The organism is Sandarakinorhabdus cyanobacteriorum (assembly GCF_002251755.1).
Classification (GTDB): Bacteria; Pseudomonadota; Alphaproteobacteria; order Sphingomonadales; family Sphingomonadaceae; genus Sandarakinorhabdus; species Sandarakinorhabdus cyanobacteriorum.
Genome location: NZ_NOXT01000121.1, coordinates 113,132 through 158,890, shown reverse-complemented (window position 1 = coordinate 158,890; position 45,759 = coordinate 113,132). Strand labels below are relative to the sequence as shown.

Genomic DNA, 45,759 nt, shown 5'->3' with positions numbered 1-45,759 from the left:
CTCAGGAGTTGGAGCCTCCGGCAAACCCGGCGCGGTTCAGTCCCAGAGAGTCTCACTAGCTTCTATCATTCGCACTAGCTTCTGTGTTTGACATCGGCGGCAGAGAGCGCCGGCACCTCGATGTGGAGATCGATGCGGTCGAGCAGGGGGCCTGACAGCTTGCTTTGGTAATCGGCGGCGCAGCGCGGGGCGCGGGCGCAGGCGAGGCCGGGATCAGCGAGATGCCCGCAGCGGCAGGGGTTCATCGCAGCGATGAGCTGGACGCGGGCCGGATAGGTGACATGGGCGGCGGCGCGCGCCACCTGCACCTGGCCGGTTTCCAGCGGCTGGCGCAAACTGTCGAGCACCGTGCGTTGATATTCGGGCAGTTCGTCGAGGAACAGCACGCCCAAGTGGGCGAGGGAAACCTCGCCGGGCCGCGCCTTGGTGCCGCCGCCGACCAGCGCCGCCATCGACGCGCTGTGATGGGGGGCGCGAAACGGCCGGCTGCGTTTCAGCTTGCCGCCGTCAAGCTCCCCGGCGATCGAGGCGACCATCGAGACTTCCAGCGCTTCGGCCGGCGTGAGATCGGGCAGGATGCCGGCCAGCGCGGCGGCGAGCAGCGACTTGCCGGAGCCGGGCGGCCCGCTCATCAACAGATTGTGGCCGCCGGCCGCAGCAATCTCGATGCAGCGCTTGGGGGTTTCCTGGCCCTTGATGTCGGCCAGATCGGGGCCGGGGCGGCGGATTTCGGCTTCGGCCTGCAACGGTTGCGGCAGGATCAACGAACCTTTGAGGTGATTGATCAGGCTGAGCAGATCGGGGGCGGCGATGAGCTGCACCTCGCCGGCCCAGGCGGCTTCGGGCCCCTGGGCGGCGGGGCAGATCAGCCCCTGTTCCTGCGCGCCGGCATGGAGCGCGGCCAGCAGCACGCCGGGCACGGGCAGGATGGCGCCATCAAGGCCGAGTTCGCCCACGGCGACGAATTCGGCCAGCGCATCGGCCGGCAACACGCCCATGGCGGCGAGCAGCCCCAGCGCGATCGGCAGATCATAATGGCTGCCTTCCTTGGGCAGATCGGCCGGGGACAGATTGACGATGATGCGGCGCGGCGGCAGCGACAGGCCGATGGCGTGCAGGGCGGCAGCGACGCGTTCGCGGCTTTCCTTCACCGCCTTGTCGGGCAGGCCGACGGTGATGAAGCCGGCCGGGCCGGCGGAAATCTGCACCTGGACATCAACGCTGCGGGCTTCCAGCCCCAGAAATGCCACCGTGCCGACATGGGCCACCATTGCTGCGCTCTCCTGAACGGCACGCCAGTTTGTGACCCTGTTGCCACGCTTAGGAAAAAGCGGAGGCGGGCGCAATTGTCGCCTTACACTTGCCACAGCCCGGTCGTAACGGGACTGGCATTGTGAGTCGCCCCGGTTTCCTTGGTTCGCTGGTCCGTTCGGAACCAGTCAGGGTGTTCCAGATCATTCTGGGCGCCTTGCTGTTTCCTGTGGCCGGCATCATCGGGCTGGTGTCGCCGGCGCCGATCGGGATTGTCGTGGCCGGCGCGGGCGCGGCGCTGATCTTCCGCAATTCGCGCTGGGCGCGGCGGCGCTACATCCTCTACAGCCGGCGCCATCCGCGGGTGCGGCAGGCGGTGGATATCGGGCTGATGCGTGGCCGGCGGCGGCGCCAGCGGCTGCTCCACCCGGCAGATTGACGGCAATTCCTGTTGGCGGGCAGTTCGTCTGCCAAGCTGCTGTGAACAATGTTATTAATCAAAAATTGACATATATTGCAGTTGAGTTAACATTTGTGCATCGACTCGGGTGGGATGGGCGATGCGCAAACTGCTTCTTGGCCTCCTTCTGGTAGCGGCACCGGCAAATGCGTTGATACGTTTTCCGAACACGTCAGCTTTGACGCCCTATGCCGTGGTTTCGGTTGGCAGCACAGCATCCTTCAACCAGAACAGCGGTCCGATCACCGGCAAGCTGCTCGTGGGCCAGGGATCGACGGTCAGTTCATCCGGCGGCGGCAACGGCAGTATCACCGGCGGTGCCTATGGCGACAACCAGACCCAGCTGAACAATCTTCGTGGGCTGCAGACCGATCCGACTCTGAATCTTGTCACCGCGTCGGACACGCTTGCAGCCTATAATCAGGCGCTGGCCCTTGCGGATTTTGCCAATGCGCTGGCGGCCACGCAGACCAGTGCGGGTGCCATAACGGGGACACGCACGCTCACCAACACGGGGGCTGTGACCATCACCAACCCGAATGGTCCGGCCACCAGCCTGAGCGTGATCGATTTCACCAGCCTGAGCAACTCAACGTTGACCATCAGTGGCGGTGCCAATGATTTCTTCGTGCTGCGTACTTCGGGCAATTTTTCGACCAATCGCACGATTGCGCTGACCGGCGGAGTGACGGCAGACCGCATCCTGTGGGTGATGAATGGCACGAGCGGCAATATTTTTCAGACATCCGGTGGGAATAATCTGATTGGCACGTTCCTGGCGACCAAGGGCGGCAATTTCCAGTTCTCCGCCATTCAGTTGACCGGCAAGCTGATCAACACGGCCGGGCATATCCAGTTCGTGTCCAACTCAACCATGACTGATGGCGGCCTGACCGTGCCGGTTGATCCGGTGCCAGAACCGGCGGCATGGACCATGCTGATTGGCGGCTTCATGCTGGTTGGCCAGATGGCACGGCGCCAGCAGCAGGCGGCACGGGTGCGGGCGGCCTGAGCCCCGCACATTGACGACGGCACATCCTGACCCTACATCCCCGCCGATGCCCCAGGCGTAAGGCGCGGCCGCGCCAGCGCTGCGTTTTGTGAAGTCAGGAATTCCATGCTCGGTCTGGGCAAGATTGCCAAAACCCTTTTCGGTTCCAGCAACGATCGCTACCTGAAATCGTTGCGGCCGATCATCAAGCGCATCAATGATCTGGAGCCGCAGATCAGCGCGCTGAGCGATGCCGAGCTGCAGGCGCAGACGCCCAAGCTGAAGGCGCTGCTGGCCGAGGGCAAGACCACCGACGATATCCTGCCCGAAGCCTTTGCGACGGTACGCGAGGCGGCCAAGCGCACGCTGGGCCAGCGCCATTATGATGTGCAGCTGATCGGCGGCATCGTGCTGCACCGGGGCGAGATCGCCGAAATGCGCACCGGCGAAGGCAAGACGCTGGTGGCGACGCTGGCGGTGTATCTGAATGCGCTCACCGGCCGCGGCGTGCATGTGGTGACGGTGAATGACTATCTCGCCACCCGCGACAGCCAGTGGATGGGCAAGGTCTATCGCTTCCTGGGGCTGAGCGTGGGCGTGATCGTGCCCAATCTGGATGATCAGTCGCGGCGCGATGCCTATAATTGCGACATCACCTATGGCACCAACAACGAGTTTGGCTTCGACTATCTGCGCGACAACATGAAGTACAGCCGCGAGCAGATGGTGCAGCGGCCGTTCTACATGGCGGTGGTGGACGAGGTGGACAGCGTCCTGATTGACGAGGCGCGCACCCCGCTGATCATCTCCGGCCCGACCGATGACAAGTCTGCGCTCTACACCCAGGTCAACGCCGTGGTGAAGGAGCTTGAGCGCGAGGATGTCGAGGTTGACGAGAAGCAGAAGTCGGTGATCCTCACCGAGGCCGGCACCGAGAAGGTGGAGCGGATGCTGGCGGCGGCCGGGCTGCTGCAGGGCGAGAATCTCTATGATTTCGAGAATACCCAGGTGGTGCACCACCTGAACCAGGCCTTGCGCGCCATTGTGATCTTCCGCCGCGACACCGATTATATCGTGCGCGACGGCAAGGTGATCATCATCGATGAATTCACCGGCCGCATGATGGACGGGCGCCGCTGGTCCGAAGGCCTGCACCAGGCCGTGGAGGCCAAGGAAGGCGTGCAGATCATGCCGGAGAACCAGACTCTGGCCAGCATCACCTTCCAGAATTATTTCCGCATGTATCCCAAGCTTGGCGGGATGACCGGCACGGCCAGCACCGAAGCGGCGGAATTCTATGACATCTACAAGCTGAACGTCGTGGAAATCCCCACCAACCTGCCGGTGCAGCGCAAGGATGTGGACGACGAGTTCTACAAGAACAGCCAGGACAAGTTCAAAGCCATCGTGAAGGCGATCCGGGGCGCGCAGGAGCGCGGGCAACCGGTGCTGGTTGGCACGGTTTCGATCGAGAAGAGCGAAATGCTGTCGGACTTCCTGAAGCAGGAAGGCGTCGAGCATGTCGTGCTGAACGCCCGTTATCACGAGCAGGAAGCCGCCATCGTGGAGCAGGCCGGCCGCATCGGCGCCGTGACCATCGCCACCAACATGGCCGGCCGCGGCACCGACATCAAGCTGGGCGGCAACGACGAGGCCCGCATCGCGCGCGAGCTGGCCGGCATGCCGGAAGGACCGGAGCGTGAGGCTGCCGAAGCCCGCATCAAGGCTGAAGTGGCGGCCGAATGCGCCCAGGTGAAGGCCAATGGCGGCCTGTTCGTGCTGGGCACCGAACGCCATGAGAGCCGCCGCATCGACAACCAGTTGCGCGGCCGGTCGGGCCGCCAGGGCGATCCCGGCCTGTCGCGTTTCTACCTCAGCCTCGATGATGATCTGCTGCGCATCTTTGGCCAGCAGAACATGCTGTCCCGCCTGATGAATTCCGGCCTGGAAGAGGGTGAGGCCATCATCCACCCGTGGATTTCCAAGGCGATCGAGACCGCCCAGAAGAAGGTGGAAGCGCGCAATTACGACATCCGCAAGCAGCTGCTGCAATATGATGACGTGATGAACGACCAGCGCAAGGTCGTCTATGAACAGCGCGCCGACATCATGGATTCGGACACGGTGGGCGACGTCGTGGTGGACATGCGCCACGAGACGGTGAACGCCATCGTGGCCACGCGGTGCCCGCTGGGCAGCTATCCCGAACAATGGGATGTGGCCGGCCTGCAGGAGGATGTGACCGGCACGCTCGGCCTGTCGGTGGATGTGGCGGCCTGGGCGAAGGAAGAGGGGATTGACCCCGAAATCATCGTCGACCGGCTGATCGAGCAGGCTGATGCGCTGGTGGCGGCCAAGGCGGCGGAGTTGCCGGCCGAGACCTGGATCAGCATCGAAAAAAGCTTTTTGCTGCAGGCGCTTGACCATCACTGGAAGGAGCATCTGGCGACGCTGGATTCGCTGCGATCGGTCATCCATCTGCGCGCCTATGCCCAGAAGACGCCGATCAACGAGTACAAGCGCGAGGCCTTTGCCCTGTTCGAACGCATGCTTGCCAGCGTGCGCGAGGATGTGACGCGCATGCTGGCCAATGCCCAGTTCAGCTTGGCTGCGGATGAGCCGCCGGCCGAGCTGTCGTCGTTTGTGACCACGGCCGATCCGGTGGTCAACAGCTTGAATTTCGACGCCTTTGGTTCGACCTTGCCGGCGGGCATGCTGGCGGCGGCGCAGGATGCAACGGCAATGATCGATATTGATCCGGCCGATGTGGAGGAGTGGCGCCAGACGGTGAGCCGCAATGCCGAATGCCCGTGCGGCAGCGGCAAGAAGTTCAAGCACTGCCACGGCGCGCTGTAACCCACTGACAATCAAGACATTACCGGGGCTGGCCAAGGCGGCCGGCTTGGGCCTATCATGGGGGCACTTCGGGGGGAGTGTGGGCCATGGCATGGAGCGCCCAAGAGGCTTTGGCGCAGCTGGGTTGGTTGCCGGCCGATGCGGCGGCCGCCCTGGCGCGGCTGGCGGTGCCATTTGCGGTGCCGGCTGGCGATGCGATTTTTCGCCAGCATGATCAATCGGATGGCCTGTATCTGATCGAGCGTGGCACGGCGGTGGTGACCGGCCGCACCCCGGGCGACGGCCATGTTGAACTGGCGCGGCTGGGCGCGGGGGCCATGCTGGGGGAGTTTTGCCTGCTGGATGGTGGCCGGCGATCGGCCGATGCGCTGGCGGCGACGGATGTGGCCGGCTGGCGGCTGGATCTGACGCGCTTTGCCGGCATGGCCGAGGCTGGCGATGCCGCCGCGCTGGCGCTGGCGGCGGCGCTGCGGGCGCAGGTTGCGGCGCGCAGCCATGATCTGGTGGCCGCGCTGGGGCCGCCGGTGACCGCAGCGTGCGCGCCGGTGACCGCAAACGCCGATTTCGTGACCGATTTCGTTGGCGCCCGCCTGCACACATTTCCCGGCTTTGATCAGTTCACGCCGGCTGACTGGCAGGCGCTGGTGGCGGCCGGTACCGGCCATCGCCACAGCCCCGGCGCGCGGCTGGATGGCGGGCCGCCGCCGCTGTGGATCGTGCTGCGCGGGGCGCTGATGTGGCAATCGGGCGATGGCCTGCAATATCTGGTGCACGGGCCCGGCGCCCTGGCCGGCGGTGCCGCCTTTGTGGCGGGCCGGGCGTGGCCGGCGCGGCTGCTGGTGCGGGAGGAGGCCGAGCTGTTCTGCCTGCCGGCGTTGCCCGACGGCGGCACCGGGCAGAAGCTGGCGCGGCTGCTGGGCGCCGCGCTGGTGCGGGATCAGCGCCGCCTGACCCGGGTGCGGGCGCGGCTGGCGGCGATGGAGGCAGCCTGATGTGCCGGATGCTGGGCTATGTGGGCGCGCCGGTGCTGCTGGAGCATCTGGTGGTGCGGCCCGACAATGCGTTGCTCAACCAGACCACCGATGCGCAATTGCTCGCCATGCTCAATCTGGCCGGCTTTGGCCTGGCGGCGTGGAACGACGATCTCAATGATCCGCACCTGCCGCTGACCTTCCATTCCACCAATGTCGCGGTGTTCGATGCCAATTTGCGCGCGCTGGCGGCGCGCCTGAAGGTGCGGAGCCTGGTGGCGCATCTGCGCGGCGTGCCGCTGGACGGCAGCGCCACCATCAACCAGCAGAGCCTGCACCCGTTCCACCTGGCCGGCAGCCCGCTGGTGTTGGCCCACAATGGCGATCTGGCCGAATTCGGCCGCATGCGCGCCGCCCTGTGGCCGCACATCAAGCCGGATGTGGCCAAGGCGATGACGGCGCTGACCGACAGCGCCTTCCTGCATGCGCTGGTGCTGTCGAATGTGGAGGATCCGGCCGGGCCCTTCACCACCGATGCGATCTTCCGCGCGGTCAACGCGGCGTTCAGGACCATCCGCCGCGTGCGTGCCGATCATGGCATCACCCGATCATCCTCGGTCAATCTGGTCGTGTCGGATGGGCGGGCGCTGGTGGCCACCCGCTTCACCTTTGATTTCGGCCGGTTCGAGAAGCCGCCGTTCCAGGGCGGGATCGAGTTTCTGAGCCAGTGGTTCACCATCGGCGAGCGTTATGGCTTTCGCGATGGCGAGTGGAAGATGGCCGGCGAAGGTGGGGCCGGCACGCTGGTCGCATCGGAGCCGCTGACCCGCGATGTGTCGACCTGGGTGGAGGTGCCGGAATATGGCGCCCTGCTGGTTGACGGCGGTGACACCCCCCGGCGGCGGATCGTGATGATCGATTGCTGAGGGTTGGCGGTCACTCGGCCTTTGGTGTTTCATCCTGCAAGAGCGCTGGGTTGCGCATCGCAGTCTTGAGATAGGCTGACGAGCGTTCCCAGATATCGAGTATTTCACGAATCTTTACAGCAGCATCGGGTAATGTGACATCGAACAGGAAATCCTGCTCCAGCATGATTGAACGGATCCCGGTGTCACCGATGCGCACATAGGATTTGGCGAAACGATATTTTTTGTTGAAGGCGAACACGTCTGTATCGGAAAAATCATCAGGTTCGGTTGGGCCGATGCCAAGCCAGCATTGGATGGAGTGGCCAGCAAACACCGTGATCTGAAACGACAGTCCGCCTGCTCCGCTCTTGATGAGATCATCTTGTGCCAATTCGGCCCTATAACCGACCTCCCGCATGAGATGTGCGATTTGCTCTGATATTTCGCGTTCAGACATATTACCAGGCCAATGCAGTTTTCTTGAATTCTGTTACATTGGAAGAACTCACAATATTTTCCGCATCCAGTAATTTATCTGGCTGTGATATCTTTGGGAAACGAACATCGCTTTCAATTTCATCTTGCGGTTTTTGGTTTATGAGTTCAGCCGTACGCCTTATGTCTTCTATTCTGCCGAACACGATTGTATCGTTGTTCCGAGTGCCGGGTTCAGATGGGCGCAGTCCGACAACGGCTGGGTGTGAACTCATCACCTGATAGCGCCGCTGCGCATCTCGCGTTAGACATGCACCGCCCGGCAAATCAGGATCGCGGCCGATGGCCAATTGGTTGGAGATGGCTGAGACGCTTTTCCCAAGTTTGGCCGCCAGTTCGCTCGGCGTTTGATTTGGCTGCTTGACCAATTCCCTCACAATATCGCCCAATACCTGCCAGCGCTGGAAAATATCGGCAGCTTCTGTGGGACGGAGCATCTCGGCGCGTGGCCGGCGTTGGCCTTCGGCCGCCAGAAAGCGGGCGACCTGGATGTTGCCATACAGGGTTTCAGGGGAATGGTCATGGGGCTTGCCGTGCAGAAGCGCCGCGCGGGCGAGCACGCGTTCCAATTTCGGAACGGCTCTGCGCAGGGAATCGCGATGGCCAGCGGCAAAGCTCTGCATGATCCACATTGTTGCGGATTCGGCATGGCGGGCTGCATCGGCCCAAGGTCCATCAATGCCGATTGCCACGGGTGGGGGGTGCTGTTGCAACTGAGCCAAACGCTGATCCAGGCTGGTCAGGATTTCGTCAAGTTGAGGAAAGGACTGTTCAGCCATTGGCGCTTCAGTCGACATTCTGACACTATCCTTGCGCCGGCAGCCTGTCGGTTGCCGATGTTGCCCCTGCCACATGAGTTAGGCGTGAATGAGGAGTTGGTCAATAGCACAAGGAGGTGTATGGAAGATTTATGAGCGCTGACGATCTGGCTGGTCTGCTGCTGCGCCTGGCCGAAGAACTTGCAAAGCGGGTGCAGGCAGCAGGCAAGCTGCCTGATGCGCTTGATCGTCGACCGAACCCGGACGAACGCTGGGTCTGGTTTTCGCTTACGCAAGTATCTGAGCTTGCTTATGAAGGATTAGGCATCTCCAACTTCGGCCCGCTTGATGGCGTCAGCGACGATGCGCTGGCCTCCGTGCTTGTGTTGCTGGATGACTGGTTTTCGCCGCTCAATCCCGGCATGGAGGAATTGCCGCCCCGGCCGCCGCAGTTTGATTCGGACTTGTTCGAATCGCTGGAAGAGCGGCTGCGGATGGCAGGCAGGCTGTTCCCGCCTCTCGGTGTCGACGCCCCGGCGCTGCTGATTCCGGCCGGGCGGCTCGGCGCAAGCTTTGATCCAAAGGCTCTCGCAACGGCTGGCGTGAATGTTGCCACAGTGGCGCTGGGTCTGGTCGCAGCCAAGTTGCGGCACGTCATTCCGGTGCCGTCACATGTCACCCGCAGCCCGATGGTGGCAGCCAACGATCGGCAGCCGCCCTGGCGTGGTGAGGTGCCACAGCGGGTGGCATTGCAATATCGAAGGGCGCTGACTGACCCGGCGAAACCGCGCGCCGGCCAGCTGAAAATTGCCATCGCGCCGATCATGGAAAGCTGGGCCGAAGGCAAGTTTGTTCCGGTTCCGGACCGGCAGAGTTACAGCGTTCGGCATGATTATGATCCAGGAAAGCGCGTTGCCGATGTACTGGACGCGGCTGCACAGGCCGATATCCTGCTGTTCCCGGAAATGGCGCTGTCTGAAGCCGGATTGGCTGTGCTCAGCCGTGAATTGAAGTCGCGATTTTCGCAAAGTCAGCCTTCACCCGAGCTGGTTTCGGCCGGCGTACTGGGCACAAGTAAGGTCGGCCCTGGCAGCAACCGCGTCTATCACCTGTCGCGGGATGGCCAAGTCCTGATGGTGCAGGACAAGCTGTCGCCATGGGATCTGAACGAAAATGATCGGATGAGGCTGGGGCTGGCCGGTTGGGGCGATGGGTTGATCCTGGAGGATATCGGCTTTGGCGCGACCATCCATCTGGTTGATACACCACTGCTCGGCCGGTTGATGAGCTATATCTGTGCTGACATCAATGATGACCTGCCGGCCGATTATCTGATCCAGGCGGCTGGAGTGGACTGGGTGCACGCCCCGATCATGGATCATTCAACCTGCTGGGCGCTGGATGCGGCCAATGGCAGGTGCATCGAGAGCCGCTGGTCGGTGCGGCGGGCGTTGCGGGCCGCACGGCAAGGGGTGCGCCTCATCGTCACCAACAGCCTGGCCATGACCGAACAGGCAAACAGGCATAATCAAGAAAGCGGCAACACTGGCTATGTGCTGCAGGATTGCGGCATCGGCCTGTTGGCCGAAGCCATCGACGGCCATGCCAAGGTTTGCCACGCCAAGGTGGCTCTTCAAGCAGCGGCCAGCCCCAACATCCGGATTGTCAATTGGCCGAGCGATCGTCAGCCGTGGGGATGCGATGGTTATTGTATTGAATGTCGCTGTGCTGCGTCATAGCAATTGCTGGGCGAGGCGGGTGAGGCTGGTGACGATGACCAGCAGGCCGATGCAGATGATGGCGATGCTGGTGGGCAGCTTCTTGGTCAGCTTGGCGGCGATGGGGGAGGCGATGAGGGCGCCGGCGATCAGGCCAAGGGCCAGCTGGGACACGGCGGCAAAGCCGAGATTGCCGACCAGCACGGTGGTGACGGTGACGGCGACGATGGTTTCGGCGATGGTGCTGGTGCCGACGACATAGCGCGGGGTGCCGCCGCGTTCGACGAGGCTGGAGGTGACGAACGGGCCCCAGATGCCGGCCAGCGCCTCCAGGATGCCGCCGAACAGCGCGATGATGGTGCGGTGCTGGCGCTTGGCCAGTTCGGCGCGCGGGCGGCGGGCGCGATAGAGGATGAGCCCGCCGATCGCCAGCAGATAGATGTTGACCCCGATTTTCAGCTGGTCGCTGTGGATGGAGACGAGGATCAGGCTGCCGATGAGCGCGCCGGCCACGCCGCCGGCGCCGAGCCGCAGCAGCATCGACTTGTTGACATTGCCTTCGCGCACATGGGCGATGGAGGCGGCGGTACCGGTGAAGATCTTGGAGGCGTTGACGGTGGCGCTGACGCTTTTGGGATCAAGGCCGATGCCGTTCAGCAGCGTGTAGGACAGGACGCCAAAGCCCATGCCCAGCGAGCCATCGAGCATCTGGGCAAAGAAGCCGACAACAAAGGCCGACAGGATGTCGGGGTTGCTGATGATATCGGCGAGCCAGGCCGGCATCAGGCGTGACCCAGCGGCATCGGCGCATGCCAGCGCGCGGCCAGCGGCTGGCAATCGGCCCGGCGCGAGTTCACCCTGAGCTTCACGCTGAACGTCCCCCTTCGTTGCAGATGCGGCTGCTGGGATGCTCCTAGCAAAGCTGCGCCGCCCATGCACCTGTATCTTGGCGGCTTTTTTGCAGGCGCGAACAGGCGTGTGGCCGGCTGCGGCCAATGGTGGCCGGCCTGCGCCAGCCGGAGCGTGGGCAGCGGGGCTGCGGCTGCGCCGCGCCTCATATGGGCAGAACAACGCAGAATCATGGTCAAGCATGCGGCAATCTGCGTCAAAGCCTTTGCCAGCCGCGCCTTTTTGATGGCATGGGGCGGCTGTGGCGATGGTGCAACGCGGCACGGCTGGCGGCATCGGCCGAGGGCAGATTGTTCGGATAGAGGATCGAAATGGTGACCAACCCAGCAGGCCCGGGCGACGCGCAATCGCCGCCTTCCGGCACTGCGGCCGTGCAGCGGCCCGATATCTGGGATTATGCCCGCCGCATCGAGGCCGGGTTCCCGCTGGGCGAGGTGAGCCTGCCCAAGCATCTGCAGGAACTGCAGGCCGAATCGATTCACATCATGCGCGAGGTGGCATCCGAATTCAGCAATCCGGCGCTGCTCTATTCGATCGGCAAGGATTCATCGGTGATGCTGCACCTGGCGATGATGGCCTTCTGGCCGTCAAAGCCGCCGTTCAAGCTGATGCACATCGCCACCGGCTGGGATTTCAACGACATGATCGTGCACCGCGACGAGCTGTGCACGGCGCTGGGCCTGACCCTGTTTGTCGAATCGAATGACGAGGCGACGGCGCGCGGCCTGACCCCGTTCAACACCGATTCGCGCGAATGGGCGCGCTTGATGCTGATCGACACGCTGAAGGCCGGCATGGACAAGCATGGCTTTGACGCGGCGCTGGGCGGTGGCCGCCGCGACGAGGAGAAGAGCCGCGCCAAGGAGCGCATCTTTTCGGTGCGCGGCCCCGGCCAGGTGTGGGACCCGCGCAGCCAGCGCCCCGAACTATGGTCGCTGTTCAACGGCCGGCTGGCCAAGGGCGAGAGCATGCGGGTGTTCCCGCTGTCCAACTGGACCGAGCTCGACATCTGGGAATATATCCGCCTGTGCAACATTCCGGTGGTGCCGCTCTATTTCGCCAAGCCGCGCCCCGTGGTGGACCGCGACGGGCTGCTGCTGGTGGTGGACGATGACCGCATGGTCTATCGCGACGGCGAGGTGGCCGCCGACCGGCTGGTGCGGTTCCGCACGCTGGGCGACTGGCCGCTGTCGGGCTGCATGGATTCGCCGGCCGCCACGCTGGAAGCGATCATCGAGGAAATGATGACCTCGCGCGTGTCGGAGCGGCAGGGCCGCATGGTCGACAAGGACGAAGCCGCGTCGATGGAAAAGAAGAAGCGCGAGGGTTATTTCTGATGAGCAGCGCGGTCACGACGATGGAACGCGCCAGCCAGCTGCGCTTTCTCACCTGCGGTTCGGTGGACGACGGCAAATCCACCCTGATCGGCCGGCTGCTGTATGACAGCAAGCTGATCATGGATGATCATCTCTATGCGCTGGAAAGCGACAGCCGCAAGCATGGCACCACGGGCGAGGATATTGATTTCGCGCTGCTGGTTGATGGCCTGGAGGCCGAGCGCGAGCAGGGCATCACCATCGATGTCGCCTATCGCTTCTTCACCACGCCGCGCCGCAGCTTCATCGTGGCCGACACGCCGGGGCACGAGCAATATTCGCGCAACATGGCCACTGGCGCATCGAACTGCGACCTGGCCATCATCCTGATTGATGCGCGCAAGGGCGTGTTGACCCAGACGCTGCGCCACAGCCTGATCGCCCATCTGCTGGGCATCAAATCGGTGGTGCTGGCGGTGAACAAGATGGACCTGGTGGATTTCGATCGCACCCGGTTTGACGAGATCGTGGCCGATTATCGCGCCAAGACGGCCCGCCACGCCTTTGAACAGTTCGTGGCCATTCCGATGTCCGCCCGCTTTGGCGACAATGTCACCACCCGGTCCGAACGGTCGGCCTGGTACGAGGGGCCGACGCTGATCGACCATCTGGAGGTGGTGCAGCCGCCGGCCGGGGGCGGCAGCCAGGCGTTCCGCATGCCGGTGCAGTGGATCAACCGGCCCAATCTGGATTTCCGCGGCTATAGCGGCACCATCGTTTCGGGCAGCGTGGCGGTGGGCGATCTGATCGCGGTGCCGCGTTCGGGCCTGACCAGCCGGGTGACCGGCTTGATCGGCCCCACCGGCCCGCTCGACCGTGCCAGCGCCGGCGATGCCATCACCCTGACCATATCCGACGAGATCGACATTTCGCGCGGCGATGTGCTGGCCCCGGCCAATGACCGGCCCGAAGTGTCGAACCAGTTTGCCGCGCATCTGTTCTGGATGGCCAAGGATGCCCTGATGGTGGGGCGCCCCTATCTGATCAAGCTGGGCACGGCGACCGAGCTGGCGACGATCACCGGCATCGGCCACCGGGTGGACGTGAACACCGGCGAGCATGCCCAGGCCAAGAATCTGCAGATGAACGAGATCGGCTTCTGCAACATCCATCTGGCGCGGCCGACGGTGTTCGAACCCTATGCCGACAACCAGGCGCTGGGCAGCTTCATCATCATCGACCGGTTTTCCAACCAGACGGTGGGCGCCGGCATGGTGGAATATGGCCTCAGGCGCGGCACCAACATCCATGCCCAGCCGGCCGATGTGACCCGCCAGCAGCTGGCGGCGATCAAGGGGCAGGAGCCGTGCGTGATCTGGCTGACCGGGCTGTCGGGCTCGGGCAAATCGACCATCGCCAACATCCTGCAGCGCAAGTTGACGATGCTGGGCGCGCACAGCTTCATCCTCGATGGCGACAATGTGCGCATGGGGCTGAACAAGGATCTGAGCTTCAGCGAGGCCGACCGGGTGGAGAATATCCGCCGGGTGGGCGAAGTGGCCAAGCTGATGGTGGATGCCGGCCTGATCGTGATCTGTTCGTTCATCTCGCCGTTCCGGGCCGACCGGGCGATGGTGCGTGAGCTGCTGCCCGATGGCGAATTTGTTGAGGTGCATGTCGACACGCCGCTCGATGTGGCCGAAGCGCGCGACGTGAAGGGGCTTTATGCCAAGGCGCGCGCCGGCAAGATCAAGAACTTCACCGGCATCGATTCGCCCTATGAGGCGCCCGATGCGGCCGAGATCGTGGTCGACACCGCCGCGCTGTCGGCCGAGGAGGCTGCCGATGCCATCCTGGCACGGATCAGCCCGCGGCTGGGCCGCACGGCCTGACCGGCAGGAACAGGACGATGACCACGCCGCCGCTGCTGATCCATGTTGGCTATCACAAGACCGCGACGACGTGGATGCAGCGCCGGCTGTTCACGCCGCCGCTGGGCTATCACCCGATCATGGAGCATGAGACGGTGTTTGCGCACTTCGTGCGGCCGCACATGTTTGAATATGATGCTGCTGCCGCCAGGGCGGCCGTGGCGAAGGCGCTGGCCGAGGTGCCGGTCGGGCTGACGCCGGTGATTTCCTCGGAAATCCTGTGCGGCAACCCCACCTATGGCTCACGCGAGGCGCTGGGGATTGCCCGGCGGCTGCACGATGCCGCGCCGGGCGCCCGCATATTGGTGACCATCCGGGAACAGGTGGCGGCCATTGCTTCGACCTATATGCAATATCTGCAGCGCGGCGGTGAATTCTCTGCGCAGGCCTTTTTTGCCGAGGCGCCGGAGGTGGGCTGGCCGGTCTTCAACCATGCGCATTTCCGCTATGACCGGTTTGTCGCCATGTATGCCGATCTGTTTGGCCCCGATCAGGTGCTGGTGTGCAACCAGGAGCTGCTGATGCGCGATCATGTCGGCTTTGCCCAGCGCATTGCCGATTTTGCCGGCCAGCCTGGTCCGGTGAATCAGGCCGCGCTCAATCCCGAGCGCACCGGCGTGAGCTATCCTGAATATGGCGCCGGGCTGTTGCGCTTCATCAACAATGTCCGTCCGGGGCCGGCCGGGCCCTCGGCGATGCCCAACCTGGGAAGTGCCGGCGATCTTCTGTATCGCGCGGCCGGAAAGTTGCTGCGGCTTGACCTGGTGCGCAGTGGCTTTGGCAATCGCAAGCCGGTGACGGATTATGTGCGCAAGCGTTATGCCGGGGCGTTTGTGGACAGCAACCGGGCGCTGGCCGCCATGGTGCAGCCGGGCCTGCCGTTCGAACGCTATCAGGGTTTGGGCTGAGCCTGGCTGGGGCGGGCGAACAGGTTGATGCCCACGACATGGCGCACCACCAGGCTGCCGGCGAGGCGGCGCAGGATCATCGTGCCGGTGAGCGCGATGGCACCGCCGGTGACACCATAAAGCGGTACCAGCCAGGCCGAGAGCGCCACCAGCAGCACGATGGCGGCCAGCGCGAACAGCACCGACCAGCGTTCATGGCCTGACATGATCAGCAGGGAGCCGACCGGGCCGCCGGACAGCGCAATCAGATTGCCGACCGCCACGATCTGCAGCGCGGTGGCGCCCACCACGAATTGCGGGCCGAACAGGCCCATGATGAATTCGGGCCAGATCAGCACGACGGCAAAGATGGGGGCGGTGGCCGCCAGGCTGCCCAGGATGGTCTTGCGCAGCAGGCTGGCGATGCGGGCCTTGTCGCCGGCTTTCCAGCTGGCGGCGATTTGCGGCCCGATGATGGCATCGAAGGACGATATCACCAGCGAGGTGACCAGCAGGGTCTGGGCGGCGACGCGCAGGGTGCCGGCGGCTTCGGGCGAGGCGAAATAGCTGGTGAGCAGCATCGACAGCCAATCGATGGCAAAGCCGGACACCACGGCGATCATGACCGGCACGCCGGCCACCAGCATCGGGCGCAGCGGCGGCGGCGCCGGGGGCGGCCAGTGGCGCACGGTGCGCCAATAGCTGATGGTGCCAAACAGCGCGGTGGCGAGCATGGCGGCGGTGTAGATGATGGCCACGCTCCACACCGGCGGCCGTTCGGGCATGGCGGCCAGCCCGGCCAGCATCAGGATGGCAAGGCCGGAGGTGATTGGGCCTTCCATCGATTGCGACAGCACCGGCACACCGGCGCCGCGCAGGGCAAAGCTGGTGAAGCGCATGATGACAATGCCAATGACGGCAGGCGAGACGATGGCCAGCACCTCGCCGGCGCCGGGCGTGGCCAACCAACGGCCGGCCAGCGGATGCAGCAGGGCGAGCAGGCCGGCAGCGAGCGCGGCGGCAGGCACCACCACCTTGGCCGCCACCTTGACGGCGCCGCGCGCCGCTGCGCGGCCATCGGCCTTCATCTCGCCGGCCATGGTGCGAAGGGTGATTGAATCAAGGCCAATCAGGGCAATGAAACCAATCACCTGCACCGTGGTCTGGCCGATGGCGTAGAGACCGGAGCCGAGCGGGCCATAGAGGCGCGCCACCACCCAGCTTACCGCCAGGGCCAGCGCGGCGCCCAGGCCCTTGAGGGCGAATGACCATATGACCTGAGTGCGCAGCCGCATGGGTATCACCGTTAGGCAGCCAGTCGGCTGCTGTCCACCACGACATCCTCAAATCGTTGCAAGACTTTGCGCAGCGGCGGAGAGCGCGGCGCGCTGTGGATCGGGCTGGCCGGTGATGACGGCAAGGGCGCCGGCCAGGCTTGGGTGGCGGAAGCGGAAGCCGCTGGCCAGCGCCTTGGCCGGATGCACCCGCTGGCCGTTGAAGAGGAGTTCGTGGGCGAAATCGCCGAGCAGGGCGGTGACGGGGCCGGCAGGCACCGGCAGGATGGCGGGCCGCCGGAGCAGCTGCGCCAGGGTGCGGGTGAATTCGATGTTGGTGACAGGGTGGGGCGCCACCGCGTTCATCGGGCCGGAAACTTGTTTGTTGGCAATGGCATGGATGATGAGGCGGACGAGATCATCGCGGTGGATCCAGCTCATCCACTGGCGGCCGTGGCCGAGCCGGCCGCCGAGGCCATATTCGAACGGGGCGAGCAGGCGCGCCAGCAGGCCGCCGCTGCGATCCAGCACCAGGCCGGTGCGCAGGGCCACGGTGCGGATGCCGGAACGGGCGGCGGCGGCTTCCCAGTTGCGGCAGACACGCGCCGAGAAGCAGGGCCGGCCGGGCGCATTTTCATCAAGATATTCATCGCCTTGCAGGCCATAGATGCCGATGGCCGAGCCCGAGACCAGCACAGCGGGCTGGTGATCCAGCCGGGCAATGAGGGCGGTGACGGCGCGGGTGACAGCGAGGCGCGAACGGATGATGCGGATGCGCTTGGACCGTGTCCAGGGCTGGTCGGAAATCGGCTCGCCGGCCAGGTTGACGATGGCATCGATGCGGCAATCGCGGCCAATTCCGGCCAGATCGGTGACCGTGCGCACGCGCCCGGTGCCCGCAACCGGCGCCACGGTGCCCGCGCGGCTGAGGATGGTGACATCATGGCCGGCGGCCACCAGCGCGGCCACCAACCGGCGGCCGATGAAGCCGGTGCCGCCGGTGACCAGCAGATGCTGCCGGCCGGGCAGGGCTGCCGCAAGGCCGGCGGCCGGGGCATCGACCAGGCGGCGGCAGCGCCGCGCCGCCGCGATGTCGCGCAGGCCCGAAACCACCACGCCGGCCGCCGCCAGCGCGCACAGCCAGCCGGCGACGCCATGATCGGCAGGCAGCAGGGCGCTCGGCTGGCCAGTGTTGCGCCACAGCCAGGGCAGCAGCAGCGCCAGCAGCGCGCCATAGTTCAGGGTGAGCAGCGTGTGGGTGATCCGCTCGCTGGCCGGCAATGTGCGGCTGCGGTCTTCCTCCACGAAATCCCAGAGGGTGATGAGGAGTTCGCCGGCCAGCAGGGCCAGCAGGGCGACGGCCCACAGGCCGTGGGGCACCGTGAGGCCCAGCGCCAGGAAGAGCAGGGCATAGGCCAGGTTGCGCACCCCGTGCAGCCACAACTCGATGCGCTGGCCGGGGCGCCAGGCCAGACGTTCGGTGCCTTCATGATGCCAGAGCGTGTCAAAGCCGCCCATGGCCATCTGGACGAAGAGCAGGGTCCACAGCGTGTCAGTCATGGCTGGTTTCCTTCATGTCGTGAAAGCGGCTGATCAGGTGGATCAGTTCGCCCAGCAGCGGGTGGTGGAGGGCAAGGCTGAACAGGAAGCTGCCGTCACCGCAGTCGACATGGTCGATGGTGAGGCGGCCGGGCGACAGCAGGGCGGGCAGGCGTAGCCGGCGGCCGCCGAGCAGGAGGACATAATGATCGCTGGCAAAGCGGATGCCGCCGGCAATCGGGCTGACGCCAAGGGCGATGGCGACACCGCCGCCCAGATATTCTTCCAGCCCGGTGGGGCCGGCAAAGCGCTTGGCGCTGTGGATGACCTGGGGGAAGCCCCGGGCCCGCGCATAGACGCGGGTCCACACCTGGCCGCCGCTGGCGCCATCTTCGGTGACGGACACCACGGCCGCGACCCCGCCGCCGCGATCCAGCGGCAGCGGCGCGCCGATCAGGCGGGCGGCCTGGGCCAGCAGCCAGCCGGCCAGGTTCATCCGGCACAGCACCACCTCGCCGGCATAGTTGGCCGACTGGCCGGGGCCGAGCCGCTTGCCGAAGCGCTGGCGCACGGCGGCCGGCAGCGCCGCCCAGCCGGCCCCAAGCAGGCGGCGGAAGCGTGGATCGGCAAGCGGTGCCGCAGGCGGGGCGGTGGCCGGCGGGGCTGCCGCTGGTGTGGGGGCCATGGTCAGGCGGGCCGTCATGGCGTTCATCACTGATCCTCCCGTCGTTATAGTCATTTCTGTAGACAGAGAAATTGAGTGGAAAAAAAAGGGGGCGGCACGGCCCATCCGGGCTCAGCCATCATCGGCCGGCTTGTCCCCGGTCTTGCTGTTGCCGCCGCCGGGCAGATAGCGCAGCAGGCCGACGACCCTGGCGCCCAGCCGGATCAGCCGCATGATCTGTTGCGGCGGCACGGTGATCATCTGCTGGTACCAGCCATCGACCGTGGTGATGAAATCATGCATGGCATTGAGACGCTGGCGCACCGCCGGGCTGATCGCGGGATCATCGGCGCCGGCCATGGCGGCGCGGATGGCGGCAACCATCGGATCAATCTCCCGCTCCTTGCGGCCCTGGGCGACCTTGCTGGCCATCTGCCACAGATCGGTTTCGGCAACGAAATGGTCACGCCGATCACCCAGCACCGGCACCCGCATGACGAGTTTCCAATTGAGCAGTTCCTTCAAACTGTTCGACACGTTGGAGCGCGCCATGCCCAGGGTTTCGGCGATATCCTCGGCAGTCTGCGGCCGGTCTGACAGCAGCAGCAGCGCCTGGATCTGCGCCACCGAGCGGTTGACACCCCATTGCCCGCCCAGATCACCCCAGCGCAGCACAAAGGCTTCGACCGCGGGCGGCAGGCCGGTCGAATCGGCGTCAGCAGACTTGGTTATTTCTGTCATGACAGAAATATCTGCCTGAATTTGATCGGCGTCAACCCCCCCTGCCGTGCCGGCCCCGCGCCGGCGGCCACTGAGCCTTCTTGCAGACCGGATCTGGACAAAGGTCTGTATCCGGGCATTTGGCGTGACGGGCTGGCTTTACAGGTCAAGTCAAAAACACCGCTGGTGCGTTTGGGCAGGATCAGGACAAGTCAAGAGCCGGCCGGTTGGCACGGTTGTTGCTGAACCATTCGGCTGGGGCTTGTCGAAACGGTTCGGGTGCGCGCGTGGTGCCATCATCTGCCTTGCTTGTTGCATGTTTTCTGGCGCTGGCTGTGCCGGTGATTGCTGCTGCCGAAGAGCGGCCGCACAAGGCCGGGCCGGCCGGCCATGGCGCAGGGGCAGCCGGCGCAAGACATCATCCGGCCGATGGCAGGTGTGCGACGCGCGACAAGCCGGCAGGCTGCAGCACGGCGCGTGAGCAGCGCCCGACACCTGCCCGATCAGGCTTGAGCGGTCCGGCGCGCGTCGTGGCCCTGATCCTGTTGCTGGCCGGCTTTGCCAAGCTGGCGCAAATCCTGCGGCGGCTGATGCGGTCGCGCAGCGTTTCGCGCTAGCGCCAGTTCAACGCTTGGCCGGCAGCGCCTGCAGCCAGTCGTAAATGCGTTGCGCCAGCGCCAGCCGCCTGTCGGACCAGCTGTGATCGGTGGCCTCGTGCGCTTCCGTCACCTGGCCGCCGGCGGCGCGGGCGGCGGCCACCAGTGGATCAGTGGCGGGCTTCAGGCCGTCATCAGAGGTGAGGACGAGCAGCGGCTGGCGGGCAAGGCCGGCCGCGCGTGGGCGCGCGTCCAGGCTGCTGGCCTTTGCCTTCAGTTCGGCCGCCTGAATGGCGGGCGACGTGCCGGCCAGGGCTTCGCTGTTGCTGGCGGCCCGGGTTTCCAGCTTGTCGCTGGGCACGGCCCCCAGCATCGCCATGTTGGCGGCAGAAATCAGGATGGTGCCGGCCAGCGCCGGATCCTCTTCGGCCACCATCGCCGTTACCCAGCCGCCCATGCTATGGCCGGCCAGCACGATACGGCCAGTGTCGATGCCCAAGGCCTTCGCCACATCAGCTTGCCGCAGATAGGCGAGCACGGCGCGGGCGTCCTCCGGATTCTGGGCAAAGCGGAAATCGCCGGGGCTGCCCCAACTGCCACGATAATTGAAGGTGATGGCATTCCAGCCGGCGCGGCGCAGCGCCTGGGCGAGATCGAGATTCTTCTCGTTGCCCGGCCAGCCGTGGCAGATGACGATGGTGGGATGCGGCCCCGGCCCGGCAGCGAGATAGGCGACGCCGTTGATCACCACGCCGCCGGAAGGGATATGCAGCACCTCCATGCGGGCGCGCGGGGCGGCGGTTGCCGGCGGATCGGTGAACAGCGGGTTGGCGGTGGTAGGGCCCGCCGTGGCGAGCAGCAGGGCCAGAACAAATAGGTGCATCAGACAGTCCCCCGGTTGTGCTTCCAGTGTGGCCCCGGTCAGGCGGGCTGGCAAGGGGTGTGAAATCCTTGTGAAATTGTTAAGATGAACAAACAAATGCTTGATTTGCTGACCATCGTTCCCGCATCTGGCCAGGCGCACCGGCCATGTTGGCCGGGCGGAACTGGGGGCAATTGACGATGGGCATGTTCACGCTGGGGCGCGGGCTCCGGGCGATGGCCGTTGTTGCGCTGATCGCCGCGACGGCGGCACCGGCTGCGGCGACGCATTTTCGCTATCGCCATTATGACTGGGCCAACAAGAGCAGGGTGATCGTGCCGGAGCTGGCCCATACCCCCGATGCGGTGACCGGGCTGGGCCCGCAGTATCTGAACGTCGGCGGTGATGTGAATGGCACGCCGGCGGAGTTTGGCAAGCTGACCTTCCTGCACAGTGGGGGCATCGCGGTGAACGGGCCGTCGGGCCTGAACTACACGCTGAACGGCGCGGTGCTGTTTGCTGGACCGGCGTCTGCCCCGGTGTTCACCGCCAAGAAGGGTGATCTGTTCAACCCCGGCAGCGGGCTGAAGGCTGGCACCTTTGCGATCGCCGCCGTGCCGGAGCCCGACAGCTGGGCGCTGATGATCGCCGGGTTTGGCGTGGTGGGCCTGGCCGCGCGGCGGCAGCGCCGGCTGGCCTGAGCCGGCTGGCCTGGGCGGGCTGGCCTGGGCGGACGGGTGGGGGCTGGTTCAGGCCAGTCCCAGATCGCGGGCCATGGCGGCCAGTTCGGCGCGGCTGGAGACGCCCAGCTTGTCGAAGGCGTTGCCCATGTGCATCTTCACCGTGCTTTCGGTGAGGCCCAGGGCCTGGCCGATGTCGCGGTTGCGCAGGCCGCGCGCCGCCAGCCGCGCCACTTCGGTTTCGCGGGCGGACAGCGGCTTGGTGGCAACGGCGCGGGCTTCGCGGCGGGCCAGATCGCCGATCACGCGCTTCAGCACATCATTGTCGATCCACTGCACGCCGCTGGCGACATTCTCGATGCATTCGACAATGCGGTCGGCCACCTGTTCCTTCAGCACCAGGCCATCGGCCTCCAGTTCCACCGCCTCGACAATCTGGTTCTGATCCAGGCTGGCGGTGAGGATGATCACCTTGGGCCGGGCGGCGCCGCGGCTGCGGATGCCGCGCAGGATGGCAAGGCCGCTGGCGCCGGGCACCTGGATATCCAGCACGGCGATATCGGGATCGTGCGTGGCAATGGCGGCGGTGGCGGCATCGCCATTGGGGCAGCGGGCGACAATGTCGAACCCTTCGGCCTGCAGCAGGGCGGCGAGCCCTTCGAGCACGATCGGGTGATCATCGGCGAGCAGCAAGCGGGTCATGGGTGGGCCTTTGCCGGGGTGGAAAAACACATGTCGAGCCTGGTGCCCTGCGGCCCGGTTTCCAGCCGCAGTTGCCCGCCCAGTTGCGCAAGCCGGTGCATGATCGAGCGTGGGCCCATGTTGCGCTGGCGCAGGCTTTCGGCGGTGAACTGGCCGGGCACGGCAAAGCCATGGCCATTGTCGACAATGGCAAGGTGCCAGGCATCGGCTGTGGCGGCGCTGTGCACGCTGACATGGCGGGCGCCGCCGTGGCGCACGGCATTGGCGACAGCTTCGCGGGTGATCAGGCGGATATCGTCGGCGACGGCCGGTGGCGGTTCGGCCGCGATGTCGGCCGCGATGCTGATGTCCCACTGCCGGGCCAGGCCTGGCAGCCAATCCGCCATCGGGCCGCCGGGTTCGGCCGGGCCCGACGCGCGCGGGCGGATGCCTTCCAGCACGCGGCGCAGATCCTGCTGTTCCTGGCGCAGCGCGGCGGACAGGGTGGCGATGCGGCCCGCCACCGCCTCGGGATCGGTGGTGATCTGCCGATCCATCAGGCGCAGCTGCAGCGAAAGACCGGTGAGGAACTGCAGGATGCCATCGTGCAGATCATGGGCAACGCGCACCCGCTCCTCTCGCGCGGCGGCATCGCGCCAGGCATCGGCCGCGGCGGCATTGCCCAGCGCGGCGCCCAGTTGCACCGACAGGGCGCGTGCAAGGTAGAGATCATCGACCGTCGCCGCTTTCGGGATCAGCAGCCAGCCATCCAGCGCATCGCAGCTGATCGCGGTGGCGATGCCTTCGGCCATGCCCCAGGCGGCGGCCAGTTGGGGATCGAGCAGCTGGCCGGTGACGGTGTGCAGGGTGCCATCGCCATCATAGCGGCGGCAATCGCGGCCATCGGCCCGATATTCGAAGGTGGAGCCGGCGACGCCGCCCGCCACGGGCCCGGCCCAGCCCTGACCCGGCAGCGGCGGCAGCGGTGGGCCATCGCCATCGCGCATGATCCGCCAGCCCGGTTCGTCGCGCGATTCCCAGATGAAGATGGCGCTGGTCACGCCGAAAAAGCTGCGGACATGGGCGAGGCAGAGGCGGATCGCATCGGGAATGGTGGCGGCCTGCGCCTCCACCGGCCGGGCCAGGCGCATCAGCTCGCGCCAATAGCGTTCGCGCTGGACGCCGATATAGGCAAGCAGGGCGCCGATGACGATGATCTGGCCCAGGCGGACGACGAAGCGCAGCAGATCATCCTCGCCGACATCGAGCTGGGTGCCCGGCAGCGCCGCGGCGGCAAGGAACAGCAGGATGATGGCGATGCTGGTGCCCAGCGCGCCGCGCCAATCCCAGCGCAGCGTGGCCGACAGCACCGAGAAGAGATAGAGCGGGAAGAGCGGACTGATGACGCCGCGGGTGAGGAAGACCAGCGCGCCGAACATCGCCACATCGATGACATGGACATATTGGCCGATCGGGGGCGCCGACAGGGGCCGGCGCCAGACCACCAGCGCCACCAGCGCCGCCATGGCGGCATAGGCCAGCAGCAGGCCGAACACCCAGGGGGCATAGGCCTGGGGCTGGGGCGGATCATAGAGCACCGCACCCAGCGTGGGCAGCGCCAGCGCCACCCGGGCCAGCGCACTGACGCGATCGGCCCGATTGTGGGTGAGGATCTTCTTCAGCATGGCTGGGTTCAGGATATGCCCTGCTGGACATATGGGCCAGTGGCCGTGATGCCGATGAAATCATTACGTTTTTGTTATGTTTGGACACCGACGAAAGTCGGTATGCGCGGCCGTTCTGGGGCCGGGTTGGCGCGGATTTTCTTACAGCCGGATCGGGCCGACCGATCAAGCCATTGAAGTTTCAGCTGCGCCCGGTTGGCACGCGATGTGCATTTCGGCCAGGGTGCAGCGTTATCGCATTTTCATTCTGGATCAGTTCGGCCGCATCAACAGCGGCCACCAATTGCTGTGCCGAAGCGATGCCGAGGCGGCGCGGCTGGCGCGGGAAATGGCTGGCAACGCCACGGCCGAGGTGTGGCGTGACAACCGGCTGGTGACAAAGCCGTTCCCGGCCTGACCCTAGACAGGCGGCAGCGCCCAATTGATCGGTGGCTGGCCCTGTTGTTCGAGCCATTGGTTGGTGCGGCTGAAGTGGCGGCAGCCGAAGAAGCCATTATGAGCCGACAAGGGCGAGGGGTGCGGCGCCTTCAGGACCAGGTGGTGGCCGGCATCGACGAAGCCGGCCTTTTTCTGGGCATGGCTGCCCCACAGCAGGAAGGCGCAAGGCTGCTCGCGGGCGGCGACCAGGCGGATGACGGCATCGGTGAAGCGTTCCCAGCCGCGGCCCTGGTGGCTGGCTGCGAGGCCCTGCTCCACGGTCAGGCTGGAATTGAGCAGCAGCACGCCTTGGCGGGCCCAATGTTCCAGAAAGCCATGGGCAGCAGGCACGATGCCGAGATCGGCCTGCAGTTCCTTGTAGATGTTGACGAGGCTGGGCGGCACGCGCACGCCGGGAAGGACGGAGAAGGCGAGGCCATGGGCCTGGCCGGGGCCGTGATAGGGATCCTGGCCCAGGATGACGACGCGCACATCATCCAGCGGGGTGAGATCCAGCGCGCGGAACCATGAGCTGCCCTTGGGGAAAATCTGTTTGCCGGCCTGTTTTTCGGCCAGCAGAAACGCCTTCAGGGCGGCCATGTAGGGAGCGGCGAACTCGCCGGCCAGGGGTGTGCGCCAGCTGTCGTGCAACTTGATTTCGGCCATGGTTCAGGCGCGGCTGCTGCCCAGGCCCATGCGGACCAGCAGATTGTCGCGATCCAGCACCAGATGTTTCAACAGGCCGATGATGTGCAGGGCGAGCAGCGCCAGCATCACCCAGCCCAGGGTTTCGTGCAGTTCGTGGGCGGCATCGGCGATGGACTTGTCCACCCCGAACTTGGGCACGTCGAGCGCGCCGAAGAAGCTGAGCGGCCTTGTGTTGCGATCGGCCATCACCCAGCCGGAGACGGGAATGGCCAGCATGAGGAGATAGAAGGCTCCATGGGCCGCCTTGGCCAGCAGCCGTTCGCCGCCGGTGAAATAATGCGGGAAGGCGGGCGGCGGGTTGGCCACGCGCCAGCCGATGCGCAGGAGGGTGAGGGCGATGATGGTGAGGCCGAAGCTTTTGTGCAGGCCCATCACCAGCGCGCGCTGGCCGCCTTCGGTGGGCACGAAATCATGCAGGAAGCCGCCGGCCAGATTGCCGATGATCATCACGGCCATCAACCAGTGCAGGATGATGGCACCCTTGCTGTAACGGCTCACAACGTCTCCCCCTCTTGACCCGGGCGGACGTTAGGCGGGAACCGGCCGCGTGTCGATAAGCGCTTCCACCACCGTGGGATCGGCCAGCGTGCTGGTGTCCCCCAGGCTGGCGGTGTCGTTTTCGGCGATTTTCCTCAGGATACGGCGCATGATCTTGCCGCTGCGGGTTTTTGGCAGGCCGGGCGCGAAGTGGATGGCATCGGGGGTGGCGATGGGGCCGATCTCGCGCCGCACCCAGGCGATGAGCTCGCGGCGCAGGGCTTCGCTGGCCTCCTCGCCGGCGTTGAGGATGACATAGGCATAAATGCCCTGGCCCTTCAGATCATGGGCGACGCCCACCACCGCGGCTTCGGCGACCAGCGGATGGGCGACAAGGGCGGATTCCACCTCGGCCGAGCCCATGCGGTGGCCGGAGACATTGATCACATCATCGACCCGGCCCGTGATCCAGTGATAGCCATCCTCATCGCGCCGGCAGCCATCACCGGTGAAATAGAGGCCGGGGAAGGTGGAGAAATAGGCATCGAAGAAGCGGGCGGGCTCGCCCCAGATGCCGCGCATCTGGCCGGGCCAGGAGCGGGCGAGGCAGAGATTGCCTTGCGCGGCACCATCGAGGATGCGCCCTTCGCCATCGACCAGCACCGGTTCGACGCCGAACATGGGCAGGCTGGCCGATCCGGGTTTCAGCGCGGTGGCACCCGGCAGCGGCGTGATCAGCGCACCGCCGTTTTCGGTTTGCCACCAGGTGTCAACGATGGGGCAGCGCCGGCCGCCGACAAAACGGTGATACCAGTCCCAGGCTTCGGGGTTGATCGGTTCGCCGACGCTGCCGAGCAGGCGCAGCGAGGACAGATCATGGGCCTTCACCCAATCCTCGCCCTCGCGCATCAGGGCGCGGATGGCGGTGGGGGCGGAGTAGAGGGTGGCGACGCGCCATTTTTCGACAATCTGCCAGAAGCGGCCATGATCGGGGTGGCTGGGCACGCCTTCGAACATCAGGCTGGTGGCGCCGTTGGCAAGCGGGCCATAGACGCCATAGCTGTGGCCGGTGACCCAGCCGATATCGGCGGTGCACCAATAGACCTCGCCGGGGCGGTGATCGAAGACATAATGATGGGTCATCGCCGCCCACACCAGATAGCCGCCGGATGTGTGCAGCACGCCCTTGGGCTTGCCGGTGGAGCCGCTGGTGTAGAGGATGAACAGCGGGCTTTCGGCCTCCATCACCTCTGGCGGGCAGGTGGCGGCGACACGCGGCAGCAGTTCATCCAGATAGAGATCGCGCCCGGCCTGCATGGCAACCGCGCCGCCGGTGCGGCGCACCACCAGCACATGGGCAACATCGGGACAATGCTCGAGCGCCTGATCGACATTGGCTTTCAAGGGCACATGCTTGCCGGCGCGCAGGCCTTCATCGGCGGTGATGACGATCTTCGCGCCGCAATCCTGGATGCGGCCGGCCAGCGCTTCGGGCGAGAAGCCGCCGAACACCACGGCATGGATGGCGCCGATGCGCGCGCAGGCCAGCATGGCGGCAGCGGCTTCGGGGATCATCGGCAGATAGAGGATGACCCGGTCACCGGGGCGCACGCCTTGCGCCTTCAGCACATTGGCGATGCGGCAGGTGAGGGCGTGGAGATCGGCATAGCTGAGCACCCGGCTGTCGCCAGGGTCATCGCCTTCCCAGATGATCGCCGGCTGGTTGGCGCGGGTGGCCAGATGGCGATCGAGGCAATTGGCCGCCACGTTGAGCTGGCCATCGGCGAACCAGCTGATGCCAAAGCCATCGGCATTGAAATTGCTGGCATCCGCCACGCTGGGCGGGCGGATCCAGTCGATGATGCCGGCCTCCCGCGCCCAGAAGGCTTGCGGATCGGCCAGGCTTTGCGCGTGCAGCCGGGCATAGGCGGCGGCATCGACATGGGCGGTGGCGGCCCACTGGGCGGGCACGGGGACAATGGTTTCGGCCATGGCGATGCTCCGTTGGTGGGCCCGGCCTCGGCGGCCGGGCCCAAGGGTTCAGAAGAACAGGATGGCGCCGGCGGCCACCGTGTCGGAACTGGCGCGGTTGCCGCCGTGGGCGGTGCTGCGCGTGTGGGTATATTCGCCGACCAGCGTGACCCAGCTGGTCAGGCCATAGCGCAGCTGGCCAACCTAGCTGCTGTTGCGCTTGAGCAGGGTGGGGTTGACCTCCCCGCGGGTGAGATCGAGCCGGCTTTCGCCATAGGAGGCGCCCAGCGTGACCTTGCCCACCGTGTAGGTGTCCTGCAGGTAGAAGCCATCGGAGCCGCGCGCCTTGCCGGCGGCATCGGTGGACAGGATGAACAGGCCGGTCGTGCCGAGGCCCTTGCCGGTGTAATAATAGCCGAGCAGCGAGGCGCCGCCGGCGGTGAGCTTGGTGCCGAAATCAAGACCGCGCCCGGTGTAGCCCAGCCCGCCGACCGGGTTGTGATCCTGGGTGATGCCCGACAGCCAGGCGTGGACGCCGACCCCGCCAAGCGTTCCATCCCAGGACAGGCGGGCCTGGAAGCCCGGCGTGTCGTTGACTTCGTTGAGGCCGACGGTGACCAGCGGCATGAAGGCGCCGGCCGCCAGCTGGAAGCCGCCGAATTTCGGTGTGGTGTAGGTGATCTGCGGCTGGAAATCGGTGTAGATATAGCCAACCCCGATGCGGCCCAGCGAGGTGTTGGACGGGGCGGCATTGCCGGCGGCCGTGCCGACCGACAGCAGGGTGATGTCGTTCAATATGGCATCCTGGCCGAACAGGCCGATGGCACGGCCGATCTTCACCTCGCCGAAATTGGCCTTGCCGAAGGTGAGATAGGTTTCGCGGGCATCGATGCCGCTGGTGGCCAGCGCCTGCGGGGTGCCGCCGCTGTTGGCGCCGCCGACATGGGAAACGCTGTTGATGCCGGGATAGAGGCCGAAGTGGGCGCCGACATCCCAGCCGCCCTGGGTGGTGGTGACATCGACCTTGAGGAAGCCCGGCAGCAGGCCATTGCGCACCGCCGAGGTGCTGCCGCCCACAGTGGCGAGGCCGCCGACCACCGTGCTGGCGGGGCCGGTGCGGTTGCCGCTGTCGTGGCTGTAGAAGCCGTTGATCGAGCCGGAGAAGGTGAGGGTGACATCGCCCAGTTCCAGGCCGACACCGGATTTGGACATGGTGACGACGCGCTTTCCCGACAACGCTTCGGCCGCGGCGGTTTGCGGCGCGGGCGCGGCGGCGGGCAGGGCGGCGGCGGGTGCCGGCTGCGCCTGTTTCAGCTTGGCCAGCGCGGCATATTCCTCGTCGGACAGGATGCCCTTTTCCTTGAGGCGCAGCAGCAGCTGATCGGTGGCGTCGAGCGGTGATGCAGCCTGGGCAGCGGCGGGTGCGGCGGCCAGCAGGGCCAGCGCGCCAGCGGCGCCAAGCGCCAATGCGGTCTTCATGGTGTCTCTCCCCCCTTTGGGCACCGCCCCATGCTGGGCGGCTGGAGCATCAGGGTGGGGGAAGCCGGCGGTGGCCTGTATTGAACTATGGGGGGGCAAATCGGCGGCAGGGTATAATGCCGGTGGCCTATTTCCCCACGGCCACCCCCCAGGGCGCGCGGGCGAGGGGGATGGTGGCGACCACCCTGGCCGCCGCGATGTCGATCACCGACAGCGTGTCTGAAAGGCCGTTGGCGGCATAGGCGCGGGTGCCATCAGCCGAAATGGCGAGGTGCCAGACGCGTTGGCCGACCGGGACCAGGGCAGTGACCTTTTGTGTTGCCACATCGATGATGGCGACATGATTGGCGCGGCCCAGCGCCACCAGCGCCTGTTTGCCATCGGGCGTGAAGCGCACGCCGACCGGCAGGATTTTTTCGGCCGGCACGCCGGGCACGCTGAAGCTGATCTGCGCGGTTTGCCTGCGGGTGGCGACATCGATGATGTGGAGCGTGCCGCCGATTTCGGCGGTGGCCCACAATTGCCGGCCATCAGCGGTGAACTCGGCGTGGCGCGGGCGGATGCCGACCTCGGTTTCATCTTTCAGGCTGGCGCTGGCGATATCGATCCAGTGCAGCTTGTTGTCGGTTTCGGAAGTGGCGACCACCCATTTGCCGTCGGGCGAGGTGGCCATGCCTTCCGGTTCGACGCCCACCACGGTCTGGAAGGCGACACGGCGGCCGGCGATATCGATGGCGGTGACCTGCGCATCGCGTTCGTTGCTGGCAAACAGCGTCTTGCCATCGACCGACAGGGCAAACATTTCCGGATCCTCGCCCGATGACAGATCGGCGATGACCTGGCCGGTGGCGACATCCACCACCTGCACGGCATTTTCATCGCTGGCGCAGATGTAGAGATGCCGGCCATCGCGCGACAGGATGATGCCGCGCGGCCGCTTGCCCACCGGCCAGCTCGCCTTCACCGCCAGCGTGGCGCCATCGATGACGCTGATCAGATTGGCGCGTTCGTTGGAGACATAGACGGTTTCTGCGAGAGCCGTTGCCGGTGCCGCACCGGCCAGCAGCGCCGCGATCAGGGCCAGAGGTTTCATGCGCATCAATCCCCAAGTTTGATGCGGAGCCTATCAGGCCGGCCCGGCCCGGCATGTAGGACCAAGGTGCAATGGGCGGGCACCCGGCATCGGCGGCATCATCATCGCCAGCAGAATCGCACCTGTGAAGGCGGGGCAACCCGCGGGAGGACGCATGATGAACCGATCAACTGCCCGATTGCTGGCCATGGCCGGGGCGGCCTTTGCCCTGGGGGTGGGTGGCCCTGCGGTGCTGGCGCCGTTGTCGGCCCATGGCGATGTGACGCCGCAGCCGGTGGACACCAGCAAGCTGCCCGACATTGGCGCGGCCTGGCTGAAGGCCAATCCCTATCGCGGCAATGCCGATGCCATCAAGATCGGCCAATCCGCCTATGGCCAGAACTGCGCCCGCTGCCATGGGCTGGATGCCATTTCGGGCGGGATCGCGCCCGATCTGCGCTATCTCGACAAGGATGATGCCGGCGATGAATGGTTCATCCAGCGGTTCCAGCATGGCTCGGCCCGTGACGGCAAGGTTTATATGCCGCCGATGGGCGAGGCGCTGGGCCAGAAGGCCGGCTGGGCCATCCGCTCCTGGCTTGACACCAAATATGACGGGTGATGGCTGCTCCCGGCGGGCGCTGCTTGCCGGGCTGGCGGGGGTGGTGCTGGCGCCAGCGGCGCGGGCCCGGCCAGTGGACAGACTGGCGGCGGCTGGCACGCTGTCGATCGCGGTCTATCGCGATTTCGAACCCTGGAGCTGGCGCGATGCCACTGGCACGCTGAAGGGCATTGATGTCGATCTGGGCACGGCGCTGGCCACAGCGCTGGGGTTGAAGGCGCAGTTCACCGATTTCCTGGCCGATGAAAGCGTGGAGGATGACCTCAGGAACATGGTGTGGCGCGGGCCGTTGATCGGCGGCAGCGCGGCGGATGTGATGATGCATGTGCCCACCGACCGGCGCTTCCAGTTGCAGGTCGATCGCTGCGTGATCGGCGCGGCCTATGCCCGCGAACGCTTTGCCATCGCCTGTGGCCCCGGCGCCGATTGCGAGGTGCCGCCGCCGCAATGGGCTGGCAAGCGGCTGGCGGCCGAGCTCGATTCCATTCCCGACATCTGGCTTTCGGGCAGTTTTGGCGGCGTGCTGAGCGGGCAGGTGAGCCATCACATGTCGGGCGCGGCCGCCATGGCCGCCCTGATCGACGGCCAGGCCGATGTGGCGATGGCCAGCAAAGCCCAGGTGGAGCATGCGCTGGCCAACAATGCCGCGCCGCACGTCAAGCGGCGGGTGGGGCCGATCCCGGCGCTGCCCAGCCCCGGCTGGGACGTGGGGCTGGCGGTGAAGGATGACAGCCGCGACCTGGCCGACGCGCTGGAGGCGATCATCGAGCGCTTTGCCGGCGATGGCACGCTTGACCGGATATTTGCGCCCTATGGCGTCAGCCGGATGCCGCCGCTGGGCAATGGCTGAGGGTATGAGGGCCGACGGCCCGCGCCTTGGCCCAAGGTGCAATGGCCGGGATTTCGCAGCGGCCTAGCATCCAGGCATCGGCCGCAACGCCCGGCCGGCAGCGACAGGGGAGAAGCAGCAATGAAGATCAGTCACATGTTGGCGGCCAGTGCCGCCCTGGCCATCGCCGCCGCCGCGCCGGCCTTTGCACAGGCCGGGCCAACGGATGCCCAGATCATGAACGACGAGGCCAGCCCGGGTGACGTGCTCACCTATGGCATGGGCCATCGCGGCCAGCGCTTCTCCGCGCTCGACAAGATCAATGCCGGCAATGTGAAGGGCCTGGTGCCGGCCTTTGCCGCCAGCCTGGGCGGCGAGAAGCAGCGCGGCCAGGAAAGCCAACCGATCGTGTATGACGGCGTCATCTATGTGACGGGGAGCTACAGCCGGCTGTTTGCCTTTGATGCCCGCACCGGGGCGGAGCTGTGGCAATATGATGCCCGTCTGCCCGATGGCATCATGCCGTGCTGCGACGTGGTCAACCGCGGCGCCGCCATCCATGGTGACAAGATCATCTTTGGCACGCTGGATGCGCATCTGGTGGCGCTGAACCGCAAGACCGGCAAGGTGATCTGGAACAAGACGCTGGCCGATTATGCCGCCGGTTACAGCTTCACCGCCGCGCCGATGATCGTGAACGGCAAGGTGATTTATGGCAATTCCGGCGGCGAGTTCGGCATTGTCGGCAAGGTGGAGGCGCGCGACGTCGAAACCGGCGAACTGCTGTGGAGCCGGCCCACGATCGAAGGCCACATGGGCAGCCTGAAGGGGGCCGACAACGGCGTCACCGGCAAGACCAACGCCAGCTGGCAGGGCGATCAGTGGAAGAACGGCGGCGGTGCCACCTGGCTGGGCGGCACCTATGATCCCGATACCAACCTGATCTTCATGGGCACCGGCAACCCCAGCCCCTGGAACAGCCACCTGCGCCCCGGCGACAATCTCTACACCTCGTCCACGCTGGCCATCGATCCCGACACGGGCGTGATCAAGTGGCATTACCAGACGACCCCGCACGACGGCTGGGATTTCGACGGGGTGAACGAGTTCATCAGCTTTGACGCCAGTATCGGCGGCAAGCCGATGAAGCTGGGCGCCAAGGCCGATCGCAACGGCTTCTTCTTCGTGCTCGACCGCACCAATGGCAAGTTCGTCTCGGCAACGCCCTTCGTGTCGAAGGTGACCTGGGCGACCGGTTACGACAAGAAGGGCCGGCCGATCTATGTGCCGGAAAACCGGCCCGGTGCGCCCAACACCGATGGCAGCAAGGGCACCAGCGTGTTTGCCGCGCCGAGTTTCCTGGGTGGCAAGAACTGGATGCCGATGAGTTACAGCCAGCAGACCCAGATGTTCTATGTGCCGTCGAACGAATGGGGCATGGACATCTGGAACGAGCCCATCGCCTACAAGAAGGGCGCGGCCTATCTGGGTGCCGGCTTCACCATCAAGCCGCTTTATCCCGATCATATCGGCGTGCTGCGCGCCATTGATCCGACCACCGGCAAGATCGCCTGGGAATACAAGAACAAGGCGCCGCTGTGGGGCGGGGTGCTGTCGACCGGTGGCAACCTGGTGTTCACCGGCACGCCGGAAGGCTTCCTGAAGGCCTTTGATGCCAAGACGGGCGCGGAGCTGTGGAAGTTCAACACCGGTTCCGGCGTGGTGGGCACGCCCGTCACCTGGGAACAGGATGGCGAGCAATATGTCGCCGTGATGTCGGGCTGGGGCGGCGCGGTGCCGCTGTGGGGCGGCGAAGTGGCCAAATCGGTGCAGAACATCAACCAGGGCGGTGCGCTCTGGGTGTTCAAGCTGCCGAAATGACGCCCGACGGGCCATTCGAACCGGGGGCGCAGGTGGAGCATCCGCCTGCGCCCTATGGGCATGTCCCTATGGCCGGGCGGGCGGCTTCGGGGTTAGTCTTCCATGTGGGGGAGGCGACGCCTGTGGAACGTGTGCTGATTGTGGATGATCACCCGCTGGTGCGCGATGGCCTGCGCACGGTGATCGCGGTGGCCTTTGACCAGACCGAGCTGTTCGAGGCGGCCAGCATCGGCGAGGCGATGGCGATCATCGATCGCGAGGGCGATTTCGATCTGGTGATGCTGGATCTGAACATGCCCGATGCGCAAGGCTTTGGCGGGCTGGCGGCCTTGCGGGAGCGTTACCCGGCCTTGCCCATCGTGATTGTTTCCGGCGCGGTGGAGGCCGGCCTGGTGCAGGGCGCCATTGCCAATGGAGCGGCCGGCTTCATCCCCAAGAGCCTGAAACGCAGCGCCATCGTGGCGGCGGTGCAGCAGGTGCTCGATGGCAATCTTTATGTGCCCGACGAATTTGCCGCCCCCGACGATGCCGAGTGCGAGGAGATCCGCCGCCGCATCGACAGCCTGACCCCGCAGCAGCGCGTGGTGCTGGGCCTGGTGGTGGCCGGCAAGCTGAACAAGCAGATCGCCTGGGAACTGGATGTGTCGATGACGACCGTGAAGGCGCATGTGTCGGCCATTCTGGCCAAGATGAATTGTTACAGCCGCACCCAGGCGGTGATCATGGCGGGCAAGGTGCATTTCACCCCGCCGGAACGGGGGCCGGCCTGAGACCTGTCCTCCCCTTCCGGGGAGGCGCCAGCATGGCGGCGGCGGCTCGGCAACGGTGCCGTCATCATGGCAACCTGGCCCGGACCCGCCCCCTCCGTCGCCTTCGGCGCCACCTCCCCCAGCGGGGGAGGATGTGCGGCCCGGTGGGTTCAGGCCAGCATCCGCCCCATCAGGGCGCGCAGCTGGGCGGGTTTCACCGGCTTGTTGAGGATGGTGAGGCCGGCGGCCGACAGGCTGTCTTTCAGTTCGGGGGTGCGATCGGCGGTGAGGATGGCGGCCGGGATGGCGCGGCCGCAGGCGTGGCGCACGCGTTCCACCACGGCATCGCCGGTGTCGCCATCGGCCAGGTGATAATCGGCCAGCAGCAGATCGACCGGGCGGCGGCTGGCAGCGGCGAGCGCCTTGGCGCTGTCGGGCGCGGTCAGCACCTGGCAGCCCCAGCCTTCCAGCACCGCCTGCATGCCGGCCAGGATCGCCGGTTCATTGTCGATCACCAGCACCGTGGCGCGGCCGACGCCGGCACCGGTGCGGGCCTGCTGGCCGTTGGCCGTGGCGCTGGCGGGTGCGGCCGCCGGCACGGTGACCGAGAAGCTGGCGCCTTCGCCGGGGGCGGAGACAAGGCCGATGGGCAGATCGAGCATGCGCGCCGCGCGCTGGACGATGGCAAGGCCCAGGCCCATGCCGCGTTCGACGCTGTCATTCTCGCCGCGCTGGCCCAGCCGGCGGAATTCTTCAAAGATCAGCGCCTGATCGTCGGGCGCGATGCCGGGGCCGGTGTCGGTCACGCTGATGACGATCCCGGCCGGGGTGGAGCGGGCGGCCATCGTAACGCGGCCGGCCGCTGTGTAGCGCACGGCGTTGGACAGGAAATTCTGCAGGATGCGGCGCAACAGGCGCGGATCGCTGTGCACCCACAGGCCGCTGGGCTCGACGGTCAGATCAAGCCCGCGCCGCTGCGCCACGGCGGCGAATTCGGCGGTGAGGGCGCCGAACAGATCGGCCAGCGGCATCGGCCGCGGATCCGGCTGGATGGCGCCGGCATCGAGGCGGGAGATTTCCAGCAGCGCTTCCAGCAGGCTTTCGATCGAATCGAGCGCGGAGGCGGCCTGGCCGACAAGCAGGCGGTTGCCATCGGCCATGCGCCGGCCGGCCAGAGCCGACACGAACAGGCGGGCGGCGTTCAGCGGCTGCAGCAGATCATGGCTGGCGGCGGCCAGGAAGCGGGTTTTCGAACTGTTGGCGGCGATTGCCTGGTTGCGGGCGCGTTCCAGCTCGGCGGTGCGCTGCGCCACCAGCGCTTCCAGATCGGATTTGCGCTGGGCCATGGCGGCCACCGCGGCACGCGCCTGGGTCACATCCTCCAGCCGCAGCACCAGCCCGCCCGATGGCATCGGCTGGCGGTGCACCTCGATGCAGCGGCCATCGGCCAGCGTGGCGCTCTTGGTGTCGCTGCTGTCGCCGTCCAGCCAGTCGAGACAGCCCTGTTCGGCCACCGCGGGCAGGGCGGTGCGGCACCAGGCCAGCATGGCGGCATGGCTGCCGATGCGATCGGGCGCCGCCAGCCGGCCGTTGCCCAGTTGCAGCATGGCGAGCAGCGGACCGTTCCAGGCCATCAGCTTGCGCTGGGCATCAAACAGGCAGACGCCGTGCGGCATGGCATCCAGGGTTGCCTGCAGCACGGCGGCGCGGGTGGCCTGTTCGCGGGCGCGGTCACGGGCTTCGGCGGTCTTCAGATCGGTGATGTCGGTATAGACGCCGACAATGCCGCCATCATCGGTGCGATGTTCGTTGACCTGGATCCAGCGGCCATCGGCCAGCGCGATGGCCTGGCCGCCATCGGCAACATGGTGGCGGGCGATGCGGTCCCGCGCCCAGGCATCGGGCGCGGCCAGCGCGCCAAGCGGCACCCGGCGCGCCGCCAGGGTTTCGGCGATGTTGGCAAAGGGCACGCCGGGCTTGATGATGTCCGCCGCCTCCGGCCACAGGCTGACATAGGTCTGGTTGGCGAGCACCAGCCGGTCTTCGGCGTCGAAGATGGCAAAGCCTTCGTTGATGCTTTCGATCGCATCCGACAGGCGCTGGCGCGCGGTGTCGGCCTCGTCCCGCGCCAGCGCCAGGGCGGCGTGGCTGGCGGCCAGATCGGCCAGCGCGCTTTCCAGCTCGGCGGTGCGGTCGCGCACCCGGCCTTCCAGCGCGATGGCGGTTTCAAACAGCGAGAAGGCGTTGCCGTGCAGATCGGTCGCCCGCTCCACCCGGTTGATCAGGGCGGCGTTGATGCGGGTGAGCTTTTCGATCTGGCTTTCCAGCTCGGCGATGCGTTCGGCCTGCGGGGTGGTGCCGGTCCAGGTTGGGGGGGTCATGGGAGGTTACGCGCAACCGATGGCAAGGCCGGAAAAGGTCTGGTTCATGTGCAGGGTGCGCAATTGTTCGCCATAGGTGTTGAAGCCGACGACACCGCGCGCGGCATAGAGGCGCGACACCCGGTCGGCGATCTGACGCTGGCGGATTTCCAGGCTGTTGAGCACGCAATCAAAGCCGAGCACCCGGTCAATCTGGCCGACCTTCAGCTCCAGCTCGTCAAACAGGCTTTCAAGGTTGGCGACAATGTCGCCGGTTTCGCCGAGCGTGAGCACCACGCCTTCATCGATTGCACCATAGAAGGTGAGGCTGCCGTCGGGATTGGCCGAGCGGATGGAGCGGGCATAATGTTCGCCGCCGATCTTCACCACCGGCGGATGGCTGGCAAACAGCGCCGGCGTGAGATCGGCAGCGCGGGCGCCGATCAGCCGGGCATATTCCGCCGCCGCCGGCTCGGCATTGATTTCATGCACGATGCGGTTGGCCGGATCGGCGCGGGTGATGACCATGCGGGCCGGGCCGGGCAGGAAATGCTGGGCGCGGAACACGTGCAGCGGCCGGCGCGAGGACAGGAGCGCCACCACCGCCGCATCGGCGCGAAAATGGCTTTGGTGGAACACCGAGGTTTCGCGGAAATCCATGTCGTCGCCGGACGAGCCGCCCACCAGCGGCACCGCGCCCAGCGCGTTCTGGATGGTGAGGGTGAGCAGTTCTTCCTGCGCCGACAGGCCATCGATCAGGAAGATGCCGGCATGGTGGCCAACCCCCCAGCGCTGGCGGGCGCGGGCTTCGGCATCCGCCGTCATCCGGCGCACCTGGTTGTGGACCTGGGCGGAATTGATGCCGGTGATGCCATCGAGGCACAGGGCATCCAGCTGGAAATCGGCGGTCGGGAAGCCGATGGCGGTCAGGCTGCCTTCGGCCATGCCGGCCGGCGTGAGCTCGCCCGAGGAGGTGCAGCCGATGACGACATGGCCATCGGCGCGGCGGCTGAGCGCCTGGCCGAGGGCATCGGTGGGATAGCGGGCCGAGCAGAACAGGATGACACCCGCCAGATCGGGCAGATCCATGGCCGACATGACGTCGCGGACCGCCATTTCCGGATCGTCGTGGGTGCTGTGGGCGACCCGCACCGCATTGGGGCTCATGTCTGGCATGTGGGGCATGATGTCACACCCTTCAGGCTTGGCTACTAGGGGAGTTTGCGTAGTCCCGGAACGGAAGCGGCGGGTGCAGCCGTGGTGACTGCACCCGCCGATGTGCCTGCCCGCCCCAGGCTTGACGCTGCTGGGGATGGGAGTGGGGCGGGCAGGCCCCGGCCCGGGCCGCTCAGAAGAAACCGAGCGCCTTGGCCGAGTAGCTGACCAGCAGATTCTTGGTCTGCTGATAATGATCCAGCATCATCTTGTGGGTTTCGCGGCCGATGCCCGATTGCTTGTAGCCGCCGAAGGCCGCGTGGGCGGGATAGAGGTGGTAGCAGTTGGTCCACACCCGGCCGGCCTGGATGCCGCGGCCCATGCGATAGGCGAGCGTGCCGTTGCGCGTCCACACCCCGGCGCCCAGGCCGAAATTGGTGTCGTTGGCGATGCGCAGGGCATCCTCGGCATCCTTGAAGGTGGTGACGGAAACGACCGGGCCGAAGATTTCTTCCTGGAACACCCGCATGTCGTTGGTGCCGGCAAGGATGGTGGGCTGGAGATAATAGCCGTCGGACAGATCGGCGCCGACATTGGCGCGGCCACCGCCGGCCAGCACGCGGGCGCCTTCCTGCTTGCCGATCTCGATATAGGAGAGGATCTTCTTCAGCTGTTCGTCACTGGCCTGGGCGCCGACCATGGTTTCCATGTCGAGCGGGCTGCCCAGCTTCATGCGGCCAACGCGGGCGACAGCCTTTTCCATGAAGCGGTCGTACATCGATTCCTGCACCAGCACGCGGCTGGGGCAGGTGCAGACCTCGCCCTGGTTCAAGGCGAACATCGAGAAGCCTTCCAGCGCCTTGTCGAGGAAGTCATCATCTTCGGTCAGCACATCGGCGAAGAAGATGTTGGGGCTCTTGCCGCCCAGTTCCAGCGTGACCGGGATGAGGTTTTCGGTGGCATAGGACATGATGAGGCGGCCGGTGCCGGTTTCGCCGGTGAAGGCGATCTTGGCGATGCGCTTCGATGTGGCAAGCGACTTGCCGGCTTCGAGGCCGAAGCCGTTGACGACGTTGAGCACGCCCGGCGGCAGCAGATCGCCGATCACATCCATCAGCACCATGATCGACATCGGCGTCTGTTCCGCCGGCTTCAGCACGATGCAGTTGCCGGCGGCGAGCGCCGGGGCGACCTTCCAGGCGGCCATCAGCAGCGGGAAGTTCCACGGGATGATCTGGCCGACGACGCCCAGCGGCTCGTGGAAATGATAGGCGATGGTGTCGTGATCAATCTCGGCGATCGATCCTTCCTGGGCGCGCAGGCAGCCGGCGAAATAGCGGAAATGATCGATGGCGAGCGGCAGATCGGCCGCCGTGGTTTCGCGGATCGGCTTGCCATTGTCGATGGTTTCCACCAGCGCCAGCAGGGCCAGCTTCTCTTCCATGCGATCGGCAATCTTCAGCAGCATGTTGGAGCGTTCGGTGGGGCTGGTGCGGCCCCAGGCGTCCTTGGCCTTGTGGGCGGCGTCCAGCGCCAGTTCGATGTCGGCGGCCTGGCTGCGGGCGATCTCGCAGACCTTCTGGCCGGTGACTGGCGACAGATTGTCGAAATAGCGGCCTTCGACCGGGGCGACCCACTGGCCGCCGATGAAATTGTCATAGCGTGTGCGGATGGCCACCTGGCCCCGCAGCTGTTCAAGCGCCTGTTGCAGCATGATCGCCTCCCAAGGCCCGGCAGCTGCGGTTGATTCCGACTCCGGGCATGGACGAAAGTGTCGCGCAGGCGCCGAACCCTCGCCATTCTACCAAGGTGCAATGGTCTTTCCGAAGGGGGCGGCGCTGTTATGCTGCGCACAAATATTGTGGGGAGAGACCGAATGAAACATGCGATCCTGCTGGCGGCCGCCCTGATGGCGGCACCCGCGCTGGCCAAGGAGCATCAGGTGAAGATGCTGAACCAGGGCAAGGACGGGGCGATGGTGTTCGAACCGGCGGTCGTGAAGGCGATGCCGGGTGACACGGTGAAATTCCTGGCCACCAACCCCGGCCACAATGCCCAGACCATTCCCGGCATGCTGCCCGATGGCGAGGCCGAGCAGAAGGGCGCCATGGGCAAGGAGTTCGTGCTGACGGTGAAGAGCCCCGGCCTCTATGGCATCAAGTGCCTGCCGCATTATTCGATGGGCATGGTGGCGGTGGTGCAGGTGGGCAAGGGGCCATCAGCCAATCTGGCCGCGGCGCAAGGGGTGAAGCTGCCGCCCTTGGCCAAGAAGCGCATGGATGCCTATCTGGCGCAGGTGAAGTGAGGGGGATGGCAATGGCCAAACTGGTGGTGACCTATCCGGCGGACCCGGGTGCGACCTTTGACCGGGATTATTATGTGAAGGTGCATCTGCCCCTGTGCCAGCAGCATTTCGGCCCGGCCGGCATGACCGGCGGCGAGGCGCTGTTTCCGCTGGCCGATGATTCGCCCTTCCTGTGCCTGGGTATTCTGAGCTTCACCGATCCGGCGGCGATCGGGGCGGCGATGGCGGTGCCCGGCGTGGGCGAGGTGTTTGCCGATATCGCCAATTTCACCAGCGTGCAGCCGACGGCGACCGCGATGGCCTGAGATCAGGCGGGCGGCTGGACGACAGGCAGGAGGGCGGCCCGGGCGGGCCGCCCTTTCTGCTTGCGCACGCCGCGATCAGAAGCTGACCCGTGCGCCCAGCCAGACGGTGCGCGGCAGGGCGCGTTCGATGACGCCGGTGCCTGACAGGGCGGCCTGCACTTCGGCATCGAACAGATTTTCCACCCGGCCTTCGATGCTGAGGCCCTTGATGACCGGCACCAGCAGCAGCGCATCGACCATGGTGGCGGCGCCAAGGCTACGGCTGTTCTGATCATCCTCGAACTGGCTGGCGATGTGGCGCAGCGTGGCCGAGGCGGTGAACCGCTTGCCGGCATAATCGATGGTGCCGGAAAACTGGTCGCGCGGGGTTTGTGCTGGCGCGAGGTCGTTGAGTGCGGCGGCCGCGCCGCTGCTGCGGATGCTGGGATCGACATGGCTCCAGCTGGCGGAGAGGCCGAACTGGCCAAGCCTGGCGCGGCCGTCGATTTCCCAGCCCCACACCTCCAGCGCGTCGAGATTCTGGCGCTGGCGATAGAAGCCCCCGGCCGCGACAAAGCCGACGCCGGGGAAATTGCCCGGCCCGCTGCCCAGGGTGACGTTGGCGATGCTGTCGTCCATGCGGTTCCAGAAGCCGGTGATGCCAATCTCGATACCGGCTGCCGGCTTGAGGGTGAGGCCGGCATCAACGCCGGTGACGCGTTCGGGCTTCAGCAGGGCATTGGCGGCGGTGGCATCGGGGCCGACGCGGAACGGGCGATACAGCTCGTTGAGGGTGGGCAGGCGCCAGCCACGATAGGCGGCGCTGCGCAGGGTGATCCAATCGGCTGCCTTGATGGCAACGCCGGCGCGGCCGGTGAATTCGCGGCCCGACCGGTCGGCAAAGCGCAGCGTGGTGAAGGGGGCGGCGGTGGCGATGGTGGTTTCCAGAAGGCGGCCATCGCGGATCTGCCACCAGTCGATTCGGGCCGACAGGCTGGCAGTGACCAGCCCCGCTTCGATGCTGGCATCGGCGAACAGGCCGCTGTTGCCGGTTTCGCCGCCGGCCTCGCGCTGGCGGGTGGGGGCGGCATTGACATAGGTGAACAGCTCGTTGGTGGCGCCCTTCAACTGGCGCGTGTCGGCGCCCACCCGCAGCGTGATGCCATCGCCCACTGGTGGTGCCAGCTCCAGCCGGCCGCCCCAGCCGGTGGCCGGGGTGTTGAACTGGGCCAGCGTTTGGGTGGCGGCGGTGCGGGTGGCGTTCACGCTGGCAAAATCGGAGGTGAAGTTGCGATTTTGCACATAGGCCAGCGCCTGCCAGCCCCATTTGCCCCGGCCGACGAGACGCAGGGCGGCATCCACCCCTTCGGAGGTGTTGCGCGAAAAGGCGGTGCCGCGTTCACGGCTGTCGGTGAAGGCGGTGGCCGTCACCTGCGCTTCGGTGTCGGGCGCGATCTGCACCACGGCGCGGATATTGGCGCTGGCCTGTTCATAGGGGGCGGCGCGATCGGCGGGCCCGCGGCTGCGCGCCACGATCGGGATGAAGCCATCGCCGCGGCCATAGGCGCCCGAGAGGACGGCAAAGCCGCCATCCCGCTTCAAGGCCAGCGAGGCTTGGGCATCGAGACTTTCCCGGCTGCCATAGGCGATGTTGCCGACGAAGGGCGTGAGGGTGGCCGGGCCGGCGCTTTCCAGTTCGATGGTGCCGGCGAGCGCGCCGGGGCCCCAATAGCCGGAGCCGCCGCCACGGGTGACGCGGATGCGGTCCAGCCGGCCGGTGGCATAGGCCGGGAAGGCCACCCAGCCGCCGAACGGATCGGCCTGCGGCACGCCATCGAGCATCAGGAGCGCCCGCGACGAGGCATTGCCGCCAAGGCCGCGCAGGGTGATGCCCTGGCTGGTGGCGTTGGCGGACCGGCTGTCGGACCGGCGGAACTGCTGCTGGCCGGCGATATCGGCCAGCACGGATTCCAGCCGGTTGGAGCCGGTGGAGAGGATGCGGTCACGCCCGATCACCACCAGGCTGAGCGCCGCGTCGCCGGGCAGATCCTTCAGCCCCTTGCCGGTGACGATGATCATCGCGTCTTCGGTTTCGGCCGCGATGGCGGGGGCGGCCGTGGCAAGCAGGGCGGCAAACAGGGCAAGGCTACGCATCATTTTTCCTTGTTAACAAACGGGATGACCGGCGCAAGCGGCCGGCCCGAAGCAGCCCAGCCATCGCGGCCGGCGCCATACCAGGCGACGTTGAGGCCGGCGCGGTGCAGGCGCAAGGCGGCGTTCCAGCTCATCCAGCAATCGGCGAGGCAGAAGACGATCACTGGCCGGCCAGCCGCCAGCGCCGGCACCAGGCCGAGGAAATGGGCGATGATGACCGGGTTGCCCGGCGCGCGGCCGGCTTCGGGAAACCACAGCGCGTGCGGGATGGAGTGGGCCGGGGCCAGCAGGGTCCAGCGGCCGGTGGCAGGATCGCGGCGGCCAGCCTCTACCGGGGAGACATCGATGAGCAGGGCGTGGGGCGCCAGCCGGGCGACAGCGGCGGCATCGAGGGCGGCCACGCCTTCGGGCGGGCCGGGCACCGGACTGCGCGGCCGGTCGATGCGATAGAGCGTGATGGGATCATGCAAGGGTGAGGCGCGCCAATCGGCTGGCCCGCCTGTCACTGGCCCTGGTGCCAGCAGCAGCGGTGCCGCCAGTGCGATCATGGCATGGCCATTTGCCATGGCAGCCACCCTCCCCCCATCTTGTTCCTTGGTCTGATGGTAGCAAGTTGCGGCCACGCGTAACTTGTCCCTTGGTATGAGGCGGCAAACAGCCTTGCTGGGGATGATCCTGCTGGCGGCACCGGTGGTGGCAGCGCCCGAAGGGGCGCGGCCCGATGATCCGCTGCAATCGCCGTTTCTGCCCACCGTGCTGCAGCTGGTGCTGCCGGAAGGCGCGCGCGTGCGCTTTGATGATCGGGTGAAGGTGCAATTCCCGGCCATCGCCGAAAACCAGCGCCAATTTCCGGTGCAGGTGGATGCGCGCGCCGTGCCGGGGGTGAAGCGCATCATCATCTTTGCCGATCTGAACCCCATCCAGAAGGCGGTGGAGTTCACGCCCCATGATGCCGAAGCCTTCATCGCGATCCGGATCAAGCTGGACCAGCGCACGCCGGTGCGCGCCGCCGTGGAGGTGGCCGATGGCAGCTGGCTGGTGGCCGGCGGCTGGATCGATGCGGCCGGTGGCGGCTGTTCGGCGCCGCCGGTGAGCCGGGTGAAGGGCGATTGGGCGCAGAGCCTGATGCAGCTGCGCGGGCGGCTGTGGAGCACGCCGGGGCAGCGCGTGGCGCGGCTGGCGCTGGCGGTGCGCCACCCGATGGACACCGGCTTTGTCGACAATGTGCCCAGTTACTGGCTGGAATCACTGCAACTGCGCGCTGATGGCCGGCTGCTGGCCGATCTGGCGCTCAACGCGTCGGTGGCGGAAGACCCGGCCATCATGCTGATGCCGCACCTGATGGAAGGCGAAAGCGTGACGGTGCGCGGGCGGGACAGCGGCGGCGTTGAACTGGCCGGGCGCGTTGCCGGCCAAAGCGCCATTCCGGCCGGCGCGCCATGATCGCCCGCCGGCACCTGCTGGGCGCGTTGGCCGGGATGCCGCTGATCGCCGCCGCGCCCCATTATCGGCTGGCGGCTCAACCGGTGGCGGCGGGCATCTGGGTGGTGCGCGGCGCCGATGCGCCGATTGCCATGGCCAATGGCGGCGCGATTGCCAACATCAGCATCATTGCCACCGATGCCGGCGCCGTGCTGATCGATGCCGGGGCCTCGCACCGCCACGGGCTTGCGCTGGCGGCGCTGGCCCGGCGGCTGACCGGCAAGCCGGTGGCGCGGGTCTATCTCACCCATCTCCATCCCGATCACAGTTTCGGCGCCTCGGCCTTTCCGGCCGGCCTGGTGGCGGCGACCCCGGCGGTGGCGGCGCAGGTGACGGGCGATGCGGCGGGCTTTTCCACGGGCCTTTATCGCCTGCTGGGCGACTGGATGCGCGGCACCGAGTTGCCGGCCCCGGCCCTGGTGGCCGAAGCCGGCCCGGTGCTGATCGGCGGGCGGCGGCTGCGGCTGCTCACCCTGTCGGGCCACAGCGCCTCCGATCTCGCCGTGCTGGATGAGGCGACCGGCACCTTGATCGCCGGCGATCTGGTGTTCCACAACCGTGCGCCGGCGACCCCGCATGCCGATCTGCCGGCCTGGCGCCGCGCGCTCGACCAGCTGGCCGGGCTGGGCCAGCAGCGGCTGGTGCCCGGCCATGGCCCGGTGGACCCGACGCCCGGCACCGCCATCGCCCAGACCCGCGCCTGGATCGACTGGCTGGAGCCGGCGTTGAAAGCCGCGATGGATGCCGGGTTGACCATGGTGGAGGCTGGCGACCTGCCGATCCCGCCGCGCTTTGCCGGGCTGGCGGTGGCGCGGCTGGAGTTGCAGCGCAGCGTGTCGCATTTCTGGCCGGCGCTGGAGGCGGCGCGGCTGCCGCGGGTTGGGGGATGATCATCCTGCCCCCTGGGGCGGCAAGGATGTGCGCGTGTGCGCCCCCTCCGCCCTGCGGGCACCTCCCCCAGAGGGGGAGGATTTTCTATCCCGGGAAGGATTTTCTGTCCCGAGCGGGGGAGGATGTTTTCGTTAGAACCGCACGCGCGTGGCCAGTCGCCATTGCCGGGGCGCACCGGGGCCGAGGAAGCTGCCGCCCTGCGCCGCATCGGGGCCGGCCTGCAGCGGGTTGAAGCGGCCGGCTGGATCGAAGACGGTGGCCCCCAGTTGGGCGGCGGTGGCAAAGCGGGCATCCAGCACATTGTCCACCTGCACGATCAGGCTGAGCCATGAGAGCGGCTTCACCTCCGCCCCCAGGTTGAGCACGGCCCAGCCCTTCGTCTTGCCGGCGCCGGGATAGAGGCCGCCATCGGGCTGGTGGGCGTTGTTTTCGTTGCCGCGCGCAAACACGCCGCTGGCCGCCTGGACATCGGCGCTGAGCAGCAGCCACGGCCGCGCCTGCCAATCGGCGCTGGCCTTGAACAGGTGGCGCGGCAGCAGCGGGATGCGGTTGCCCGGCACGATGCGGATATTGCCTTCGCCGCCCGGGCCTTCGTCGTTCGTGCTGTTGCCGGCACCGCCCACGGTTTCGGCGCTGCGATAGGTGGCATCGAGCAAAGTATAGCTGGCCGAGAGGTTGAGGCGCTTCAGCGCGGCGCCGGCGACCAGTTCCAGCCCCTGCCGCCGGGTGCGGCCGAAGTTGCGGAAATAGCCGAAGCCGGTGCGCGGGGAG

Annotated in this window: 40 protein-coding genes and 2 pseudogenes (1 of these 42 running past the window's edge); 20 read left to right on the top strand and 22 right to left on the bottom strand. The window is 66.4% G+C overall.

What is annotated here, in order from left to right; translation table 11 throughout:
• Positions 1 to 89: 89 nt before the first annotated feature.
• A pseudogene (locus CHU93_RS13670) lies at positions 90 to 1,271 on the bottom strand (YifB family Mg chelatase-like AAA ATPase); the annotation flags it as partial.
• A gap of 173 nt (positions 1,272 to 1,444) precedes the next feature.
• On the opposite strand from CHU93_RS13670, the gene CHU93_RS13665 reads away from it, so the two are divergent.
• The 5 genes from CHU93_RS13665 to CHU93_RS13645 all read left to right on the top strand — a co-directional run bounded on the left by CHU93_RS13665 (position 1,445) and on the right by CHU93_RS13645 (position 7,455).
• On the top strand, positions 1,445 to 1,690 hold the full coding sequence (locus tag CHU93_RS13665) for a hypothetical protein (protein WP_094474713.1): 246 nt from the start codon (positions 1,445 to 1,447) through the stop codon (positions 1,688 to 1,690).
• Positions 1,691 to 1,862: 172 nt separating this feature from the next.
• On the top strand, positions 1,863 to 2,723 hold the full coding sequence (locus CHU93_RS13660) for a PEPxxWA-CTERM sorting domain-containing protein (RefSeq protein ID WP_165768744.1): 861 nt from the start codon (positions 1,863 to 1,865) through the stop codon (positions 2,721 to 2,723).
• 105 nt (positions 2,724 to 2,828) lie between these two features.
• Positions 2,829 to 5,558, top strand: a complete 2,730-nt coding sequence (secA, locus tag CHU93_RS13655; RefSeq protein WP_094474711.1) for a preprotein translocase subunit SecA — start codon at positions 2,829 to 2,831, stop codon at positions 5,556 to 5,558.
• 86 nt (positions 5,559 to 5,644) lie between these two features.
• The gene (locus CHU93_RS13650) at positions 5,645 to 6,550 is read left to right on the top strand and encodes a cyclic nucleotide-binding domain-containing protein (RefSeq protein WP_094474710.1); all 906 of its coding nucleotides are present in this window, start codon (positions 5,645 to 5,647) and stop codon (positions 6,548 to 6,550) included.
• Positions 6,550 to 7,455, top strand: a complete 906-nt coding sequence (locus CHU93_RS13645) for a class II glutamine amidotransferase (RefSeq protein ID WP_094474709.1) — start codon at positions 6,550 to 6,552, stop codon at positions 7,453 to 7,455. The genes CHU93_RS13650 and CHU93_RS13645 overlap by 1 nt, the downstream gene beginning before the upstream one ends.
• 10 nt (positions 7,456 to 7,465) lie before the next feature.
• On the opposite strand, the gene CHU93_RS13640 is transcribed toward CHU93_RS13645, so the two are convergent.
• Positions 7,466 to 7,894: a type III secretion system chaperone family protein gene (locus CHU93_RS13640; RefSeq protein ID WP_133064407.1), complete on the bottom strand. Its 429-nt coding sequence runs from the start codon at positions 7,892 to 7,894 to the stop codon at positions 7,466 to 7,468.
• A gap of 1 nt (position 7,895) precedes the next feature.
• Positions 7,896 to 8,729, bottom strand: coding sequence for a helix-turn-helix domain-containing protein (locus tag CHU93_RS17345; RefSeq protein WP_165768743.1), 834 nt, complete (start codon positions 8,727 to 8,729; stop codon positions 7,896 to 7,898).
• Between the two features lie 113 nt (positions 8,730 to 8,842).
• Here CHU93_RS17345 and CHU93_RS13630 point away from each other — a divergent pair, with 113 nt between their 5' ends.
• Positions 8,843 to 10,429: a carbon-nitrogen hydrolase family protein gene (locus tag CHU93_RS13630; protein ID WP_094474706.1), complete on the top strand. Its 1,587-nt coding sequence runs from the start codon at positions 8,843 to 8,845 to the stop codon at positions 10,427 to 10,429.
• Here the strand turns inward: CHU93_RS13630 and CHU93_RS13625 are convergent.
• Positions 10,424 to 11,191, bottom strand: coding sequence for a sulfite exporter TauE/SafE family protein (locus CHU93_RS13625; protein WP_165768742.1), 768 nt, complete (start codon positions 11,189 to 11,191; stop codon positions 10,424 to 10,426). The two genes, CHU93_RS13630 and CHU93_RS13625, sit on opposite strands and share 6 nt — an antisense overlap.
• A 437-nt stretch (positions 11,192 to 11,628) precedes the next feature.
• Between CHU93_RS13625 and cysD the strand changes: the two genes are divergently transcribed.
• From cysD to CHU93_RS13610, 3 genes are read left to right on the top strand one after another with little or no spacing between them, the layout of a single operon-like run.
• Entirely contained in the window at positions 11,629 to 12,654 is a 1,026-nt protein-coding gene (gene cysD / locus CHU93_RS13620; RefSeq protein WP_094474704.1) for a sulfate adenylyltransferase subunit CysD, read from the top strand.
• Entirely contained in the window at positions 12,654 to 14,525 is a 1,872-nt protein-coding gene (gene cysN, locus CHU93_RS13615; RefSeq protein WP_094474703.1) for a sulfate adenylyltransferase subunit CysN, read from the top strand. The genes cysD and cysN overlap by 1 nt, the downstream gene beginning before the upstream one ends.
• 17 nt (positions 14,526 to 14,542) lie before the next feature.
• Positions 14,543 to 15,472, top strand: coding sequence for a sulfotransferase (locus CHU93_RS13610; RefSeq protein WP_094474702.1), 930 nt, complete (start codon positions 14,543 to 14,545; stop codon positions 15,470 to 15,472).
• Here the strand turns inward: CHU93_RS13610 and CHU93_RS13605 are convergent.
• From CHU93_RS13605 to CHU93_RS13590, 4 genes are all read right to left on the bottom strand, one after another.
• Positions 15,457 to 16,746 carry an oligosaccharide flippase family protein gene (locus tag CHU93_RS13605; RefSeq protein ID WP_094474701.1) on the bottom strand — a complete coding sequence of 430 codons (1,290 nt, stop codon included), beginning with the start codon at positions 16,744 to 16,746 and terminating at the stop codon, positions 15,457 to 15,459. The two genes, CHU93_RS13610 and CHU93_RS13605, sit on opposite strands and share 16 nt — an antisense overlap.
• Before the next feature lie 48 nt (positions 16,747 to 16,794).
• Positions 16,795 to 18,285, bottom strand: a complete 1,491-nt coding sequence (locus tag CHU93_RS13600; RefSeq protein WP_094474700.1) for a TIGR01777 family oxidoreductase — start codon at positions 18,283 to 18,285, stop codon at positions 16,795 to 16,797.
• Positions 18,278 to 18,976 carry a DUF4166 domain-containing protein gene (locus CHU93_RS13595; protein ID WP_243375689.1) on the bottom strand — a complete coding sequence of 233 codons (699 nt, stop codon included), beginning with the start codon at positions 18,974 to 18,976 and terminating at the stop codon, positions 18,278 to 18,280. The genes CHU93_RS13600 and CHU93_RS13595 overlap by 8 nt, the downstream gene beginning before the upstream one ends.
• Positions 18,977 to 19,060: 84 nt before the next feature.
• Complete coding sequence (locus CHU93_RS13590) at positions 19,061 to 19,669, bottom strand: GbsR/MarR family transcriptional regulator (RefSeq protein ID WP_094474699.1); 609 nt, start codon at positions 19,667 to 19,669, stop codon at positions 19,061 to 19,063.
• A gap of 320 nt (positions 19,670 to 19,989) precedes the next feature.
• On the opposite strand from CHU93_RS13590, the gene CHU93_RS13585 reads away from it, so the two are divergent.
• Positions 19,990 to 20,265 (top strand): hypothetical protein, encoded by a 276-nt coding sequence (locus tag CHU93_RS13585; RefSeq protein WP_133064405.1) that lies wholly within the window; start codon positions 19,990 to 19,992, stop codon positions 20,263 to 20,265.
• A 7-nt stretch (positions 20,266 to 20,272) separates the two neighbouring features.
• On the opposite strand, the gene CHU93_RS13580 is transcribed toward CHU93_RS13585, so the two are convergent.
• Positions 20,273 to 21,127 (bottom strand): alpha/beta hydrolase family protein, encoded by an 855-nt coding sequence (locus CHU93_RS13580; protein WP_094474697.1) that lies wholly within the window; start codon positions 21,125 to 21,127, stop codon positions 20,273 to 20,275.
• A gap of 146 nt (positions 21,128 to 21,273) precedes the next feature.
• On the opposite strand from CHU93_RS13580, the gene CHU93_RS13575 reads away from it, so the two are divergent.
• Positions 21,274 to 21,807 carry a PEPxxWA-CTERM sorting domain-containing protein gene (locus CHU93_RS13575; protein ID WP_094474696.1) on the top strand — a complete coding sequence of 178 codons (534 nt, stop codon included), beginning with the start codon at positions 21,274 to 21,276 and terminating at the stop codon, positions 21,805 to 21,807.
• A gap of 48 nt (positions 21,808 to 21,855) precedes the next feature.
• Here CHU93_RS13575 and CHU93_RS13570 read toward each other — a convergent pair whose 3' ends face one another.
• The gene (locus CHU93_RS13570) at positions 21,856 to 22,488 is read right to left on the bottom strand and encodes a response regulator transcription factor (RefSeq protein WP_094474695.1); all 633 of its coding nucleotides are present in this window, start codon (positions 22,486 to 22,488) and stop codon (positions 21,856 to 21,858) included.
• The gene (locus CHU93_RS13565; RefSeq protein ID WP_094474694.1) at positions 22,485 to 24,152 is read right to left on the bottom strand and encodes a sensor histidine kinase; all 1,668 of its coding nucleotides are present in this window, start codon (positions 24,150 to 24,152) and stop codon (positions 22,485 to 22,487) included. The genes CHU93_RS13570 and CHU93_RS13565 overlap by 4 nt, the downstream gene beginning before the upstream one ends.
• A 205-nt stretch (positions 24,153 to 24,357) precedes the next feature.
• Here CHU93_RS13565 and CHU93_RS13560 point away from each other — a divergent pair, with 205 nt between their 5' ends.
• The gene (locus tag CHU93_RS13560; protein ID WP_094474693.1) at positions 24,358 to 24,549 is read left to right on the top strand and encodes a hypothetical protein; all 192 of its coding nucleotides are present in this window, start codon (positions 24,358 to 24,360) and stop codon (positions 24,547 to 24,549) included.
• Between the two features lie 2 nt (positions 24,550 to 24,551).
• On the opposite strand, the gene ung is transcribed toward CHU93_RS13560, so the two are convergent.
• The 5 genes and pseudogenes from ung to CHU93_RS13535 all read right to left on the bottom strand — a co-directional run bounded on the left by ung (position 24,552) and on the right by CHU93_RS13535 (position 30,297).
• On the bottom strand, positions 24,552 to 25,235 hold the full coding sequence (gene ung, locus CHU93_RS13555) for a uracil-DNA glycosylase (protein ID WP_094474692.1): 684 nt from the start codon (positions 25,233 to 25,235) through the stop codon (positions 24,552 to 24,554).
• Positions 25,236 to 25,238: 3 nt separating this feature from the next.
• Positions 25,239 to 25,775 carry a cytochrome b gene (locus tag CHU93_RS13550; RefSeq protein ID WP_094474691.1) on the bottom strand — a complete coding sequence of 179 codons (537 nt, stop codon included), beginning with the start codon at positions 25,773 to 25,775 and terminating at the stop codon, positions 25,239 to 25,241.
• A gap of 30 nt (positions 25,776 to 25,805) precedes the next feature.
• Positions 25,806 to 27,746, bottom strand: coding sequence for an acetate--CoA ligase (acs, locus tag CHU93_RS13545; RefSeq protein WP_094474690.1), 1,941 nt, complete (start codon positions 27,744 to 27,746; stop codon positions 25,806 to 25,808).
• 48 nt (positions 27,747 to 27,794) lie between these two features.
• Positions 27,795 to 29,204 (bottom strand): annotated as a pseudogene (locus CHU93_RS13540) (porin family protein).
• A 127-nt stretch (positions 29,205 to 29,331) separates the two neighbouring features.
• On the bottom strand, positions 29,332 to 30,297 hold the full coding sequence (locus CHU93_RS13535; RefSeq protein WP_094474689.1) for a PQQ-dependent catabolism-associated beta-propeller protein: 966 nt from the start codon (positions 30,295 to 30,297) through the stop codon (positions 29,332 to 29,334).
• Between the two features lie 187 nt (positions 30,298 to 30,484).
• On the opposite strand from CHU93_RS13535, the gene pedF reads away from it, so the two are divergent.
• The 4 genes from pedF to CHU93_RS13515 all read left to right on the top strand — a co-directional run bounded on the left by pedF (position 30,485) and on the right by CHU93_RS13515 (position 34,378).
• Positions 30,485 to 30,898 carry a cytochrome c-550 PedF gene (gene pedF, locus CHU93_RS13530; RefSeq protein ID WP_094474729.1) on the top strand — a complete coding sequence of 138 codons (414 nt, stop codon included), beginning with the start codon at positions 30,485 to 30,487 and terminating at the stop codon, positions 30,896 to 30,898.
• On the top strand, positions 30,888 to 31,748 hold the full coding sequence (locus tag CHU93_RS13525) for a substrate-binding periplasmic protein (RefSeq protein WP_094474688.1): 861 nt from the start codon (positions 30,888 to 30,890) through the stop codon (positions 31,746 to 31,748). The genes pedF and CHU93_RS13525 overlap by 11 nt, the downstream gene beginning before the upstream one ends.
• 120 nt (positions 31,749 to 31,868) lie before the next feature.
• Positions 31,869 to 33,608 (top strand): methanol/ethanol family PQQ-dependent dehydrogenase, encoded by a 1,740-nt coding sequence (locus CHU93_RS13520; RefSeq protein ID WP_094474687.1) that lies wholly within the window; start codon positions 31,869 to 31,871, stop codon positions 33,606 to 33,608.
• 122 nt (positions 33,609 to 33,730) lie between these two features.
• Entirely contained in the window at positions 33,731 to 34,378 is a 648-nt protein-coding gene (locus tag CHU93_RS13515; RefSeq protein WP_094474686.1) for a response regulator, read from the top strand.
• Positions 34,379 to 34,527: 149 nt separating this feature from the next.
• On the opposite strand, the gene CHU93_RS13510 is transcribed toward CHU93_RS13515, so the two are convergent.
• The 3 genes from CHU93_RS13510 to adh all read right to left on the bottom strand — a co-directional run bounded on the left by CHU93_RS13510 (position 34,528) and on the right by adh (position 39,586).
• Entirely contained in the window at positions 34,528 to 36,738 is a 2,211-nt protein-coding gene (locus CHU93_RS13510) for a hybrid sensor histidine kinase/response regulator (RefSeq protein WP_094474685.1), read from the bottom strand.
• Between the two features lie 6 nt (positions 36,739 to 36,744).
• Entirely contained in the window at positions 36,745 to 37,902 is a 1,158-nt protein-coding gene (locus CHU93_RS13505) for an FIST N-terminal domain-containing protein (protein WP_341476588.1), read from the bottom strand.
• Between the two features lie 163 nt (positions 37,903 to 38,065).
• Positions 38,066 to 39,586 carry an aldehyde dehydrogenase gene (adh, locus tag CHU93_RS13500; protein WP_094474683.1) on the bottom strand — a complete coding sequence of 507 codons (1,521 nt, stop codon included), beginning with the start codon at positions 39,584 to 39,586 and terminating at the stop codon, positions 38,066 to 38,068.
• Between the two features lie 162 nt (positions 39,587 to 39,748).
• On the opposite strand from adh, the gene CHU93_RS13495 reads away from it, so the two are divergent.
• Both CHU93_RS13495 and CHU93_RS13490 read left to right on the top strand, forming a co-directional pair.
• Positions 39,749 to 40,177 carry a pseudoazurin gene (locus tag CHU93_RS13495; RefSeq protein WP_094474682.1) on the top strand — a complete coding sequence of 143 codons (429 nt, stop codon included), beginning with the start codon at positions 39,749 to 39,751 and terminating at the stop codon, positions 40,175 to 40,177.
• An 11-nt stretch (positions 40,178 to 40,188) separates the two neighbouring features.
• Positions 40,189 to 40,482: an EthD family reductase gene (locus tag CHU93_RS13490; protein ID WP_243375687.1), complete on the top strand. Its 294-nt coding sequence runs from the start codon at positions 40,189 to 40,191 to the stop codon at positions 40,480 to 40,482.
• A 75-nt stretch (positions 40,483 to 40,557) separates the two neighbouring features.
• On the opposite strand, the gene CHU93_RS13485 is transcribed toward CHU93_RS13490, so the two are convergent.
• Both CHU93_RS13485 and CHU93_RS13480 read right to left on the bottom strand, forming a co-directional pair.
• The gene (locus CHU93_RS13485) at positions 40,558 to 42,615 is read right to left on the bottom strand and encodes a TonB-dependent receptor (RefSeq protein WP_094474680.1); all 2,058 of its coding nucleotides are present in this window, start codon (positions 42,613 to 42,615) and stop codon (positions 40,558 to 40,560) included.
• Positions 42,615 to 43,181, bottom strand: a complete 567-nt coding sequence (locus CHU93_RS13480; protein WP_243375691.1) for a rhodanese-like domain-containing protein — start codon at positions 43,179 to 43,181, stop codon at positions 42,615 to 42,617. The genes CHU93_RS13485 and CHU93_RS13480 overlap by 1 nt, the downstream gene beginning before the upstream one ends.
• A 76-nt stretch (positions 43,182 to 43,257) precedes the next feature.
• On the opposite strand from CHU93_RS13480, the gene CHU93_RS13475 reads away from it, so the two are divergent.
• Together CHU93_RS13475 and CHU93_RS13470 are read left to right on the top strand one after the other, a co-directional pair.
• On the top strand, positions 43,258 to 44,058 hold the full coding sequence (locus CHU93_RS13475; RefSeq protein WP_094474679.1) for a quinoprotein dehydrogenase-associated SoxYZ-like carrier: 801 nt from the start codon (positions 43,258 to 43,260) through the stop codon (positions 44,056 to 44,058).
• Entirely contained in the window at positions 44,055 to 44,987 is a 933-nt protein-coding gene (locus CHU93_RS13470) for a quinoprotein relay system zinc metallohydrolase 1 (protein WP_094474678.1), read from the top strand. Before CHU93_RS13475 ends, CHU93_RS13470 begins: the two co-directional genes overlap by 4 nt.
• 132 nt (positions 44,988 to 45,119) lie before the next feature.
• Here CHU93_RS13470 and CHU93_RS13465 read toward each other — a convergent pair whose 3' ends face one another.
• Positions 45,120 to 45,759, bottom strand: partial view of a TonB-dependent receptor gene (locus CHU93_RS13465; protein ID WP_165768740.1) — the 3' end only. Its footprint extends 1,745 nt past the window's final position; only the last 640 of its 2,385 coding nucleotides appear in the window; the start codon falls outside the window, past its right edge; its stop codon occupies positions 45,120 to 45,122.

What these genes read in the sequence shown, in the direction of transcription:
- secA (WP_094474711.1), top strand. Translation starts at nt 2,829, where the DNA reads ATGCTCGGTCTGGGCAAGATTGCCAAAACCCTTTTCGGTTCCAGCAAC.
- CHU93_RS13650 (WP_094474710.1), top strand. Translation starts at nt 5,645, where the DNA reads ATGGCATGGAGCGCCCAAGAGGCTTTGGCGCAGCTGGGTTGGTTGCCG.
- CHU93_RS13645 (WP_094474709.1), top strand. Translation starts at nt 6,550, where the DNA reads ATGTGCCGGATGCTGGGCTATGTGGGCGCGCCGGTGCTGCTGGAGCAT.
- CHU93_RS13640 (WP_133064407.1), bottom strand. Translation starts at nt 7,894, where the DNA reads ATGTCTGAACGCGAAATATCAGAGCAAATCGCACATCTCATGCGGGAG.
- CHU93_RS17345 (WP_165768743.1), bottom strand. Translation starts at nt 8,729, where the DNA reads ATGTCGACTGAAGCGCCAATGGCTGAACAGTCCTTTCCTCAACTTGAC.
- CHU93_RS13630 (WP_094474706.1), top strand. Translation starts at nt 8,843, where the DNA reads ATGAGCGCTGACGATCTGGCTGGTCTGCTGCTGCGCCTGGCCGAAGAA.
- CHU93_RS13625 (WP_165768742.1), bottom strand. Translation starts at nt 11,191, where the DNA reads ATGCCGGCCTGGCTCGCCGATATCATCAGCAACCCCGACATCCTGTCG.
- cysD (WP_094474704.1), top strand. Translation starts at nt 11,629, where the DNA reads ATGGTGACCAACCCAGCAGGCCCGGGCGACGCGCAATCGCCGCCTTCC.
- cysN (WP_094474703.1), top strand. Translation starts at nt 12,654, where the DNA reads ATGAGCAGCGCGGTCACGACGATGGAACGCGCCAGCCAGCTGCGCTTT.
- CHU93_RS13610 (WP_094474702.1), top strand. Translation starts at nt 14,543, where the DNA reads ATGACCACGCCGCCGCTGCTGATCCATGTTGGCTATCACAAGACCGCG.
- CHU93_RS13605 (WP_094474701.1), bottom strand. Translation starts at nt 16,746, where the DNA reads ATGCGGCTGCGCACTCAGGTCATATGGTCATTCGCCCTCAAGGGCCTG.
- CHU93_RS13600 (WP_094474700.1), bottom strand. Translation starts at nt 18,285, where the DNA reads ATGACTGACACGCTGTGGACCCTGCTCTTCGTCCAGATGGCCATGGGC.
- CHU93_RS13595 (WP_243375689.1), bottom strand. Translation starts at nt 18,976, where the DNA reads ATGAACGCCATGACGGCCCGCCTGACCATGGCCCCCACACCAGCGGCA.
- CHU93_RS13590 (WP_094474699.1), bottom strand. Translation starts at nt 19,669, where the DNA reads ATGACAGAAATAACCAAGTCTGCTGACGCCGATTCGACCGGCCTGCCG.
- CHU93_RS13580 (WP_094474697.1), bottom strand. Translation starts at nt 21,127, where the DNA reads ATGCACCTATTTGTTCTGGCCCTGCTGCTCGCCACGGCGGGCCCTACC.
- CHU93_RS13575 (WP_094474696.1), top strand. Translation starts at nt 21,274, where the DNA reads ATGTTGGCCGGGCGGAACTGGGGGCAATTGACGATGGGCATGTTCACG.
- CHU93_RS13570 (WP_094474695.1), bottom strand. Translation starts at nt 22,488, where the DNA reads ATGACCCGCTTGCTGCTCGCCGATGATCACCCGATCGTGCTCGAAGGG.
- CHU93_RS13565 (WP_094474694.1), bottom strand. Translation starts at nt 24,152, where the DNA reads ATGCTGAAGAAGATCCTCACCCACAATCGGGCCGATCGCGTCAGTGCG.
- CHU93_RS13560 (WP_094474693.1), top strand. Translation starts at nt 24,358, where the DNA reads ATGTGCATTTCGGCCAGGGTGCAGCGTTATCGCATTTTCATTCTGGAT.
- ung (WP_094474692.1), bottom strand. Translation starts at nt 25,235, where the DNA reads ATGGCCGAAATCAAGTTGCACGACAGCTGGCGCACACCCCTGGCCGGC.
- acs (WP_094474690.1), bottom strand. Translation starts at nt 27,746, where the DNA reads ATGGCCGAAACCATTGTCCCCGTGCCCGCCCAGTGGGCCGCCACCGCC.
- CHU93_RS13535 (WP_094474689.1), bottom strand. Translation starts at nt 30,297, where the DNA reads ATGAAACCTCTGGCCCTGATCGCGGCGCTGCTGGCCGGTGCGGCACCG.
- pedF (WP_094474729.1), top strand. Translation starts at nt 30,485, where the DNA reads ATGGCCGGGGCGGCCTTTGCCCTGGGGGTGGGTGGCCCTGCGGTGCTG.
- CHU93_RS13525 (WP_094474688.1), top strand. Translation starts at nt 30,888, where the DNA reads ATGACGGGTGATGGCTGCTCCCGGCGGGCGCTGCTTGCCGGGCTGGCG.
- CHU93_RS13520 (WP_094474687.1), top strand. Translation starts at nt 31,869, where the DNA reads ATGAAGATCAGTCACATGTTGGCGGCCAGTGCCGCCCTGGCCATCGCC.
- CHU93_RS13510 (WP_094474685.1), bottom strand. Translation starts at nt 36,738, where the DNA reads ATGACCCCCCCAACCTGGACCGGCACCACCCCGCAGGCCGAACGCATC.
- CHU93_RS13505 (WP_341476588.1), bottom strand. Translation starts at nt 37,902, where the DNA reads ATGCCCCACATGCCAGACATGAGCCCCAATGCGGTGCGGGTCGCCCAC.
- adh (WP_094474683.1), bottom strand. Translation starts at nt 39,586, where the DNA reads ATGCTGCAACAGGCGCTTGAACAGCTGCGGGGCCAGGTGGCCATCCGC.
- CHU93_RS13495 (WP_094474682.1), top strand. Translation starts at nt 39,749, where the DNA reads ATGAAACATGCGATCCTGCTGGCGGCCGCCCTGATGGCGGCACCCGCG.
- CHU93_RS13490 (WP_243375687.1), top strand. Translation starts at nt 40,189, where the DNA reads ATGGCCAAACTGGTGGTGACCTATCCGGCGGACCCGGGTGCGACCTTT.
- CHU93_RS13485 (WP_094474680.1), bottom strand. Translation starts at nt 42,615, where the DNA reads ATGCGTAGCCTTGCCCTGTTTGCCGCCCTGCTTGCCACGGCCGCCCCC.
- CHU93_RS13480 (WP_243375691.1), bottom strand. Translation starts at nt 43,181, where the DNA reads ATGGCAAATGGCCATGCCATGATCGCACTGGCGGCACCGCTGCTGCTG.
- CHU93_RS13475 (WP_094474679.1), top strand. Translation starts at nt 43,258, where the DNA reads ATGAGGCGGCAAACAGCCTTGCTGGGGATGATCCTGCTGGCGGCACCG.
- CHU93_RS13470 (WP_094474678.1), top strand. Translation starts at nt 44,055, where the DNA reads ATGATCGCCCGCCGGCACCTGCTGGGCGCGTTGGCCGGGATGCCGCTG.